At 32.6% G+C, this 57671-nt stretch carries 49 protein-coding genes (2 of these 49 cut by a window edge); 32 read left to right on the forward strand and 17 right to left on the reverse strand.

The window, feature by feature from the left end; translation table 11 throughout:
- Positions 1 to 907: the 3' portion of an asparagine synthase B gene (gene asnB, locus Q0975_RS24605; protein ID WP_299442266.1), read on the forward strand. Its footprint begins 779 nt before the window's first position; only the last 907 of its 1686 coding nucleotides appear in the window; the start codon falls outside the window, past its left edge; it ends in the stop codon at positions 905 to 907.
- Positions 908 to 1031: 124 nt separating this feature from the next.
- Here the strand turns inward: asnB and Q0975_RS24610 are convergent, their stop codons facing one another.
- Positions 1032 to 2204, reverse strand: coding sequence for a M12 family metallopeptidase (locus Q0975_RS24610; RefSeq protein ID WP_299442269.1), 1173 nt, complete (start codon positions 2202 to 2204; stop codon positions 1032 to 1034).
- Positions 2205 to 2706: 502 nt separating this feature from the next.
- On the opposite strand from Q0975_RS24610, the gene gyrB reads away from it, so the two are divergent.
- The 6 genes from gyrB (at position 2707) to Q0975_RS24640 (ending at position 15098) form a co-directional block, all read left to right on the forward strand.
- The gene (gyrB, locus tag Q0975_RS24615; protein ID WP_299442272.1) at positions 2707 to 4647 is read left to right on the forward strand and encodes a DNA topoisomerase (ATP-hydrolyzing) subunit B; all 1941 of its coding nucleotides are present in this window, start codon (positions 2707 to 2709) and stop codon (positions 4645 to 4647) included.
- A 188-nt stretch (positions 4648 to 4835) separates the two neighbouring features.
- On the forward strand, positions 4836 to 5837 hold the full coding sequence (locus Q0975_RS24620) for a DUF6588 family protein (RefSeq protein ID WP_299442275.1): 1002 nt from the start codon (positions 4836 to 4838) through the stop codon (positions 5835 to 5837).
- 108 nt (positions 5838 to 5945) lie between these two features.
- Positions 5946 to 6872, forward strand: a complete 927-nt coding sequence (gene mdh, locus Q0975_RS24625; protein WP_299442278.1) for a malate dehydrogenase — start codon at positions 5946 to 5948, stop codon at positions 6870 to 6872.
- A gap of 176 nt (positions 6873 to 7048) precedes the next feature.
- A complete protein-coding gene (locus Q0975_RS24630; protein WP_299442281.1) occupies positions 7049 to 7669 on the forward strand; it encodes a hypothetical protein in 621 nt (206 codons plus the stop codon).
- 231 nt (positions 7670 to 7900) lie between these two features.
- Positions 7901 to 10945 carry a protein translocase subunit SecDF gene (gene secDF / locus Q0975_RS24635; RefSeq protein WP_299442284.1) on the forward strand — a complete coding sequence of 1015 codons (3045 nt, stop codon included), beginning with the start codon at positions 7901 to 7903 and terminating at the stop codon, positions 10943 to 10945.
- Positions 10946 to 11411: 466 nt separating this feature from the next.
- Positions 11412 to 15098, forward strand: coding sequence for a starch-binding protein (locus tag Q0975_RS24640; RefSeq protein ID WP_299442287.1), 3687 nt, complete (start codon positions 11412 to 11414; stop codon positions 15096 to 15098).
- Between the two features lie 77 nt (positions 15099 to 15175).
- On the opposite strand, the gene Q0975_RS24645 is transcribed toward Q0975_RS24640, so the two are convergent.
- The 9 genes from Q0975_RS24645 to Q0975_RS24685 all read right to left on the reverse strand — a co-directional run bounded on the left by Q0975_RS24645 (position 15176) and on the right by Q0975_RS24685 (position 20877).
- Positions 15176 to 15670 (reverse strand): DUF192 domain-containing protein, encoded by a 495-nt coding sequence (locus Q0975_RS24645; protein ID WP_299442290.1) that lies wholly within the window; start codon positions 15668 to 15670, stop codon positions 15176 to 15178.
- Between the two features lie 191 nt (positions 15671 to 15861).
- Complete coding sequence (locus Q0975_RS24650) at positions 15862 to 16161, reverse strand: hypothetical protein (RefSeq protein WP_299442293.1); 300 nt, start codon at positions 16159 to 16161, stop codon at positions 15862 to 15864.
- 84 nt (positions 16162 to 16245) lie between these two features.
- Entirely contained in the window at positions 16246 to 17607 is a 1362-nt protein-coding gene (creD, locus tag Q0975_RS24655) for a cell envelope integrity protein CreD (protein ID WP_299442296.1), read from the reverse strand.
- Positions 17608 to 17636: 29 nt separating this feature from the next.
- Positions 17637 to 18290, reverse strand: a complete 654-nt coding sequence (locus Q0975_RS24660) for a DUF1361 domain-containing protein (protein ID WP_299442299.1) — start codon at positions 18288 to 18290, stop codon at positions 17637 to 17639.
- Positions 18290 to 18604: a hypothetical protein gene (locus tag Q0975_RS24665; protein ID WP_299442302.1), complete on the reverse strand. Its 315-nt coding sequence runs from the start codon at positions 18602 to 18604 to the stop codon at positions 18290 to 18292. Before Q0975_RS24665 ends, Q0975_RS24660 begins: the two co-directional genes overlap by 1 nt.
- Positions 18601 to 19062: a hypothetical protein gene (locus Q0975_RS24670; RefSeq protein WP_299442305.1), complete on the reverse strand. Its 462-nt coding sequence runs from the start codon at positions 19060 to 19062 to the stop codon at positions 18601 to 18603. Before Q0975_RS24670 ends, Q0975_RS24665 begins: the two co-directional genes overlap by 4 nt.
- Positions 19063 to 19143: 81 nt before the next feature.
- Entirely contained in the window at positions 19144 to 19437 is a 294-nt protein-coding gene (locus Q0975_RS24675) for a transcriptional regulator (RefSeq protein ID WP_299442308.1), read from the reverse strand.
- Between the two features lie 31 nt (positions 19438 to 19468).
- Positions 19469 to 20074, reverse strand: coding sequence for a hypothetical protein (locus Q0975_RS24680; protein WP_299442311.1), 606 nt, complete (start codon positions 20072 to 20074; stop codon positions 19469 to 19471).
- Between the two features lie 80 nt (positions 20075 to 20154).
- Positions 20155 to 20877 carry a DUF6090 family protein gene (locus Q0975_RS24685; RefSeq protein ID WP_299442314.1) on the reverse strand — a complete coding sequence of 241 codons (723 nt, stop codon included), beginning with the start codon at positions 20875 to 20877 and terminating at the stop codon, positions 20155 to 20157.
- Between the two features lie 157 nt (positions 20878 to 21034).
- Here Q0975_RS24685 and Q0975_RS24690 point away from each other — a divergent pair, with 157 nt between their 5' ends.
- Positions 21035 to 21397 (forward strand): DUF1801 domain-containing protein, encoded by a 363-nt coding sequence (locus Q0975_RS24690; protein WP_299442317.1) that lies wholly within the window; start codon positions 21035 to 21037, stop codon positions 21395 to 21397.
- Here Q0975_RS24690 and kdsA read toward each other — a convergent pair.
- Positions 21384 to 22202, reverse strand: a complete 819-nt coding sequence (kdsA, locus tag Q0975_RS24695; protein ID WP_299442320.1) for a 3-deoxy-8-phosphooctulonate synthase — start codon at positions 22200 to 22202, stop codon at positions 21384 to 21386. The genes Q0975_RS24690 and kdsA overlap by 14 nt on opposite strands.
- A gap of 290 nt (positions 22203 to 22492) precedes the next feature.
- Here kdsA and typA point away from each other — a divergent pair, with 290 nt between their 5' ends.
- Complete coding sequence (gene typA, locus Q0975_RS24700) at positions 22493 to 24292, forward strand: translational GTPase TypA (protein ID WP_299442323.1); 1800 nt, start codon at positions 22493 to 22495, stop codon at positions 24290 to 24292.
- A gap of 547 nt (positions 24293 to 24839) precedes the next feature.
- On the forward strand, positions 24840 to 25772 hold the full coding sequence (locus Q0975_RS24705; protein WP_299442326.1) for a GNAT family N-acetyltransferase: 933 nt from the start codon (positions 24840 to 24842) through the stop codon (positions 25770 to 25772).
- A gap of 3 nt (positions 25773 to 25775) precedes the next feature.
- Here the strand turns inward: Q0975_RS24705 and Q0975_RS24710 are convergent, their stop codons facing one another.
- Positions 25776 to 26921, reverse strand: coding sequence for a glycosyltransferase (locus tag Q0975_RS24710; RefSeq protein WP_299442329.1), 1146 nt, complete (start codon positions 26919 to 26921; stop codon positions 25776 to 25778).
- A 182-nt stretch (positions 26922 to 27103) separates the two neighbouring features.
- Between Q0975_RS24710 and Q0975_RS24715 the strand changes: the two genes are divergently transcribed.
- The 4 genes from Q0975_RS24715 to Q0975_RS24730 all read left to right on the forward strand — a co-directional run bounded on the left by Q0975_RS24715 (position 27104) and on the right by Q0975_RS24730 (position 31137).
- On the forward strand, positions 27104 to 28222 hold the full coding sequence (locus Q0975_RS24715) for a DegT/DnrJ/EryC1/StrS family aminotransferase (protein WP_299442332.1): 1119 nt from the start codon (positions 27104 to 27106) through the stop codon (positions 28220 to 28222).
- A gap of 4 nt (positions 28223 to 28226) precedes the next feature.
- The gene (locus Q0975_RS24720) at positions 28227 to 29522 is read left to right on the forward strand and encodes an O-antigen translocase (RefSeq protein ID WP_299442335.1); all 1296 of its coding nucleotides are present in this window, start codon (positions 28227 to 28229) and stop codon (positions 29520 to 29522) included.
- Positions 29523 to 29653: 131 nt separating this feature from the next.
- Entirely contained in the window at positions 29654 to 30727 is a 1074-nt protein-coding gene (locus Q0975_RS24725) for a glycosyltransferase (RefSeq protein ID WP_299442339.1), read from the forward strand.
- A complete protein-coding gene (locus Q0975_RS24730; RefSeq protein WP_299442342.1) occupies positions 30697 to 31137 on the forward strand; it encodes an FdtA/QdtA family cupin domain-containing protein in 441 nt (146 codons plus the stop codon). The genes Q0975_RS24725 and Q0975_RS24730 overlap by 31 nt, the downstream gene beginning before the upstream one ends.
- On the opposite strand, the gene Q0975_RS24735 is transcribed toward Q0975_RS24730, so the two are convergent.
- Positions 31123 to 32073 (reverse strand): glycosyltransferase family 2 protein, encoded by a 951-nt coding sequence (locus tag Q0975_RS24735; protein ID WP_299442345.1) that lies wholly within the window; start codon positions 32071 to 32073, stop codon positions 31123 to 31125. The genes Q0975_RS24730 and Q0975_RS24735 overlap by 15 nt on opposite strands.
- On the reverse strand, positions 32073 to 32951 hold the full coding sequence (locus Q0975_RS24740) for a glycosyltransferase (RefSeq protein ID WP_299442348.1): 879 nt from the start codon (positions 32949 to 32951) through the stop codon (positions 32073 to 32075). Before Q0975_RS24740 ends, Q0975_RS24735 begins: the two co-directional genes overlap by 1 nt.
- A gap of 59 nt (positions 32952 to 33010) precedes the next feature.
- Here Q0975_RS24740 and Q0975_RS24745 point away from each other — a divergent pair, with 59 nt between their 5' ends.
- The gene (locus tag Q0975_RS24745; RefSeq protein ID WP_299442351.1) at positions 33011 to 33841 is read left to right on the forward strand and encodes a 2OG-Fe(II) oxygenase; all 831 of its coding nucleotides are present in this window, start codon (positions 33011 to 33013) and stop codon (positions 33839 to 33841) included.
- Positions 33842 to 33850: 9 nt separating this feature from the next.
- On the opposite strand, the gene Q0975_RS24750 is transcribed toward Q0975_RS24745, so the two are convergent.
- The 3 genes from Q0975_RS24750 to Q0975_RS24760 all read right to left on the reverse strand — a co-directional run bounded on the left by Q0975_RS24750 (position 33851) and on the right by Q0975_RS24760 (position 36262).
- Complete coding sequence (locus tag Q0975_RS24750) at positions 33851 to 34828, reverse strand: methyltransferase domain-containing protein (protein ID WP_299442354.1); 978 nt, start codon at positions 34826 to 34828, stop codon at positions 33851 to 33853.
- Entirely contained in the window at positions 34828 to 35517 is a 690-nt protein-coding gene (locus Q0975_RS24755) for a class I SAM-dependent methyltransferase (protein ID WP_299442357.1), read from the reverse strand. The genes Q0975_RS24750 and Q0975_RS24755 overlap by 1 nt, the downstream gene beginning before the upstream one ends.
- Positions 35518 to 35578: 61 nt before the next feature.
- Positions 35579 to 36262, reverse strand: coding sequence for an ATP-binding cassette domain-containing protein (locus Q0975_RS24760; protein ID WP_299442360.1), 684 nt, complete (start codon positions 36260 to 36262; stop codon positions 35579 to 35581).
- Positions 36263 to 36392: 130 nt separating this feature from the next.
- On the opposite strand from Q0975_RS24760, the gene Q0975_RS24765 reads away from it, so the two are divergent.
- The 17 genes from Q0975_RS24765 to Q0975_RS24845 all read left to right on the forward strand — a co-directional run.
- Positions 36393 to 37814 carry an MBOAT family O-acyltransferase gene (locus Q0975_RS24765; protein WP_299442363.1) on the forward strand — a complete coding sequence of 474 codons (1422 nt, stop codon included), beginning with the start codon at positions 36393 to 36395 and terminating at the stop codon, positions 37812 to 37814.
- Positions 37814 to 38749, forward strand: coding sequence for a hypothetical protein (locus Q0975_RS24770; protein ID WP_299442366.1), 936 nt, complete (start codon positions 37814 to 37816; stop codon positions 38747 to 38749). Before Q0975_RS24765 ends, Q0975_RS24770 begins: the two co-directional genes overlap by 1 nt.
- Before the next feature lie 180 nt (positions 38750 to 38929).
- Positions 38930 to 41947: a tetratricopeptide repeat protein gene (locus Q0975_RS24775; protein ID WP_299442371.1), complete on the forward strand. Its 3018-nt coding sequence runs from the start codon at positions 38930 to 38932 to the stop codon at positions 41945 to 41947.
- A gap of 27 nt (positions 41948 to 41974) precedes the next feature.
- A complete protein-coding gene (locus Q0975_RS24780) occupies positions 41975 to 43723 on the forward strand; it encodes a TonB-dependent receptor (protein WP_299442374.1) in 1749 nt (582 codons plus the stop codon).
- A 353-nt stretch (positions 43724 to 44076) separates the two neighbouring features.
- Positions 44077 to 44889, forward strand: coding sequence for a M23 family metallopeptidase (locus Q0975_RS24785; protein ID WP_299442376.1), 813 nt, complete (start codon positions 44077 to 44079; stop codon positions 44887 to 44889).
- A 162-nt stretch (positions 44890 to 45051) separates the two neighbouring features.
- On the forward strand, positions 45052 to 46848 hold the full coding sequence (locus Q0975_RS24790; RefSeq protein ID WP_299442379.1) for a DUF885 family protein: 1797 nt from the start codon (positions 45052 to 45054) through the stop codon (positions 46846 to 46848).
- A gap of 397 nt (positions 46849 to 47245) precedes the next feature.
- A complete protein-coding gene (locus Q0975_RS24795) occupies positions 47246 to 47818 on the forward strand; it encodes an SRPBCC family protein (RefSeq protein ID WP_299442382.1) in 573 nt (190 codons plus the stop codon).
- Between the two features lie 228 nt (positions 47819 to 48046).
- On the forward strand, positions 48047 to 48859 hold the full coding sequence (locus Q0975_RS24800) for an AraC family transcriptional regulator (RefSeq protein WP_299442386.1): 813 nt from the start codon (positions 48047 to 48049) through the stop codon (positions 48857 to 48859).
- A gap of 233 nt (positions 48860 to 49092) precedes the next feature.
- On the forward strand, positions 49093 to 50802 hold the full coding sequence (locus Q0975_RS24805; RefSeq protein ID WP_299442388.1) for a serine hydrolase: 1710 nt from the start codon (positions 49093 to 49095) through the stop codon (positions 50800 to 50802).
- A 263-nt stretch (positions 50803 to 51065) separates the two neighbouring features.
- Entirely contained in the window at positions 51066 to 51920 is an 855-nt protein-coding gene (locus Q0975_RS24810; RefSeq protein WP_299442482.1) for an RluA family pseudouridine synthase, read from the forward strand.
- Positions 51921 to 52298: 378 nt separating this feature from the next.
- Entirely contained in the window at positions 52299 to 53429 is a 1131-nt protein-coding gene (locus Q0975_RS24815; RefSeq protein ID WP_299442391.1) for an AraC family transcriptional regulator, read from the forward strand.
- 109 nt (positions 53430 to 53538) lie between these two features.
- Positions 53539 to 54309 carry a GDSL-type esterase/lipase family protein gene (locus Q0975_RS24820; protein WP_299442394.1) on the forward strand — a complete coding sequence of 257 codons (771 nt, stop codon included), beginning with the start codon at positions 53539 to 53541 and terminating at the stop codon, positions 54307 to 54309.
- A gap of 471 nt (positions 54310 to 54780) precedes the next feature.
- On the forward strand, positions 54781 to 55281 hold the full coding sequence (locus Q0975_RS24825; protein WP_299442397.1) for a lipocalin family protein: 501 nt from the start codon (positions 54781 to 54783) through the stop codon (positions 55279 to 55281).
- 51 nt (positions 55282 to 55332) lie between these two features.
- On the forward strand, positions 55333 to 55620 hold the full coding sequence (locus Q0975_RS24830; protein WP_299442400.1) for a 2OG-Fe(II) oxygenase: 288 nt from the start codon (positions 55333 to 55335) through the stop codon (positions 55618 to 55620).
- Positions 55621 to 55708: 88 nt separating this feature from the next.
- Positions 55709 to 56146, forward strand: coding sequence for a MarR family transcriptional regulator (locus Q0975_RS24835; protein WP_299442403.1), 438 nt, complete (start codon positions 55709 to 55711; stop codon positions 56144 to 56146).
- Entirely contained in the window at positions 56147 to 57367 is a 1221-nt protein-coding gene (locus tag Q0975_RS24840; RefSeq protein ID WP_299442406.1) for an alpha/beta hydrolase-fold protein, read from the forward strand.
- 187 nt (positions 57368 to 57554) lie between these two features.
- Positions 57555 to 57671: the start of a hypothetical protein gene (locus Q0975_RS24845; RefSeq protein WP_299442409.1), read on the forward strand. Its footprint extends 351 nt past the window's final position; 117 of the gene's 468 nt are visible here — the first part of the coding sequence; it begins with the start codon at positions 57555 to 57557; the stop codon falls past the right edge of the window.

Consider the following 57671-nt stretch of genomic DNA (forward strand, 5'->3'; position numbering starts at 1 on the left):
TAAAGATGCTTGGTGGCCACAATTACATTCGTTTTCAGTTGGATTAGAAGGATCACCTGATCTGGCTGCTGCTCAAAAAGTTGCAGATCATATAGGAACGATACATCATGAAATTAAATTTACTATTCAAGAAGGATTAGATGCAATCAAAGATGTAATATATAACTTAGAAACATATGATATTACTACCATTAGAGCTTCTACTCCAATGTATTTGATGGCAAGAGTGATTAAATCTATGGGAGTCAAAATGGTGCTTTCTGGAGAAGGAGCGGATGAAATATTTGGAGGATACTTGTATTTTCACAAAGCGCCAAATGCAAAAGAATTTCACGAAGAAACAGTGCGTAAATTAGATAAACTGCATATGTATGATTGCTTAAGAGCAAATAAATCTTTGGCAGCTTGGGGGATAGAAGGAAGGGTTCCTTTCTTGGATAAAGAATTTATGGATGTAGCTATGCGTATTAATCCACAAGATAAAATGATTAATGGAGAGCGAATGGAGAAGTGGGTAATAAGAAAAGCTTTCGAATCTTATTTACCTGAAAGTGTTGCCTGGAGACAAAAGGAACAGTTTTCTGATGGTGTAGGGTATAGCTGGATCGATACTTTAAAAGAAGTAGTAGAGATAGAGGTTACAGATGAGCAAATGGCAAATGCACATTTCAGATTTCCGATTCAAACCCCACAAAACAAGGAAGAGTTTTATTACAGATCTATATTCGAAGGGCATTTTCCTAGTGATGCTGCCGCATTAAGTGTTCCTCAGGAACCATCGGTAGCGTGTAGTACAAAAATAGCATTAGAATGGGATGAAGCTTTCAAGAACATGAATGATCCTAGTGGAAGAGCGGTAGCCAATGTTCATGATGATGCTTATTTGTTAGATGAAGTTGTTCAATAAAAATATACAAGGAATTTAAGAATTTCAGCTTGAGTCGCTGAAAGTTGAGTTAATTGAGATGTAAAACCCCAAGAATTTTTTCTTGGGGTTTTTGTAATATTATTTTTTATTACACAAAGAAAGTTTAGTTACTAGCACATCTTCCTTGGTTAGACCATCTTCTGTTACTTTGTAGCGTGTATAGGTAACCATTATAAGTAACTTGGTCACCAGGAGAATAACTTCTGTTGCCGCTGTAAGGCTCAATACCTTCACAGATGTCCGCTGTTTGAGTATCTCCACACTCTCCTAATCTATTCCATCCATTAAAATCTCTTTCATATAGAAAACCTTGATAAGTAACTTTGTCACCAACACTGTATCTTACATTTCTAGACCATTCGTCAACTCCATCGCATATATCATTTCCGTCTCCGTCACCGCCTCCGTCACCGCCACCATCTCCAGATGGGTAAGCCTGATTAGTTCCTGCTATATCTCCTGAGGATAATTCTGGCTTTCTTCTTGGGTATGTATTTCCGTCTAATGTGACAATTGTTGGTTGTCCATTTTTACTAAATGTATAGGCTCCATACATCATAGTAGATTTAATGTCAAATGCTCCTAGATTTACAGAATTTTCGTTTTTTCTAAACTGACTGGCAGCACCGTTTTGTATGTTTTCAAAAAGAATTCTTACGTGGTTATCTCTATCAGAACGGGTTTGTTCGTGGATATAACCAAGTGTATGGCCTATTTCATGAATCATTACTATCTCACTAGTTCTGACACCCATATTAATTCTTCCACGATTCCCGTTAACACCTAAATTAGCACTTGCACAATTACAGTTGTCTCCATTGTTGGTAATGGTTACATAATAATTTTCATTCGTTCTTTCTTTGAACTTAATATTTGTTTTTGTAGTCCACTCCTGCATGGAATTTAGAGAAACTTGTATTTGATTACTACTAAGGTTGTTGTCAAATACATAAATAATAGTATTGTTTGGCCACTTTTGAACTCCTCTATAGAAACCTAATCTTTCATCTAAATCTTCATTAGGCTCAGGATTTGCATCATATCCAATTTTTTGATCTGTTAATTGCCTCGATTCATAGATCATATCACCACCTAGGAAGGTTCCGTCTCCTAGATCTTTTACTAGAACAACATCATCATTAAAGAATTTTTTGATTAGTTCGGTTTCTTCTACACCAGTTACTTCTTCGAAATTTTCGTTTGTACACGAGCTTGCTAAAAGTCCTAGACAGATAAAAGCAGCTTTACTGAGATTGATTAAATTTTTAATTTTCATTTTAAAATAAATTAGTTGATTTTGTGATTTATTTGTGTTTGCACAAACAGCTTTGGGGCTACTCTATTATCTGGGTAAGTGTTAATTGTTTTCTAAAGTAGGTTAACGCTTTGTTAAGCTCTTATTATTCGTAAGGATTGATTGAGAAACCGTTGGTAGTGAGATTTGTGTATTCCAAATTTGTCTCAAATTACTATGCATAAATGATGCTCTTTTTAGATTGATAAAAGAAAAAGATCGACTTTAGAAATTTGTTTTTTAATGTATTTATTTACAAAGTGTTGAGCGGGTGTTAAGTGTTTTTAAGCAAATTATTAATTTAATCTTAAATCGGTTTTAAGACTATTTTTATCGCTTTTAAGAGCTTTTTTTTGTTTTCTGGTATCATTCTTAACTAATTGTTGATAACTCTTTAAATCATATCTTATAAAACACTTTGAACATTTCACTCTTTTTTTATCTTTGTTTGTTGACCAAAAATTGTAATAAGTAAAGCGGATTTATGAGCGAAGAAGCAAATAAAAATAATTATTCTGCCGATAGTATTCAGGCACTAGAAGGAATGGAGCATGTTCGTATGCGTCCATCGATGTATATTGGAGACGTAGGGTCCAGAGGTCTACATCATTTAGTATATGAAGTTGTTGATAACTCCATTGATGAAGCTATGGGAGGTTATTGTGATGCTATTGATGTTGTAATAAACGACGACAACTCTATCACAACTAAGGATAATGGTCGTGGAATACCGATAGGGATCCACAAAAAGGAAGGAGTCTCTGCTTTAGAGGTTGTAATGACTAAGATTGGAGCAGGTGGTAAATTTGATAAGGACTCGTATAAGGTTTCTGGAGGATTACACGGAGTAGGTGTTTCTTGTGTGAACGCACTTTCTGATCATCTTCACGCAGTTGTGCATAAAGATGGAAAGGTTTGGGAACAAGAATATGAAAAAGGAAAACCCTTATATCCTGTAAAATCTACTGGCGATACAGATTTTAATGGTACCATCGTTACTTTTAGACCTGATCCTACTATTTTTCAGCAAACCTTAGAGTATAATTATGATACCTTGGCAAGTCGAATGAGAGAGTTATCATTCCTTAATAAAGGTATAACTATAACTTTAACTGATAAACGCCATAAGGATGAGGAAGGTAATTATGTTACAGAAACTTTCCATTCTCAGGAAGGATTAAAGGAATTTGTTAGATTTTTAGATACGAGTCGTAGTCCTATTATAGGACATGTGATTTCTATGGAAGGGGAAAAGAATGACATTCCTGTGGAAGTGGCAATGATTTATAATGATTCTTATGCAGAGAATCTTCATTCTTATGTAAATAATATTAATACCCATGAAGGAGGAACTCATCTTTCTGGATTTAGAAGAGGGCTTACATCTACATTGAAGAAGTATGCCGATTCTTCTGGTATGCTAGATAAATTAAAGTTTGAAATAGCTGGGGATGATTTTAGAGAGGGACTTACGGCAATTGTTTCTGTAAAAGTACAGGAACCTCAATTTGAAGGACAAACTAAAACTAAATTAGGGAATAGAGAAGTTACTTCTGCTGTTTCTCAGGCCGTTTCGGAGATGTTAGAAAACTATCTGGAGGAGAACCCTAATGATGCTAAAATAATTGTTCAGAAAGTAATACTCGCGGCGCAAGCACGTCACGCAGCTAAGAAAGCTCGTGAAATGGTGCAACGTAAATCTGTGATGAGTATTGGAGGATTGCCAGGTAAATTATCTGATTGCTCTGAGCAAGATCCAGCTTTGTGTGAAGTATTTCTTGTCGAGGGAGATTCGGCAGGTGGTACAGCAAAACAAGGACGTGATCGTATGTTTCAGGCGATCCTTCCACTACGTGGTAAGATTCTGAATGTAGAAAAAGCAATGCATCACAAAGTCTTCGAAAATGAAGAAATTAAAAATATATTCACAGCTCTTGGAGTTACTATTGGTACAGAAGAAGATAGTAAAGCATTGAATCTTTCTAAATTACGCTATCATAAAGTAGTGATTATGTGTGATGCGGATGTGGATGGTAGTCATATTTCTACCTTAATTCTAACATTCTTTTTCCGTTATATGAAGGAGTTGATAGAAGCAGGTCATATTTATATTGCTGCACCACCACTATATTTGGTAAAGAAAGGAGCGAAAAAACAATATGCTTGGAATGATGATCAGCGAGATCTTATTGTTAAAGAGTTCGGAGAGAATTCTAAAATACAACGTTATAAAGGTCTTGGGGAAATGAATGCTGAACAATTATGGGATACAACTATGAATCCTGAGTTTAGAACTATGCGCCAAGTTACTATCGATAATTTAACAGAAGCAGATAGGATTTTTTCTATGTTAATGGGAGATGAGGTGCCGCCTCGTAGAGAATTTATAGAGAAAAATGCAGTGTATGCAAATATTGATGCTTAATATTAGGTATCACTAAATAATTCAGAATGAAATCCGTTGTACATTGTATAGCGGATTTTTTTTATATATTGTTGCGCCTATTAAACCCAAATCTTATGAAATGAGCACGCCAAAGCATTTGAATCCCTTTCAAATATATGGTTATGCGAATTCCATCTGATTATTGAAAAAATGATACATACAAACAGATGAAAAAAGCGATACTATTTTTCATGATGCTTTTAATTAAGATGTCATATGCCCAAACCAATGTAGATCAATTACTAGAATTAGGTATAGAAAATGCACAACGTTTTAGTACAGATTACTTCGCTCCTGCTGGAGAAGCATTGGTAAATAGTATGTCTAATGGTTGGTATAAAACAGCTAAGGTTAAGAGATTATGGCGTTTTGAAGTTGGGTTTATTGGGAATCTGTCTTTTGTAAGAGAAGATAAACAATCATTTATTCTTAATACAGCAGAATACGATGGTGTGGAGTTTAGAGAAGGACCGTCCAGTCAGACTGTAGCAAATGCTTTTGGAGGTAATCGTGGAGATATCGTTGTAGTGCTGAATCAAGGTCAATTAGCACAGGTAGAAGTAACATTGCCTGATGGAATTGGTGGTAAAGAAGTAAATATAGCGCCTACTGGATTTCTTCAAGGTTCTATGGGGATATCTAGAAGTACGGAGATTAAAGCTAGGTTTTTGCCAAAAATAGCAATAAGAGAAAATACTAAGGTTTTCTTATATGGATTAGCGGTCCAGCATGAATTAACCGATTGGATTTTTTCCTGGAAAAGACTTCCGTTTAGATTTTCTGGATTAATAGGATATACGAATGTAAGAGGGTTTTATGATTTTGCTGCAGATAGTGGGACTGATGGAGCGGATCAGGAAATAAGATTAAAATCCAATTCTTGGTTGGTTAGTGGTATTATTTCTACGAAACTTCCTAAATATAATTTTTATGGAGGGCTGGGCTATTATACAGGGAATAGTAAAGCAGATATTTTAGGTACATATGATGTGCAAAATGGTCCGTTAGCAACACAGACTGTAGAAGATCCTATTTCTGTGGATAACAAAACTTCAGGTCTTAAAGCAACAATAGGTGCTAATGTGAAATTAGGATTCTTCAGAGCAAATTTAGATTATACACTTCAGAACTATCAAAATTTGTCAATTGGGTTGAATTTTGGATGGTAATTTAACTTAGAATTCACAAACAAAATCGTTCAAGAATTTGTATTTTCGCGCTGATATTGAAGAAATTCAATAAGCCAAAATAATATTAATCAAAATCATATAGAGATAATGAAAGTTACAGTAGTAGGAGCTGGTGCAGTAGGCGCAAGTTGTGCAGAATATATTGCAATTAAAGACTTTGCTTCAGAAGTAGTATTGTTAGATATTAAAGAAGGATATGCAGAAGGTAAAGCAATGGACTTGATGCAAACAGCTTCTTTAAACGGATTTGATACCAAAATAACAGGAACTACAAGCGATTATTCTAAAACAGCAGGAAGTGATATTGCTGTAATAACTTCTGGAATTCCTCGTAAACCTGGAATGACACGTGAAGAATTGATTGGTATTAATGCAGGAATTGTGAAAATGGTTTCTTCTAGCTTAATAGAGCATTCTCCAAATGCAATTATCATTGTTGTTAGTAATCCAATGGATACAATGACATATTTAGTGCATAAAACTACTGATCTTCCTAAGAGTAGAATTATCGGTATGGGTGGAGCTTTAGATAGCGCACGTTTTAAGTATAGATTAGCTGAAGCATTAGGAGCTCCAATTTCTGATGTAGATGGAATGGTAATTGGTGGACATAGTGATAAAGGTATGGTGCCATTAACGAGATTAGCAACTAGAAATAGTGTGCCGGTTTCAGAGTTTATCTCTGAAGAACGTTTAGATCAGGTTGCTGCCGATACTAAAGTGGGTGGAGCTACACTTACTGGGTTATTAGGAACATCTGCTTGGTATGCGCCAGGAGCTGCAGTATCAGGCTTGGTTCAGGCTATTGCTTGTGATCAGAAAAAGATTTTCCCTTGTTCTGTGTTGTTAGAAGGCGAATATGGTTTGAATGATTTATGTATAGGAGCGCCAGTAGTATTAGGTAGAAATGGTATCGAAAAGATAGTAGAAATAAAGCTTAGCGATGCTGAAAAAGCAAAACTTGCAGAAAGTGCAGAAGGAGTTAAGAAAACAAATGGATTGTTAGAGTTGTAATCTATTTCAATTCTTTATAGATAGTATAACAAAAGCTGCTTTATTGCAGCTTTTGTTCTTTTAAGTGAGAATTTATTGATAATTCAAATTACGCTTTTTTTAAAGACTTCTAATTTCCAACAGAGATTTATTTAAAGACTTTAGAAATGCAGTTTTAAATTTTCTATATTTGCGGCATGAAGAAAGAATGGTACTTCAGAATTTTAATCACTGCATTTGCATTACTTGTCGTAATGCAGCAGCAGACTGTTGTACCTAACCAGGAAATCGTTCTGGAATTTACTGATATCGAAGTTACTTCATTAGAAGCCCAAAATGCTTTATCGATTGTAAAAAAACAATTGGAATCTATTGGGGTTAAAAACACCAGAATATCAGAAGAGCTACATAATGGTAAACTAAAAATTGCTTATTATAGTGATGCTGATGTAGAGAGTATAAAAAGAATACTTTCAGAAGAACAACACGTATCGCTCGATCATGTTTTTTATGATCAGAATACAACAGATAATCAATTACCTTTAGATAAAAACCCTACAAATTACAATCTAGATGTTTATAAAATCCATAAAAGTACGGATATTGATACTGACTTTAATGGAATTTATGTTTTAGAAATTAAACAAGAACAAGATAGAGCTTCTGGTTCTTACGCTTATAGTTTTGTAGCAGAAAATAATACTAATAATACAGATGGGCTAGTAAACGTAGCCCAAAAAGTAAATAGATCTATTGTAATTGCAATAGATAATACTTCATATAAAATTCCCGAAGTAAGAGCTGGGCCAATTTCCTAAATGGAATTCAACGCTTTTACGAAATTCTAAACTACTAATGTTTTTTAAAGTTACAAATGAAGAGTAATTGATTATTCTTGAAAGCCATTGTAATAACTTTAAAAGATTTTTTTTGTCAAAAACATGACAAAACTAAATAATCATACACTATTAAATAATTAACTATAACTGTCAGACCAAAGGTGATTTTTAAGATCCCCAATATAAAGGGTTTGACCAAAATAAATAATAATGCAAAATAAAGGACTTGTTAGAGTGTTTGCGATTTTATTTGGATTGGTATGTCTTTACCAATTATCGTTTACATATTTAACATATACAAAAGAAAAAGAAGCTGAGAATTATGCCTTGGCAAAATACCCAGAGGCGGATGCCTCTAAATTAAGAGACGATGCTGAGCGAACGTATCTGGATTCTATAGGAAAAGATCCAATCTTCGCAAATTTCAGTTACAATGATGCCAAAGCTAAAGAGCTTAATAAGGGACTTGACCTTAAAGGAGGAATTAACGTAATTCTTCAGATTTCGGTAAGAGATATCTTAGAAGGACTAGCAAATAATTCTAAAAACCCTGCTTTTGTTCAGGCATTAGATGCTGCAGATGAAACGCAGAAGAATAGTCAGAATACATATGTAGAAGATTTCTTTTTGGAGTTTGAAAAAATACCAGATGCACAATTAGCATCCCCTGATATTTTTGCTAACAAGAACTTAAGTGATGATATCACTTTTGACATGACAAATGATGTTGTGAAACCGGTTCTAAAAAGAAAGATAGACGAATCTGTTACTTCAGCATTCGAAGTATTACGTAAACGTATTGATAAGTTTGGGGTTACACAACCTAATATTCAACGTTTAGGAGAGTCTGGACGTATTTTGGTAGAATTACCAGGAGCAAAGGATGTAGATCGTGTTAAGAAGCTTTTACAGAGTACTGCTCAATTAGAGTTTTGGGATGTGGAAGGTTCTCAAGAGCTTGGACTTTTCTTAAATAGAATGAATGAAAAGCTTAAAAAGGAATTAGAGAATAAAGATACTAAAGAAGTTAAAGAAGAAGTAACGGAAGAGGTAGTGAAAGAGATTGCTGATTCTGAAGTTGCTGAATCAGAGAAAGTATTGGATACTGTTCAAACAGATACTACAAAATCAGATGCAGATGCAGAGATTGAAAAACTATTAGCGGATTCTGAAGACTCTACAGATGTAGCAGCGCAGGTGAATCCTATAAATGATTTAGCAGGTCCACCATCGGTTCCTGGAGCATTGATTTCTGTTGCACTTAAGGATGTTGAACAATTTGATGAATACCTTCAAAGAAAAGATATTCTTTCTTTATTACCACAATCTTTGAGATATACTAGGTTTGCTTGGAGTAAGCCTGAGAAAGATGGAGAAAGAGTAGACTTATATGCATTAAAAGGGAATCGTGATGATACTCCAGAATTAAGTGGAGGTGTAATTACAGATGCTGCTCAATCTTATGATCAAATTAATAATGTAGTGGTTACCATGCAGATGGATGGTAAAGGAGCTAAGAAATGGGCAGAAATGACCGGAAGAGCTTCTCAGACAAGAGGTCAGATAGCTATTGTATTAGATAATATTGTGTATTCTGCACCTGGTGTTTCTAAAGGAGCAATTACAGGAGGTAGAAGTGAAATTTCTGGAGACTTTACTGTTGAAGAAGGACAGGATTTAGCAAACGTTTTAAGAGCTGGTAAATTACCTGCTTCTGCAGATATTATTCAGAGTGAAGTAGTAGGGCCATCTTTAGGACAAGAAGCTATTGATAGTGGTGTAATGTCGTTCGGTATTGCATTGGTGTTGATCTTAATCTGGATGATCTTTTACTATGGTAAAGCAGGAGCTTTTGCTGATGTTGCATTGGTTGTGAATATTCTATTCATCTTTGGAGTATTAGCAGGATTAAAAGCAGTACTAACATTACCTGGTATTGCTGGTATTGTATTGACGATTGGTATGTCTGTGGATGCAAACGTACTTATCTTCGAAAGGATTAAAGAAGAACTTGCTAAAGGTAAATCTCAGGTAGATGCTATTAAAGATGGTTTCAATAATGCATTGTCATCAATATTAGATGCCAACATTACAACAGGTTTAACTGGTTTAATTCTTTTATTCTTCGGTACAGGTCCAATTAAAGGATTTGCAACTACTTTATTAATTGGTATTCTTACTTCACTATTTACCGCAATTTTCATTACAAGATTGTTTATTGATGGATATGGTAAAAACGGTAAAGAATTGCCATTTTCTACAGCTGCTACGAAGAATTTATTTAAAAATGTAAATATTGATTTCTTAAAAAAGAGAAAGATTGCCTACGGTATTTCAGCAGTTATTGTATTGGCTGGTTTAGGATCTTTATTTACACAAGGTTTAGATCAAGGTGTGGATTTTGTGGGAGGAAGAACATATACAGTTCGTTTTGCTAAGGATGTTGTACCTACAGATGTAGAAAAGGATTTAGTGGCTAAATTCGGTAGTGCACAAGCAAAAACATTAGGAGCTGATAACCAATTAAAGATTACTACCAAATATAAGGTTGATGAAACTGGTGAAGAAGTTGATTCGGAAATTTCTAGATCATTGTTCGATGCCTTAAAACCTTATTTAACAGATGGATTGACCTATGATCAGTTTTCTAATGGAGATGAAGATAAGCAAGTAGGGATTATGCGTTCTATGAAGGTTGGACCAACCATTGCCGATGATATTCAGCAAGCAGCTTTTATTTCGGTTATTGGATCATTAATTGTGGTGTTCTTATATATCTTACTAAGGTTTAGAAGATGGCAGTTTAGTTTAGGTGCAGTAGCAGCAGTATTCCATGATGTATTAGTAGTATTAGGTGTGTTCTCATTAACTTGGAAATTTATGCCTTTTAATATGGAAATAGATCAGGCATTTATTGCAGCAATATTAACGGTTATTGGATATTCCCTGAATGATACGGTGGTTGTATTTGATAGAATCCGTGAATATTTTGCAGAACATACTACTTGGACATTGGATAAGAATATTAATGGCGCATTGAACAGTACATTAAGTCGTACGTTAAATACGTCATTAACGACCTTATTAGTATTGATCGCGATCTTTATTTTTGCGGAACCATTAAGAGGATTTATGTTCTCGTTAATTATTGGTGTGCTAGTAGGTACGTATTCTTCCTTATTCATTGCAACTCCGGTAATGTATGATACAGTGAAAAAGGTAGGTTTAAAAGAAAAGAAGAAAACTGAAGAGTAGTTTTTCTTTAAACTAAGAATTAAAAAGAACCGCATTCATATAAGAATGCGGTTTTTTTTATGGAGTATTTCAGAGTGCTTTTTAAAGCCATTAGAGTTTAATAATCGTATTTATTTTCTTTTTGTTAACACTATATCGTTTGCGTAAAACCTTGTTGTTAATTATGCTTTTTCAATTACTTATATTTGAAAATATCATTACTAAATAGTGAAAATTTTGAGTTTTTGATAGAAAATTATAATACCTAATATTCAGGTTTTTTCTTTTTTTCGTTCAGTGTTAAAATGTTCATTCGAAAATTTTAGTGATGCTATTTTTTTTAGAATTGTACAATGATATTGGGTACAGTAGTATAAAAAAATGAAGGTTTTGGGAAAACTCTTTTTGTAAGTAATAGTTGTTTTTTGGGATATATAAATGCTGTTAACAGCACAATACAATTATATATTTAACACACACAAGATTCATGAAAAACACTAACTTATTCTTACTGCTACTATTTGTCTATTCAGGGATAGCAGGACAACAAGTCCACACTTCTTATCTGTGGCATATGCAACAACCTAATTATTGGCCGGAAAAAAGTAAAGAGAACCCTAATCGATATCAAACGGTTATGGAGTCTCATAATTTAAAATCTTCAGGAGACTCTTGGAATGTATACGAGGATGGAATAAGTCATCCCTTAAATGATTTGGAGGAAATTTTTGGAAAGTATGATCGAGTAAAAGCATATCAATACGGTCCCAAAAATTCTGTTCAAACATTATTGGGGTTACCAAATGGTGGTGCCCAGGTTAATTATTCGGGATGTTTGATAGAAAATGTAAATAGCCTTGGAGATGCAGGCGTTTGGGGATATAGCCAAGGCTGGGAAAACAATTTTATAGAGGCTAAAAATTGGAAAACATCTGGCGGACAACCTAGAATGGATCTTACTGGATTTACATTTCACCATGCATTGGCGCCATTAATAAGCGAACGCGCTTTGAGAATGGAATTAAAAACTCATAAATTAATAATGACAGAAACTTTTGGTGGTGAATATTCTAAAGGTTTTTGGCCAGCAGAATGTTCATTTTCAGAAAGGATAATTAAGGTTTTGGTAGAAGAAGGTTTTCAATGGTCTGTAATTGCAAATAGCCACTTGGCTCGTACACTGAATGATTATCCATTAGATTATGGTACATCTGGAGTAAATATTGATCCACCTAACGCAGCTGATAAAGTAGCTACTAACGGTCAGAATTGGTGGAAAGGTCAAATTGATGGAAGAGGAGGTTCTTTTGCAGCTCCTTATAGTTATCAGGCGCATAAAGCTCAATATGTGGATCCTGAAACTGGTCAAGCATATAAAATGGATGTAGTGCCAATGGCCGACTTATTGAGTTACAAAAATGGATTCAGTTCTATGGGGACAGGAGAAATCGATACTAATATCGCTCCTTTTAGTGACCCTAGTCAACCATCAATTGTATTGCTTGCTCATGATGGTGATAATGCTTGGGGTGGAGGAGATAGTTATTATCAAGAATCAGTTCCTGGTTTTGCTAACGAAGCAGCTTCTAAAGGATATGATCCTACTACAATTCAACAATTTTTGAACTCTTATCCTGTTCCAGAGAGTGATATTGTAAAAGTAGAAGATGGATCATGGGTAAATGCAGCTAATGATTGGGGACATCCTCAATTTATTAATTGGTTATGGCCGTTATATGATACTACGGATTATAGGTTTAATCCAGATGGATGGACAGAAGATGCAAGAAATTGGGCAGTAATTACCGCTGCGGAGAACTATGTGTTAACTGCAGAAGATAATAGCGGAGGAGTAGACATAGCAAAAGTTATTGATCCTTCTTCAGGAGCATCAAATGCAGAAAAAGCATGGCATTTTTTCCTGCCATCGCTAACTAGTGGATATATGTATTATGGAAAGGCAATTGATATGGAAGTAAAACAAACCTTAGCTGGTAATATTGCTATAGAACATGCCAAGGAAGAAATAGGTGATACACCTAGTCAAGATAATACACCACCATCTGTGTTTATACCACAGCGTTTTCCATATAATCCAGGAGGTAAGGGTTTCGGCCCTATATATGCATATCAAGAAGTTCAGAATACTTCTGATTTTCATGTTTGGACATTTGCCTATGATGTAAGTGGATTAGCTTCCGTAGAATTGAAATACAGAACGGATAATGATGGTAAGAATCCTATCACTGATAATGTTAATGATACATATTCGGGAGGAGAAGGTGTAAGTTCGTGGAATAGTCAACCAATGACTCAAAAACAATTTCCTAAAGGAAACATTACACAAGATCCAGAAATTGATTTCTTTATAGAACCAACCGCAATTGCAGACTTATGTTATGCAGAGATTAAAGGATTATCTGATGTGTTAGTAGATTATTATGTAGAAGTTGTAGATACTAAGGGGAATGTATTTAAGACTCCTATTCAACATGTTTATGTTGGAGGATTTAATAGTAGCGATGAAGTAACTCTTACTGTTACTCCGGATTCTGGAAATTATGATGATACTATCCCTGTGGTAATGGAAGCTTCTACAACTGCGGATAATGGAGGAGTAGAGGTGTATTATACTACAGATGGATCGGAGCCAAACGAATCAAGTATGAAGTATATAGCTTCTTTTAGTATTGGAGGTAATGATAGTGAACCAATCACACTAAAAGCTATAGCATACGATGCTGATGAAAACGTTTCGGAGGTCATTACTAGAAATTATACATTTGGTGACCTACCTTCTTATGATATTCATTTTAAAAATACCTCTAATTGGAATCAAGTATTCGTGTATGCATTCGATAAAAATAATAATGAAGCATTGCCAGGATGGAATTGGCCAGGTAAAGCGATGACAAAAGAACAAGATTCACCTTGGTATATTACTACGATTGCAGAATCAGTAGAAGTTGGCCTTGTTTTTACAAATGGAAATGGAGAGCAATCAGATGATCAATTTAGAAATATAGAAGGATGGTATGTGTATTCAGAAAATATTTGGTATGACCAATGTCCTTCTGATTGTCCTGGGGTTTTAGGATTACCAGAATTATCGGTTACTCCTCCAGGAGGATCGTATGAAGGAAATGTATCAGTTAATCTGTCTGCGACAAATCAGGGAGTAATTTATTATACGACAGATGGAACGGAACCTTCTGATTCAAGTGTTTTATATCAAGATGAAATAACTTTTACAGAAAACACTATTTTAAAGGCTGTTGCATATAACGGTAGTGGTCAGTCAACAATCATTTCTGAAAGCTATAGTATTACTGAAGTACAATCATATACTATTTATTATCGAAATATATCTAATTGGAATGATGTCTATGTCTATTTGTATGATAAAAATACAAACCAGCCATTACCTGGATGGAATTGGCCAGGTAAACCAATGGATAAAGAACAATCTTCTCAATGGTATTCATTTTTGGTTGAAGAAACAGCGGAAATAGGCATTGTTTTTAATAATAATAACAATGGAGGACAATCAGATGATTTAACTAGGACAACAGATGGATGGTATGATCCATCAACCAATCAATGGTATGATCTATGTCCAGCAGCTTGTCCAGGCGATGTTTCTGGGAATGAATTAGTAATCCATTATAATAATAACAATACGAACTGGAATCCTGTAACATTATATTACTGGCAGACAACTCCTGAATCTTTAGTCACTTCTTGGCCTGGCGTTTCGATGACGGACGCGGACGGTGATGGATGGTATGAATATACATTGCCCGGTGTAGCATGTGCAAAAGTTATTTTTAGTACCGATGGAGGGCAGCAAACAGACGATTTAGAAATTTGTGGAGAAGGATGGTATGATAATGGTTGGGTAAGTAATCCTTTAAATAAAGAGCCAGAGACAACTACACCCCTAATTTCTTCACCATACCCTAATCCTTTTCAGAATGAAATTAATTTTAATCTGTTAGGAGAAGTTAAATCTCTCAACGTTACTATTAGAGATGTAAAAGGAGCCTTGTATTACTCAGATACGGTATCTAGTAAGAATGGAACAATATCGATACCTCTTGATGTTGCAAAAGGAATGTATTTCGTGAAATTCAGTAATAGAACTATGAATAAGGTTGTGAAAATTATCAAATAAGTTTCTTCAGAATATCCCTAGAAAAACCCTTGATAGATTATTCTTTTCAAGGGTTTTTTATTTAATAACGATATACTTTAGCCCTTTTTAAAGGATATAGAGTCACCAATTTTTAGATTCCATTGATCAGATAATCCTGCATTAATTTCTAAAATGTATTTTGCAGGTTTTACTGAAGGAAGTGAAGTCTCATCTAATGGTTTTGCATTTTTTTGAAAACTCACAATTTTATATTTGTCATCTATATAAATTATATCTAATGGTATCAGTGTATTTTTCATATAAAAATTCTGAGGTTTAAACATTTTCTGAATAAATAACATCCCTCTTTTTTCTTCCATGGATTTGCGATACATAAGACCTGTTTCTCTTTCGTAATCATTATCTGCAATTTCAATATCTAAAGTAATAATTTGATTAGGTATAGAATCTTTTAAATTATAAATAGAAAGTTCTCCTTCTTTAGTAAATCTTATTTCTTCAGTAACGATCTTCTTATCAGTCTCTTTTTTACAGGAAAAAATAGATAAAGAAAAAGCGGCGATAAGTGTTATAAAAATGTTTTTTTTCATTGTTCTTGTCTTTGTTTGTCATTCTAATGTAAATCGGAATCTACTTTAGAATCGGAAAGTAATAGTTTTATTTTTGAAACGCAATTTCGAATAGAGACAAATCTTTGTTAAATAAAAAGCCGCACTTCGAAAAATTGAAGCACGACTTTTCTCAACTAACTAACCAGCGTTTTTGAATTATGAATTATGAATTATGATTTACGAATTATGATTTTTGATTTTATGTAACAAATTAATTTGTAAACCATCAACCCTATAGTTCCTCCTAAAAAAGTAGCAAATATCAAATTGAATAGGCTGGGAACTGGATGTCCACCAGCATAGGTTGGGAAATCGTAAAGCAAGTTCATCAATTTTGAAATTTTATTAATGTGATAATAACAAGGATCAGGAATCAAAATTTTTTCCACTACAAAATAGTTCAGTAATAAAGCTGTAGATGATCCAATAAAAATATACCATAACCTTATTTTTGTGTTATTTCTTTTCATAAATTGATTCAGAATTCGATTTCTAATTTTTCAGGGTTTAGATGGTGAAATTTTAGTTTACAACTATTAACCAATCGTAACTCGCTAAACCCCATCATTTCCCCAATCAATTTTTTTGGATACCATCATGATGGTTCCTAAGATTAAAAACAAACCAATACTTCCTACCAATAACGCATAGTTCTCTAATTGAATAATGACAAAAATGAATGTATATAATGCTGCGAGTGATGCGGCAATGAGTCCCATAAATTTAAAACTTCTAAGAATTGCTTTAGAATAAAACGATATAAGTAAGACTACGGCTATTCCTGCAATTCCGTATGCATTTAAAAAACTAGAATGTTCAGATATAGATATCAGCAAGGTGTAAAACATAGTTAATGCTAATCCAATCATTAAATATTGAAAAGGATGGATGTTGATCTTGCTAACCGTTTGTATCAGAAAGAACACTAAAAATGTGAGTGCGATTACCAAATATCCGTATTTAGTGGCACGTTCACTTTTTTGATATTCATCTACCGGAATTAATAATTTAACTCCAAAAGCTGATGAATTAATATGTGGTAGCTCTCCGAAGAATTCTTGTTCAAACTCTCGATTGATTTGTAATACTTTCCAATTTGCTTTAAAACCATTTTCGGTAATCTCTTTGGTTTTTGTGTCTGGCAGATAGTTGCCGTTAAAACTTGGAGATGCCCAGTTGGATGTCATAGTAACATTGGTTTCTCTTCCTACTGGAATGAATCGTAACTGTTCACTACCGTTTACTTTTAATTCCATTTCAAAGTCTACGATGTTTTCTTTTGGTAATGAGATGTCTTTAAGAAACTTAGTTTCGAACCTATTTGTGGTGGAGTTTTGCGTGTATCTTGATTGCAGAGGGTAGTTTTCTGACCCCATTCGAACTTCTAGATTACTTTTAATTCCTTTAGAGTTTGTCGAATTTACTATTACAGTAGCTTTGTTCCATAGTACATCTTCTGGTTTTATATCTCGAATTTCGAAATTAGGTGTAGTAAAAGAGCCTTTTATTTTCATGTCCGCAGTGTATACAACCGATTCATAAATACTTCTACCTAAATTTTCAGACTCTACATTTGTCTTTATATCCAATGCATTAGGAAAGAAGAATGCATGATGGACAGTGATCATATCTTCCTGTGTATATGACTTTGTCTTTTCGTCCCAGGTTTTTTTAAGTTTATGCGTTTGGTAAGGGATTTTTAAAATAGGACCATACAGTAAAACTTCGTTTCCCCATTTTTGATTAATCTCGCTTACCACTTCCTCTTGCCTATAAGCACGTTCTTGAATGAGGTTTTTGATGTAAGACAGTGGGATTAATAACACTAAAATTAGTATACCAACCATAAGCATGCGCACAGTAATAGAAGTTTTTATCCATTGTCCAAAAGACTTTTTTTGTTTTTGAGTTTCCATAGTTTTTGAAATTTATAGTGATTGTATTTTTAGTTATATTCTTTTTGATAGTGTTGTATTAAGCGATAGGTTATGATTAAAAAACTACCAAAACCGATAGTAAATGCCCAAGTATTTATGTGTTCAATCGGGAATATGATTCGTTGAAATATATCACCCAGAACATCCATTGGATTTTGTATAAGGTCCCAGCTATTCCATCGGAGTATCCTTCCCATGTAAATTCCAAATCCACATAATAATAGTGTTAGGTGTGTAATGAGATTGGTTGTTTTTTTAGAAAAGTGTTCCTGAAGCAATTTTTGCATAGTTCGTAAAGAAGCGAATCCTACAATTAACCCATTTATAGCAAAAGATAGTATGAGTAATACATCAAACCATACGGATTGTAATGAACTTAGGCGGATGTGTTGTAAATCTGTAAGAATGTACGGAGCATTCGGAAGAAAAGCTAGCCAACAGACAAACCCTATTCCAAATAGAAAACGATTTTGGTGTATTTTCCTGAAACTTAATATTGTTGTGATTCCATAAGGGATACAAGCCAAAAATAGATTCCATACTAAGAATAGGAAAAAATAAGATTCTACTTTTGAAATCCTTATTAATAAAAGTAGTATGCTAAATAGTACTGCTATACTGAAACCTTTGATAAAAGGTAATTGTTGATTGATAATGTTCATTATAAAAGAGTATTATGAAAGGGGTTATTAATTACAATAAGAAAGTATCCAATGGCGATTGGGATATTGAGCGAGAATATCAATACAGTCGTTAGATTTTCTTTATAGTAATGATAGTTTACGATCGTATTAGCTAGTAATCCTATGAATGTAATTCCGTTAAGGATAACAGCAATCAAGACATAAAAAAGGCCGATGATTATGATTTTTTCCCAAGCGGTAATAAGATGAATTAAAAAAAGTATGGTGCCAAGTAAAAAACTAAACGTAGCAATCATAAGGGCGTTTCTGTTAACTGATTGTATTATTTTCATGTGATAGAAATTAAAAATGTAGTGCGTATGGTATTTAATGATTGATCTAATAATTTTCTGAAATCCAATTGATAAAATGCGTAAGCGTCACTTCCTTTTTTATAGGCGGTTCTAAATACCTTGAATTTATCAGGATAGAGTATTGTACCGATTAGAATAACAGTGTACAGGTATAGACTTTTTTTACCGTTACCGAGAAGATAGTATTGCATAGATATTTCTTCTGGTACTGTGATTCCAGTTTGTGTTAAGACATGAAATACATCGTGATTTTCGAGTTTAGGTTGAGGAGTGAAATCATGTTGCAATAAGAAACTCCCTAAATGAAATCCAAGACTTGTGTGAGGGTACTTCAATAATTGTGATACGGATATATCCCATGGAGCTTCTTTTTTGAACCATTTCTGATATGGGATCTTACTCCATTCATATAATACTTCTAATAATATTGATCTCATTTTACTGTTTTAAAAGTACTTTGAATTTCAAAGTAAATTGATAAAAAAAATATGCCTGTCACATCGACCGAAGTCGAAATGTTATTGTTTTAGTAATTTTTCAATAGCTTCTACATGTTTTTTGAATGCTTCACGACCTTTTTTAGTTGTGCTATACCGCGTGTTGGGTTTTCTGCCGATAAATGATTTTTCTACAATTATATATTCCTCTTTTTCCAAAGCTTTGGTGTGGCTTGCTAAATTGCCATCTGTAACACCAAGAAGCTCTTTTAACATTTTGAAATCAGCATATTCATTAACCATTAGGACAGACATAATCCCTAGTCGTATCCGATGATCAAAAGCTTTATTTATGTTACCAATTATATTTTTCATACTTCAGTTTCCATAAAACTGGAAATCTCTTTTATCGGTCGTGTTTAAAATAAATTAAACTACCATATACGATATGCATTACTCCAAATCCCGCAACCCAGAACCAAAACCCATAGGTAGGAAATACAGAACATATCAAACCTAATACAATTTCTACATATCCCAAATATTTTACATTACCAATAGTGTATTTAGAAGCATTCACTAGTGCTAATCCATAAAAGATTAACATTAAAGAGCCAGTTAGCCCATAATGATGGTTGTAAATTTTTATGAGGATAAAAATACCACCTGTAACTAGTGGGATTAGAAAAGCACTAAGTAATCTTTTGGATGCACTGTTCCATAAAGTTTCATTGTTTTTTCTGGCTTTTCTGTTACTTAATATAGCGGCGGTTAGAATACTTAAGAATGCAATTGCAACAAGATCAATTAGAATATAATTGAAAATTTTCCCGTGCAAGATTAAATAATCTCTACCACTTATGCTTACTAGATAATAGGCAATCGCTGCACCTATTAGGGCGTAGATTCCTGCCAGGATTCCTGATAATCCACTTAGAGAAAAAAAACGTGATGATTTATTCATCATATCTTTAATCTCTGTAATATCTTTTAAATAATCTTCTGTGCTCATATTTAAAGTACTTTGAAATACAAAGTAAAATTAAAATATTGAATTGTGCAAGTTTATTTTTTTAAAAGATGTGTCTGATATTAGTTTTTGTTACGTTTATCCAATTTATCTAAAATATAGATTGCATTTCTATTAAAAGACTTGAGGTATAATAAATGATTCTTGGATGCTAAAATACTATAGGCAGCTACTTTTTTTCTATATTCCTCGCCAGAGGCAAAATATGCAATCATATCTGGATTAGGATGTCCTTGAGTCCAATCTACAAACCAATCATATTTCTGAAAGTCTTCTACATTTTTAAAAACTGTATTTTTTAGCATATCATTGCTTTGTTCAATTAAACCAATATGTATTGTATAGAACTGCACTATATCTGTCAAAAGAGAATCTTTTTGAGAAGTGTTATCTTCGATTAGACTTCTGAGTTGGTCATATCCTTTTAAGTTGATATTAAAGGGTCTGTATGTAGTTGCGATACTTGGACAATAAGGGCATTCTTTATAATTGGTAATATTGATTTCCTTATTGATGATTCGACTACTATGTTTAATCATTTCTTCCTCTATTTTGATAAATCTGCTTGTAACAGTTGTATCTGTTATTAGATCATAAGAAACAGTATTAAGAATATTTTTTAAAGTTTGTTGTTTTTTTATAGATTGATTCCAATTATTAATTTGAAGGGCAATAAGTATCCCAATAACAACTAATACAATCTCCCCAATAGCATATAGAAAGTATTTGGTGAATTTGTTTTTGGAAATAGTATCTTGCCTAAGACTTCTAAAAAATTTAATCATACTAGTTTATTCCTTTTTATCGTTATTAAAAATAGGTAAAACTTTCTAATAGTATTTTTAGGAAATATTATTTGCATATTGAACTTCATTATTTATGGATTTTACCGGAACTAATCAATAAGTTTGTTTGTTCAGTTGTGAAATTTAATTTCCGGAGATGAAACCAGCAGAAGAGTATATTCTAAATCAATCAGAACCATTCAAATCAATGTTACTTCATTTACAAGTAGTCATTGAGTCTACATTGCCAGAAGTCGAGCTATTATTTAAATGGAAAGTACCTTTTTATTATATAGGTAAGAGTCCTATTTGTTATCTAAATGTAACCAAAGGGTATTTAGATGTTGGCTTTTGGAATGCCCAATACTTTACAGATCACGTAGATAAATTAGAAGCAGATAAAAGGAAGTATGTAAAGTCACTTCGCTACAGAAAACCTGAAGAAATAGATGAAGAAGTCTTTGTAGCTATTCTACAGCAAGCTTATATCTACAGAAAAGAAAAATTTATAACGAATTAACCGTTTGTCTTATCGCAACTAGATTACTTAGTAATTTTTCTAAATATTGAATATCAAGCATATTAGCTCCATCGCTTTTTGCATTAGCAGGATCAAAATGTGTTTCCATAAATAGTCCATCTACACCCGTTACAATTCCTGCACGCGCAATAGTTTCTATCATATCAGGTCTACCGCCCGTTACTCCACTAGATTGATTAGGTTGTTGTAGGGAATGCGTAACATCTAAAACTGTAGTGGCATATTCCTTCATAGTTGGTATTCCTCTAAAATCTACAATCATATCCTGGTATCCAAACATGGTTCCTCTGTCTGTTATCATTGCTAAGTCACTACCACTGTCTTTTACTTTTCTTACGGCATGTTGCATAGCTTCAGGACTCATAAACTGTCCTTTTTTTAGGTTTACAGTTCTGCCCGTTTTTGCAGCAGCTACAACTAAGTCAGTTTGTCTAACTAAAAATGCAGGGATTTGTAAAATATCTACATATTCTGCTGCCAAAGCTGCATCCTCATTTTCATGGATATCAGTCACTGTTGGAACTTCAAAAGTTTCTCCTACTTTACGTAAAATTTTTAATGCTTTTTCATTGCCAATACCTGTAAAGCTATCAATACGGCTACGATTTGCTTTCTTAAAAGAACCTTTAAAAACATATGGTATTTTGAGCTTAGAAGTAATTTCTACTACTTTTTCGGCAATTCGTAATGCCATTTCTTCTCCTTCGATAGCGCAAGGTCCTGCAAGAAGGAAGAAATTATTAGCATCAAGGTTTTTTAAGTTTTTGATCTTCGAAAGTTCCATATCGATATTTTGAAAGAGCAAAGATATGCGTTTTAGTAATCGTATGAAAAGTTTAAACCAATCAATAAGAAATTTTATAATGAAAATTGTGTAAGTGAATCAATCATTGGTTTCTCAGTAGGTTGTATAATAGTCAGATAGTCTTCCAGATCACCTATTGCTGCTGAAAATATAAACAGCTATAAAAGATAGGTTTAAGTATCTGATTTTGAGACTTTTTTAATATATTTAATTTAATATACAACCTATTAAAATATAACGTACATTTGCAGCCTTAAATTCAGGCGTATATGACTGCTATAAAAAACATTGCTATAATTGCTCACGTAGATCACGGTAAAACTACCTTGGTAGACAAAATTATGTATCACTGTCAATTGTTTCGTGAAAACGAAAATACAGGAGACTTAATTTTGGATAACAATGATTTAGAGCGTGAAAGAGGGATTACAATTACTTCTAAAAATGTTTCTGTTATCTATAAAGAAACAAAAATTAACATTATTGATACACCAGGTCACGCCGATTTCGGAGGAGAAGTGGAACGTGTATTGAATATGGCGGATGGAGTATTGTTATTGGTGGATGCTTTTGAAGGACCAATGCCGCAAACACGTTTTGTATTACAAAAAGCAATTGACCTTGGTCTAAAGCCTTGTGTGGTTATCAATAAAGTAGATAAAGAAAACTGTACTCCAGATGAGGTACATGAGAAAGTATTTGATCTAATGTTCGAATTAGGTGCAGAAGAGTGGCAGTTGGATTTCCCAACGGTTTATGGTTCAGCTAAGAACAATTGGATGAGTGATGACTGGAAGAATGAGACAGATAATATAGAGCCTTTATTAGATATGGTGATGGAACATATTCCTGCACCAAAAATAGAAGAAGGTACATTACAGATGTTAATTACATCTTTAGATTTCTCCTCATTTACTGGTCGTATTGCAATCGGTCGTTTACAAAGAGGAACGCTTACCGAAGGAATGCAAGTATCATTGGTGAAACGTGATGGAACTATAAAGAAATCTAAAATTAAAGAACTTCATACTTTCGAAGGTTTAGGAAGAATGAAAGTTGATAAAGTTGAGGCTGGAGATATTTGTGCTTTAGTAGGTTTAGAAGGATTCGAAATTGGTGATACGGTTGCTGATATCGAAAACCCTGAAGGATTAAAGACTATCGCAATTGATGAGCCAACAATGAGTATGTTGTTTACAATTAATGATTCTCCATTTTTTGGTAAAGATGGAAAATTTGTTACTTCAAGACATATTAAAGAAAGATTAGAGAAAGAATTAGAGAAGAACTTAGCACTTAGAGTTAATAATACAGATAGTGCCGATAAATTCATAGTATTTGGTAGAGGTGTACTTCACTTATCTGTATTGATCGAAACTATGCGTCGTGAAGGATATGAATTACAAATCGGTCAACCGCAAGTTATTATCAAAGAAATTGATGGAGTGAAATGTGAACCGATTGAAGAATTAACCATTGACTTACCAGAGAATGTATCTGGTAAAGCTGTGGAGATGGTAACTATGCGAAAAGGAGAAATGCTGAGCATGGAAGCTAAAGGTGATCGTATGGTTTGTGAATTTATGGTTCCATCAAGAGGAATTATTGGTTTACGTAACCAATTATTAACTGCCACAGCAGGAGAAGCGATAATGGCACACCGTTTTAAAGAGTATCAACCTCTTAAGGGTGATATTCCAGGTCGTATCAATGGTTCTTTGGTTTCTATGGAAAAAGGTTCTGCAATACCATACTCAATTGACAAGTTACAGGATAGAGGAAAGTTCTTTGTAGATCCAGGAGAGGATATTTATGAAGGACAGGTAATCGGAGAGAATTCTCGTGGAGATGATATGGCTGTAAATATTACTAAGACTAAGAAATTAAGTAATGTACGTTCATCTGGTGCGGATGATAAAGCTAAGATTGTTCCGGCAATCAAATTTTCTTTGGAAGAAGCTTTAGAGTATATACAGAAGGATGAGTATGTAGAAGTAACTCCTAATCATTTACGATTAAGAAAAGTATTCTTAACTGAAGTAGAACGTAAAAGAAATAAGATTGTGTAATCTTATTTCTGACTTTATATACAAATAAAAAATCCCGAGGAAACTCGGGATTTTTTGTCGAAATTTTGGGGTAATTATGGTTTTGGGATCAATTCGTTTTTGAGGGGCAAAATTTTTATCTCCAATATTTTTTATCTTCTGCAAATGTAATAGTTTAAACCGATGGATAACTTGTAAAATCCTTTAAAATATCGGTAAAATACATTTTTTGACGACAAAAAACACTCATCTGTGCTTTTCGACCTAAATTTTTAACATAATCACTAGAGTGTTTTACATCATTTATGACGCTAGTATCCCTCTTAATGAATAACATTAAAAAATTTCGTCTTATAAATATTGTGGGGTGAGTGGCTTTTGTAATTTATGGGGAATTACTCAATTGGTTATTACTAAAGTAATTAATAATACGACAATTGTAGGTATAAATTTTTATTACCTTTTTGCAAGAAAACAAACATAACTAGTATTCTTACTGGTTAAAAATAAGACTAATATTCCGGATACTCAAACAAATTAACTATTTTCACTTTCCTAAATAATTATTTTGCAGAAGTATACGATTAAGAGATATGATAAGGGTGATTATTCCCTATGGAATGATTTTATAGATAATTCCAAAAATGCTACTTTCCTTTTTCATAGAGATTTTATGGAATATCATTCGGATCGATTCCATGATTTTTCATTATTGATTTATGATAAAAAAAAATTAATTGGTGTTTTTCCTTCTAATGTAAAGGATGAAAAAGTCTATTCTCATCAAGGACTTACCTATGGAGGGTTAGTGTTAGGGGATAGTATGGGAGGAGAAAAGGTGAAAAATATTCTTTCAGATTTGATCTATTTTCTTCGTTCTCAAAAAATTAATAATTTATATATTAAATCAATACCGGTTTTTTATCATCAAAAGCCATCCAATGAACTTTTTTTTTTCTTCTCGGAATATGGAGCTGAACTTTATCATAGAGATCTTAATCTGGCGATAGATTATAGTATGCCGGCTAGTATTCATAAAAGCAAACTGAAGCACTATGAAAAAAGAAAAGATATCGGTTTTAAAATAAAGGAAGTGGATGATTTTACTGATTTCTGGAATGAGGTGTTGACTCCAAGATTGGCACAAAAACACAATGCTAAACCTGTGCATACCCTGGAAGAAATACAGTTGCTTAAAAAGAAATTTCCAGAATCGATAATACAATTTGTTATTAGTTTAGATAACGAAATTCTAGCAGGAATTACTGTTTTTAAAACAAAAGAGGTGGTAAAGTCTCAATATGGAGCAGTTACAGATTACGGCGAAAAACATAGAGCACTTGATTTTCTTTTTATATCCCTGATTAATCGATATCGAGAAGAGGGATATAAATTCTTTGACATGGGTACCGTAACGGATAATAATTTTGGGTTACTTAAGCAAAAAGAAGAATTAGGATGTGAAATATACACGCAGGATTTTTATAGATTAGACCTCTAACTCCTAGCAGTTTGTCTTCCAGGTTTCTGTGTACTTTTTTGCAATGGTGATATAGTGATGTTCCTTTTTTATAAATGCTCTAGCATTTCTTCCTATTTCGTGAATCTGAAGAGGGTTAAGAATAAGCTGTTCTAGGTTTTCTGCAATTTTAACACTATCGGGAAATGTGTCGATAGCTACAATATCTTTTAGATCATAGTGTTTTTTAAAAGCACTTCCAGCACCTGTAAAAACGACTTTTCCCATAGCCATAGCTTCCAAAGCATTATAGCCTTGGTCGTGAGCCTGTGTTTGATCCAGAATAATATGAGCAGATAAAAAATGCTTTATATATTCTTTATATTCCAGGTCTTTGGTAGTAATTACTTCAATTTTATTAGGATACTTTTTGGTGATGATATCTAATGCTTCTTTAAAATACCTGTTTCCTTTCTTTATATAATTGGCACTATTAATCCCGTGTAATACTTTGATTTTACCATTAGGTATAAACGGAGTAAACTCAATTTTATCAATGTTTACCGGATTAGGAATAAGAGGTAATGTTTTTGATGTATTTGCATATGCAATATTATACTCTACACTTACTGGTATAGCACCTTTAATATTCTCAAATACGAAATCGTGAATTTTTTTTTGCTTTTCGGATACAAATTTTAGCGTGTGCTGGTACGCTGTTTTTAAAGTCGGATTATCTAATAAAGGACTTACCGTACTATAAGGAAATTTTCCGGAAAGTAAATAAGAAATATATCTATAGTCGTCTCCACAAGCAAGTAAAAAGATATTTTTATTATTTTGAAAAAGCATTGTTAAAAGCTTTTTTTCAAAATAAGATCCAATGTTAAATGGAGTTTCATTAATCAACTGTACAAAATCATAATTCTTTAGAGATTCCTTATTTTTTTTGAATCTAATAAAGGTTTCAATGGATGCAATATCAACCGAAGTAAGTTTAAAGATTAAGTGCCGGATTTTATTAAGAAGAAAGTTGTTTTTTATTGATCTTCCATCAATATTGATATCCACAGGATATTTTTTAAAAACATCACCGCTACCGACAAGAGTTACCTGATGTCCATTTTTTATCAAACCTTCTTTAAGTGAATTATGTAACCGACTATATTCTCCTACTAATAGTATTTTCATTAAAGCAATATTAAGTCTTATATTAAAGACTCTAAAAAATTATCATACGTTCTTATGGGCTTACGCAAAAACAAATATCTTTGCTGTAAAGGTATTTTTAATACTTTAATAATAAAAACAGAATCTTATCGAATTCTTTAGTGTGTAAAGAATTAATAAGTGTAGTTAGATATTTTTTGATAATGACAAACCATAAACCGTCGATTCCTTTTTTAGATTTGTATACGATTAATGGTCGTTATCATGAAAAGCTAAAAAGCCGTTTTTCAGATTTCTTGGATTCAGGGACTTATATAAGAGGTGGTTTTGTAAACGAATTTGAAGAAGCCTATGCCAAGTTTTGCGGTACACAATATTGTGTTGGAGTGGGGAATGGTCTAGATGCGCTTACGCTTATTCTAAGAGGATATATAGAATTAGGTAAAGTAAATCCTGGTGATGAGGTATTAGTGGCAGCAAATACTTTTGTAGCGACTATATTGTCGATTAAATATTCAGGCCTTAAACCAGTATTGGTAGAACCAGATGAAAAACGATTCAACCTTGATGTTCATCTAATAGAACAGTATATTACTGAAAAAACTAAAGTAATTCTTCCAACACATCTGTACGGTCAATTAGCACAGATGAAAGAAATTAATGAAATAGCAAAGAAAAATAATTTATTAGTGATTAGCGACGCAGCTCAGGCACATGGAGCAAAAAGCAATAATGGAATATCTGCAGGAAATTTTGGCGATGCCTCTTCTTTTAGTTTTTATCCAGCTAAAAACTTGGGAGCATTTGGAGATGCAGGCGCTGTAACTACTAATGATGCGGCATTAGCAACTATTGTAAGAAGCTTAAGTAATTATGGTTCGTCAAAAAAGTATGAGAATGGTTATTTAGGTGTGAACTCTAGATTAGATGAATTACAGGCTTCATTTTTGTTAGAAAAACTAAAAGATCTAGAGGAAGATAACAAAATACGAAGGCAAATAGCAAAAAAATATTTGTCAGAAATTAAAAACGAAAAAATTCAATTACCTTTTTGGGATGGTTCAGAAAATCATGTGTTTCATCTTTTTGTGGTAAGAGTAACTAATCGAGATAAGTTTTGTCATTATTTAGAAGAAGCGGGAATAGGATATCTCATTCATTACCCAATTCCACCACATCACCAGAAAGCCTTAAAACAGTTTTCAAACCTCTCATTACCAATCACAGAAAAAATACATAAAGAAGTGGTTAGTATTCCTTTGAATATAGGTTTAGAAAACTACCAGATTGAACAGATAATTATGACATTAAATCAATATTAATAGAGTGAATTCATACTTTGATAAATTAAAAAACAATGTTTTAATTAAAGTTAGCTCGTTTAATGCTATTGGTGTTTTTGTAAAAATGGTTACAGGCTTCATAAGCCTTAAAGTAATTGCAGTGCTCTTAGGTCCAGAAGGATTGGCTTTGATAGGTAATCTTCGTAATGTTTTGACCTCTATTCAATCAGTAGGTACCTTAGGTTTGTATAATGGAGTTGTAAAATACATAGCCGAATTTAAAAACAATAAAGAGGAGTTAACAGCGATGTTATCAACTACCTATCTTTTTTGTTTTGCAGTTACTTTGATTTTGTCGGGTTGGCTTTATTTTGATCCGAGTTTTTGGAATGATTTGATTTTCGGTAATCAATATAATTATAGTTTTATTTTTAAAGCTTTGGCGATTGCGCTACCCTTTTATTCCATCAATACACTATGTTTGGCAATAATCAATGGCTATTCTAAATATAAGGTGTATATACTTATTAATATAGCTGCTAGTATTATTGGACTGTTGATTACTCTTTTGTTGGTTTGGGAATATAGATTGGAAGGAGCTTTTTTAGCCATTGTAATAAATCCGGCAATATCATTATTAATAACTGTGGTTGTTATTTTGAAACAAATGGATTTCACGAAATTCATTCTCTTAAATAAAATCTCTCCAAAATATATAAAAAGATTAAGTTCTTATGCTATAATGGCATTGATGTCTGCTACAGTGTTACCAGCAATTCTTATTAGAATTAGAAACTTCATTATTAATACTCAGGGAATAGAAGAAGCAGGGTATTGGGAAGCAATACAGAGTATAAGTAGTCAATATATGCTCTTTATAACGACATTGTTAACGATTTATCTACTTCCTAAATTGGCAGAAATAAAAAGAAGTAAAGATTTTAAATTAGAGGTGGTAAATTTTTATAAGACTATTTTGCCGGTATTTGTACTTGGATTTTTAATTATCTATGCTTTAAGAAATTTCATAATAAGAATTCTTTTTTCAGAGGATTTTATTCTTATGGAGCCTTTGTTTTTGTGGCAATTGTTTGGAGATTTCTTTAAAATAGCATCTTTAGTAATAGCATATCAATTTCTGGCTAAAAGAATGTTTTGGCAATATGTGATTACAGAGGTTATTTCGTTTGGTTTTTTGTATTTCGCAAGTATCTATTTGGTAAATCGTTTTGGTTTTATTGGTGCTTCTATGGCGTATTTTTTTAATTACGTTTTTTATTTTCTATTATTGGTGTTGGTATTCAGGAAATCATTTTTTGGGCCAGATAGAAGTATTTAATTCCTCATTGAGGATCTAATCACTCAAAGTTTGACTCGAGGACAAAATGCTTTTTAGAAACATACTTAGTGATTTGTTTTCAAGATTGTTTATATAATATGGCTCAAAAAGATAAGATAAAAGTTTGTATAATGGTTTCTTCATTAGGTGTTGGAGGAGCAGAAAGATCAAGCGCTATTTTATCGAAAATGCTAGTGAATTCAGGGTATGATGTAACCATCATAAGCGTTCTGGATGATATAGTGTATGATTATGAAGGAGACTTGATAAATCTCGAATTACTTACATCCTCAAATAAGTGGCTTTATAAACGTTGGCGTAAGTTTATTATTAGTAGAAAACTAGTAAGTGATAAGAAATTTGATTACATAATAGATGCGGCTCCAAGACCCTGGTGGTTTAGACAATGGTTTATTAATACTTTTGTATATCAAAAAACAGATACTGTATTTGTAGTACATAACTATAATTTGAGTGGTTATTTTCCGGAGAGTAAGTTTTTAGGAAAAAGATTATATAAAAACTCATATGAACTAGTTGGAGTTTCTAAAGATTCAGTACTTCATTTTAAGGAAAAGTATAATTTAGAGAAAGGGAGGTGTATTTATAATGCCTTTGATGAATCTCATTGGAATAAGTTGTCAGAAGTAAAGATTGATGTGCCGGAAAAACCATATATTTTATCTTACGGTAGGATTTTGGATGAGTCAAAAAATTACAGCTTTTTAATTAAAACTTATGCACAATCTAAGTTGCCTGCAAAAGGAATAAAACTTTTGGTAATTGGTGATGGACCAGATAAAATTAAGATTCAAAATCTTGTTAAAGGATATAGTTTACAAGAATATGTAATTTTCGAAGGGTTTTCTGAAAACCCGTTTCCATATGTGAAACAGGCATTGTTTACTACTTTGACAAGTAACTATGAAGGTTTTCCAATGGTTTTGATAGAATCTTTGGCTATGGAGACACCGGTTGTTTCTGTAGATTGCAAATCAGGTCCTTCAGAAGTTATTGTTACAGGGAAGAATGGTATCTTAGTACCGTTTAAAGATGAACTTGCATATAGTGAGGCTTTGAATAAAATGATTGGTGATCAAGATTTTTACAAACAATGTAAAGACGGAACGATCCCAAGTGTATCGAGTTTTAAAATAGAAAATATAATTCCAAAATGGCAGGAAATACTTCCATCCAAAAGATAATAAGCACTACCACTGTAGAAGATTGTAAGATTATAGAGATTCCTAAAATTAAGGATCCAAGAGGAAACATAGCAGTTGTAGAGAAGGATGTTATCCCTTTCGAAACTAAACGAGTGTATTACCTATATGATGTTCCTAGCGATGCGAGTAGAGGAGGGCATGCACATATAAACTTGTGTCAGTTTTTAATTGCTTTAAGTGGGAGTTTTGATGTGATTTTACATGATGGAGAACGAGAAAAGAAGGTTACACTTAATAAACCAAATAAAGGATTGTTAATTAAATCTGGGATATGGAGAGAGTTAGAAAATTTTTCTTCTGGTTCGGTTTGCCTTGTATTAGCTTCGGCAGTTTTTGAAGAAGAAGATTATATAAGAGATTTTAATGATTTTAAATTATTCAAAGGATGATAGTTTGATGCCAGCAATTAAAATTAGTTTACTCTTAATCATTTTCAAAAAAATGTAAAGAGGTTTAGGAGCCATTAGTAATATTTTTTGCTTTAGATTCAGATTTTTATAATCAATTTCTCCCTTGTATTTTTTTGCTGTTTTTTGATCTCCCGCAGATTTGTAGAGCAAGGAAGTTGCATATCTGTTTAGATCCAAGTATTTTTTTAAACTAGGATTGGTTTCTTCCTCTTTCTTAAATTTACTTAGATCCTGAAAGTTTCTTTTCAGTGTATCCGTGTTTGAAATTCTATTGTTCGCATTTAAGTTATAGGTAGCGGTAACATAGGTAGCAAGTGCTACTTCATATCTAAGAGCAATTCGGATCCAAAGATCCGTGTCTTCTCCCGCTCCGTGCGTGATATCAGTATCAAAAACGCCAATAGTATTCAGAATGTTCTTAGGAATAGCAACTGCCGAAGTCCATGCTATAGCATCTATAGTGCTCGATTCAAAGAAATCATCAACAATTATTAGTGTATTACTATTGATGTCGATGTTCTTAAAATTGGCTAAAAAAGTAGATTTCGCATTAAATCTTTTTTCATAAGATGTTGTAAATAAACCTGCTTTTGGAAATTTTTGAAATAATCGAAATAGTACTTCAAGATGATTAGGATACCAATAATCATCTGCATCAAGAAAAGCAATTAATTCGCCACTAGCTTTTTCAATTCCCAAATTTCTAGCTTTTGAGACACCATTATTTTTGGTTATTAAGTATTGTATCCTTTCATCCTGATATCTGTTTACAATTTCTTCACTTTGATCAGTAGAACCATCATTGATGATCACAATCTCATAATCTGTATAACTTTGGTCAAATACAGATTGCAATGTTTTAGCGATACTATTCTCTTTGTTGTAAAGTGGAATTATAATGGAGAAAAAAGGCACTATGTTTTGTTTTTAGTTAAGCAAAAGTAACCTAAACGATAGAAATCGTAGCATAAAATGGATGGATAAGACGAATGTAGATTTTTTTTAAGTAAATTTTTCGAGATTCTAAAAACAAAAGAAACAACTTTGTCAATTTTTAATTTATTCATTTTATAGTATAAACTAGAAACCTTGTATCGGTCATAAGCTAGTTTGTTGGTATCGATTAATTTAATTAAATTCTCTACGGCAAATTCGGTTTTTCTTATAAAAGTTTCCGCATCATCATTGGCATCATGAATTACTGGATTTATAATGTAATGAATAGGAATTTCTCTTTTAGAAATGGCATCAAAAAAGACGACATCTTCGCATCCGTATTTTTGTAAGGATTCATCAAATGTTATGATATCAAAAATATTTTTGTTTATTAAAAAATTTGAGGAACAAACAATAGATCTTTTGTTTGCTGCACTTTGCGAAACTGATTCTCTTTTTTTAGTATAAATCCAACGTAATTTATACGGTTTTTTTGGCGGTTCTTTTAAATAGGTCATTCCTCCAGTAACAACTTTACGATTGATATTTTCTAAATATGTTTTGATGAAATTTTCATTTTCAGGAAATGTACCAGCATCAATAAATAAGAGTTTATCGTATGAAGCTTCAGAAGCTAAGAGGTTTCTTATAGCGCTTCTCCCTATATTTTTTGGCAACTTTCTAAAAGAACATTCAGGTAAACTATTGATAGCACCATTTTCCTTTAGAAACAGATCGGATTGGTCATCAAACACCAATATTTCAAAAGAAATGCCACATAAAGAAACCTGTTTATAGACTTCTTTAATCAATGGAATTACATTGTAATTATAAACTGGGATCAAAATTGATAACATTTATAGATGCTTTACTAGAAGTTTATAATTATTTTTAGGACAAATTTGTAATTGGATAGATGAGTAACCTTAATAGAGATAAAATTGCCGATCTTATTTTTTTAAAGCTCAAAGATAATGAAGAAGTTTTAAAAAATCACTTTGATCAGAAAAGTGAAGGTATAGGCTATTTTTACTTGGATGATCTGCTTCCTGTAGAATTGGTCAAAGATATTTTTGATAAATTTCCTCTTACAAAAGATATAAAAGTTAAGAGAAGTATTAGAGAGTATAAATATGTGGCTGCTCAGATGAATAAGTACCATCCTTTATTAGAGGAAGTTATTTATGCATTTCAGGATGCTAGAATTGTAGATCTTATTGCAAAAATATGTGGTTATAGTGGTGTAATACCTGATGAAAATCTTTATGCAGGAGGTATTTCTATGATGGGAAAAGGGAATTATTTAAATCCACATTTAGATAACTCTCATGATAAAGATATAAAGTATTGGCGTGTGCTTAATCTGTTATATTATGTTACTCCGGATTGGAAACCTGAAAATGGAGGAAGCCTGGAATTATGGCCAAAAGGGTTAAAGAGTAATCCTATATCAATAAACTCAAAGTTCAATAGATTGGTAGTTATGGCAACTCATAAGAATTCTTGGCATTCTGTAGGTAAAGTAAAAGTTGATCATGTGAGATGCTGTGTTTCTAATTATTATTTCTCTACGGAACCTGTTGATGCTAAAAGGTCTTTTCATGTAACTACTTTTAGAGGTAGACCTGGTCAATATTTTAAAGATAAAATATTAAAACTGGATTCATCGATAAGAATGGGAGTTCGAAAAATATTTAAAAAAGGAATTCGAGAAAATCCTCATGTATATAAGAAGGACGATTCTTAAAGAAATAGATTAGTGTATGTCGTTTTCATAAATTCCAAAAACAAAGTCACTCGGATGATTTTTTAAGTATTCATCTTCAAATTCGAAAAGTTTGTTTAGCACTTTTTCCTTTTCCTCATCTAGTTCTACAAAGTGATGGGAAATATCTTTAAGAGCATTAGCTAAGAGATTACCACCATAGGCAGCCTCATAAATTGTTTTGTAATTTTTATGAATCGAAGGCATAATTTGAGCTGATTCCACACATTCAGAGGGATCTGCAAGTATCATTCGAATAATTCCGGACCCATAAATTCTATTCTTGTATAAGTTTAATTTAAACCTTTTTTTATAAGATTTAGGAATAAGCTTTAATGCTTTATTTGTTTCAATTATTTGATGTCTAGGGAATTGTAACCTGTTAGATCCTACAAATTCGTTTATAATAAGTTTTCCATCATTTTTTAAAGTATTCTTTATCTTCTTACCTACAAGTTCATCTATATTTTTAAAGTGATGTAGCGATGCATGAAAAAATACAATATCGAAATAATCCTCAGGAAATTCATATTCATAAAGATCCTGAATTTGAAAATGAATATTGTCTAGTTTTTGTTCGACTGCTATTTTTTTCGCTGAGTTAAAAAGTACTTCATTAATATCAATACATTGTATCTCTTCAAAATTATTGTAGCCGGCAAATTTAAGTTCGTGACTACAGACACCACTTCCTAAGGACAGCATTTTTAAACCTTTAGAATTGGATAAAAACTTCTTCATTACAAAATCTTCATACTCTAGTTCTTGATCTCCTGTAATGAGCTTATTCCAGCGTTTATGAATTTTCGGGATAATCCACCAATTAGCAGACTGAATGTCTAATTCATTAAAAGCACTTTTGGTTCTTTTGATGCTATTCAAATTCAGTTTAGACGTAATAAAAGGTAAACCACGTTGTCTAAACTTAGTGTAGGTCTCTATAATGTCATCCAGAGTAATCAGTCTCATCACTTTATAACTTCTAATACAACTTCTTGAAGTTGTAAACCATTAACATTATTCTCAGTATCCATAAAGTATTCTTTTGCTTGTATTGTAGTGAAATTATTTTCTTTCAATCGTTTTTTTAACCCTTCAACAGAATAAATTCTAACATGATCTTCTTGTCCAAAATGTTTTAATCGTTCTTCGGGAGATATGATATTTTCGTTTTCATAAATATTTCCACTCTTAAACGGAGTTTGAATCAAAATTGTTTTTTTTGGTTTTAGAACTCGGTATAATTCCTGAATTGCTTTTTTGTCATCAATAATATGTTCTAAAATATGATAGCAAATTATAAAATCGAAGTAATTATCGGCTACAGGTATTGAAGTTATATCAAAATTATAATCTGCGATAAATTCATTTTCAAAATCACTACTGTAATAAGAAATATTGCTGTTGTTTTTTAGCCTCCGATATAAAGATCTGGATGGAGAAAAATGTAATATTTTTCCTTTTAATTCGTGTTCATTTTGAATTATTTGATAAAGGCGTCTTGTTCTAGATATACTACCACAATAAGGACAGATCTTTTCTCCGGATTTTGACGTTATGTATTTCTTTAAATTGTGATTACATATGTTACAGGTATGTTTTTTGCCAGCGTATAAAAGCGCATATGGAAACCTAATGACCTCTTCGTACTTAAACAAAAAATATCTTGGAATAACTTTTTTAAAGATTTTTTTTATTGTTTGATACATCATTATGCGCTTACCCTTTTCGTTGTACTACTTCAAAAACTTTACTGCCTTCGCATTTCAATGTTTTTGATGGGTATTTAAGTAGCAAAGCGTAATCGTGAGTCGCCATTAGAATGGTATTTCCGTTTTTGTTAATATCCTGCAACACTTCCATTACTTCTACAGAAGTTTGTGGATCTAGATTTCCTGTGGGCTCATCTGCAAGAATTAATTCTGGGTCATTAAGCAGTGCTCGGGCAATGGCAATTCGTTGCTGTTCTCCGCCAGATAATTGATAAGGGAATTTAAAATCTTTGGTTTTCATTCCTACTTTATCTAATACATCATCAATCTTACTATCCATAGCTTTCTGATCTGACCAACCTGTAGCTTTCAGTACAAATACCAAATTGTCTTTTACAGTTCTGTCATTAAGCAATTTAAAATCCTGGAATACAATCCCTAGTTTTCTTCTTAAAAAAGGAATTTGATTTTCTTTTAATGTACTGAGATCAAAATCTACGATACTCCCTTCTCCTTCTATCAAAGGGATATCTCCATAAAGCGTTTTCATAAAACTACTTTTTCCGGTACCTGTTTTTCCGATCAGATAAACAAAATCTCCTTTATTAACTTCTACGTTAACATCTGACAAAATTAAGCTTTCGCGTTGATAGATTGATGCATTTTTAAGGCTTAGAACCGTTTCGGACATAATATGAGATGCTAATTTTATTAATTTTAGTAAAAGTAAAAAGTTTATGCAATAATGTATTTATTAAAAATGTTTTTTTATCCACGTTAATTTTAAGTATTTTTCCAAAGAATTCATACCACTTTTCATTTTGCAATTTAATACTGTAGATTTTGCGCTATTTTTCCCACTTGTTTTTGTTCTGTATTGGTTTGTATTTAATAGATCGATAAAGATTCAAAATGTTTTTCTTGTCGTCGTTAGTTACTTATTTTACTCTTTTTGGGATTGGCGATTTTTAGTATTAATCTTTTTAAGTTCTGCGATTGATTTTATAGTAGCCGGACAACTGAAAACTTCTATTGGTAATCAAAAGAAACTATTATTAGGAGTCAGTATATTTTTTAATCTGGGAGTACTTTTTGTTTTTAAATACTTTAATTTTTTTATAGAAACGTTTACAGAGGTCTTTTTGTTATTCGGTAGACCAATATCTTATAGCTCTGTGCAACTTATTCTTCCTGTTGGCATTAGTTTTTATACTTTTCAGACATTGAGTTATACTATAGATGTATATAGAGGAAGAATGCGACCGACTAATGATATTGTTTCATTTTTTGCCTTTGTTTCTTTTTTCCCTCAATTGGTTGCAGGACCGATCGAAAGAGCTTCGAATCTATTACCTCAGTTTCAGAAAATTAGAGTGTTTAATTACAGCAAGAGCATCGATGGATTACAATTAATTCTAGGAGGTTTGTTTAAGAAAATGGTGATTGCAGATAATTGCGCACTGATTGTTAATAATCTATTCGAAAATTATACAGAATATTCTGGTAGCACCTTGTTTTGTGGAGCCATATTTTTTGGTTTTCAGATTTATGGTGATTTCTCTGGGTATTCGGACATAGCTATTGGTTCAGCAAGATTATTGGGGTTTGATCTCATGAAAAATTTTAACTTTCCATACTTATCAAAGAATCTGATTGAGTTTTGGAGGCGTTGGCATATTTCCCTTTCTACTTGGTTTAGAGATTATGTCTACATAGCTTTAGGAGGTAATAGGGTTTCAAACTCCAGATTGATTTTTAATATTTTAATAGTTTTTTTACTAAGTGGATTATGGCATGGAGCTAATCTCACATTCTTAGTTTGGGGATTGATTCATGGGATCGTATTGATATGCACTATTTTTATAGGCAAGTATGCAAAATTTGGAATGTTCTTAAAGAAACAAAAATCCAATGTTATTGATTTTTTAAGAATAGGAATTACATTTTTTATTGTTACTATAGCATGGGTGTTTTTCAGAGCGGAAACCATTACGGAAGCTTTTGGGTATTTAGATAATATATTTTCTTTATCCTTGTTTTCTATTCCGAAGGGAAATAAATGGTTTTTATTATCCCTGATGGGATACATGATGATAGAGTGGTTTCAGAAAAACAGAGAGCACTTGTTAGATATTCGACATATCTCTTCAAAACCGATTAGATATATAATTTATTATGCTACGGTGTTTTTGGTATTTTATTTCGGAGGTGAATTACAAACTTTTATATATTTTCAGTTCTAATGATGAAGGCTTTTATTCAAAAAACACTGGTATTTCTAATTCCCATCTTACTGGTTTGGGGAGGTTTAGAGTATTTTTATAGAGCTACAGCATCTAATTATTCGTATAAACATCAAACAATTACAGAGAATTATAAGGATATAGAAACTTTGATCTTGGGAGATTCACATGCGTTATATGGTATTAATCCACAATATATAGATGCTAAGGCGTTTAATCTTGCTAATATTAGTCAGTCTTTATATTTTGATGAATTACTTTTTAAGAAACATATTGATAGTCTTAATAACCTGAAGCAACTCATTCTAACAATTAGTTATTTTAGTTTGAGTAAATTAGAAAATTCCGAAGAAAGCACCTGGCGAAAATATTTTTATAGTAATCTAATGGACGTAGACGTTCCGGTTATTTCCAGATTTGATGTCCGAGAATACAGCCTGTCTCTTGCTAGGCGATTTAGGGCTTCGGTAGAATTTATTAAATATTATTATGAAAACGGAGAGTCACTTGTGGGATGTGATTCTAACGGATGGGGTACATTGTATGAAACTACAACTGGAGTATCTCTGGATAAAGAAAGTTGGAGTACAGCAAAAAGGCATGAAGATTTTTTAATGGACTTTGAAGAAAACATAACTAGACTACAATCCATTATTGAATACTGTAAAAAAATAAAATGTAAGGTCTATCTAGTGGATATGCCAGTTTATCATTCCTATATATCTTTACTTAACCCAGATAAGTTTCAGAAAATAACTAATTCTTGTAACAAACTGGCTCAGGATAATGTTAATGTAACTTATATTAATTTACGTCAGGATTTTAGATTAGAAGATTCTGATTTTTATGATCCTGATCACCTGAATCATAAAGGAGCTAAAAAATATACTGAAATCATAAATCAAATTATATCTGATTCAAAAAATGATGATTGATGTAATTATCTGTAAAATATTTCGTTATTAAGAAGAAGATTAGGGTATCTTTAACACAAAATTTATTCACGGGAAGCGATATTTACTTTAAGAAAAATTGGTCAAGGAATAACCTTGAGATTTCTATTAAACTGTTATTCTGGTATAATCCAGAATTTAAACTTTGAAAGAAATATTTACATGAACAAATACATCACTTTGATGCTTTTTGTAGCGATCCTGTTTTCAAAGGTTTCTGCACAACAATCAGCAATTTACACCAATGAACTAGTACTGTATAATCAGGCATTAGAACTTTATAATAATAAACAATTTCTGGCAGCTCAGAATTTATTTGATAAAGTTCGGGATGCTGTAGATGACGAGAATATTGATGCAGAATGTACGTACTATATTGCTAACTGTGCAGTATGGCTTAATCAAAAAGGCGCAGATACATTGATGGAGGAATTCGTAGTACAATATCCCACTAGTATTAAGCGTAATGCAGCATATCTTGACGTAGCTAATTACTATTTTGATAACGGTAAATACGCTTATGCCCGTAAGTGGTATGATAAAGTTGATGAAGGTAATATGAGCCGTTCTGAAAGAGAAAAGTTTAACTTTAATAATGGATATGCATATTTTAAAATTCAACGATTTAACGAAGCTAAGAAGTTTTTAACTCAGGTAGAAGAGACGGATACATATGGAGCTCAGGCAAAATATTACCTAGGTTTTATAGCCTATGAAGGTGATAATTATCAGGAAGCGGATAAACTTTTTGATGAGGTAAAGGATCTGGATAAATACAATAAGAATCTATCTTATTTCCAGAGTGATATGAATTTTAAATCAGGAAAGTTTGAGGAAGCTATCAATGATGGATTAGGGCAGCTTTCTAAATCAAAACCTTCGGAAAAATCAGAACTCAATAAAATTATTGGGGAGAGTTATTTTAATCTTGGTCAGTATGATAAGGCTATTCCTCATCTTAAAGCATATCGAGGAAGAAAAGGAAAATGGAATAATACAGATTATTACCAATTAGGATATGCATATTATAAAGGAGGTGATTATACCAATGCAATTTCAGAATTCAATAAAATAGTAGACGGACGAAACGCTACCGCCCAAAATGCATATTATCATTTAGCCGAATCTTATTTGAGAACGAACCAAAAACAGCAGGCATTAAACGCATTTAAAAATGCTTCAGAAATGGATTTTGAAGCGAAGATTAAAGAAGATGCACTATATAATTATGCGAAGTTGAGTTATGAGATTGGTAATTCATATGAGAGTACTCCAAAAGTGTTGTTGTCCTACGCAGAAGCCTACCCTAATTCTGAATTTAAAGAAGAAATACAAGAATTATTGATTAGTTCTTACATTACTTCTAAGAATTATAAAGAAGCTATGGACCTGTTAGAAGGTAGTAGAAATTTTGATGATAAAGTAGTATATCAGAAAGTGGCATTTTTCAGAGGTGTAGAGCTGTATAATGAAGGGAACTATGCAGATGCGAAAATATATTTTGATAAATCTCTAGCTCAGCAAACAGATCCACGATTTGCAGCAAAGGCCATTTACTGGAAGTCAGAATGTGACTACTTACAAAATAATTTTGATGAAGCACTGATTGGGTTTAAACAGTTTAAAGGGCAACAAGCAGCCTCATCTACTGATGAATATGCTGAGATAGATTACAATATAGGATACACTTATTTTAAACTAAAACAATATCCACAGGCGGCAGATTTTTTTGATAAATATTCTAAGAAAAGAGGTGTAGATGAAATACGATTGACGGATACTTATCTGAGATTAGGAGATAGTCATTTTATTTCTAGTAAATATTGGCCAGCTATGGAAGCCTATAATAAAGCAATCAAAAACGGCGGAGCGGATTCGGATTATGCGCATTATCAAAAAGCTATTAGTTACGGATTCGTCAAAAAGAATGATAAGAAAATTAGTGATCTAGAAATGTTTATCAAACAATATACGAGATCAACTTACCGTGATGATGCCATGTTTGCCTTAGGAAATACCTATGTAGCAGAAAATAAAACCCAAAGAGGAATTGAAGCATACGACAGATTGATTAGAGAAGTTCCTAGAAGTTCGTATGTACCAAAAGCGTTGCTAAAACAAGGATTGATTTATTATAATGGAGATCAGGGAAATAGAGCTTTAACTAAGTTTAAAAGAGTAGTATCCGATTATCCAGGAACAGATGAGGCATTGCAAGCAGTGAATACAGCTAGATTGATCTATGTGGATTTGGGTAGAACTGATGAGTATTCTAGTTGGGTAAAAGGATTAAGTTTTGTAGATGTTACAGATGCGGATCTAGATAATACATCGTATGAGGCTGCAGAAAAACAGTTTTTAGAGAATAACCAAAATGCTGCGATCATCGGTTTTCAGAAATATTTGGATGAATTCCCTAACGGTCTTCATGCCTTAAAGAGTCATTTTTATTTAGCGCAATTGTTCTTTAAGAAAGGGGATAAGCAAGCCACTATTCCGCATTATGAATATGTATTACAAAAAGATAGAACAGAATTTACAGAACAAGCATTAGCAAGATTGTCTCAGATATATTTGGAGAATCGTAATTATGATAAGGCGATACCTGTATTGGAACGATTAGAAACGGCTGCCGATTTTCCTCAGAATATCATATTTGCACAATCTAATCTGATGAAATCACATTATCAATTAGTACATTATCAGGAAACCATAACCTATGCAGAAAAAGTATTGGATAACCCAAAAATCCAGAATGATGTGAAAAGTGATGCACAAGTTTTTATTGCTCGTGCAGCATTACAAACGGCCGATAATGCGAGAGCCAAAAGAGCATATGCTGAGGTTAGAAAAATAGCTACAGGAGAACTAGCAGCAGAAGCGTTATATTATGATGCTTATTTCAAAAATAAAGAAGGTAATTATAAAGCATCCAATGAAACGGTGCAGCAATTAGCCAAAGATTTTTCGGGATATAAATTATACGGAGCTAAAGGGCTTGTTTTGATGGCTAAAAACTTTTACGGGTTAGAAGATGCGTATCAAGCAACCTATATTTTAGAAAGCGTCATTAAAAACTTTGCAGATTATCCAGATGTTACAAGCGAAGCACGATCCGAACTCAAAAGAATCAAAGCCGAAGAAGCAAAAACAAATTCATCCATCAAAACCGAACAATAATAATCAGTTATAAACGCTAAGATATTTATGTCGAGATATATCAAGAAATTAATTTCTCTTACCTGTATTTTTGTCTGTAGTATTTCTACAATAGTTGCTCAGGAGAAAGAAGAAGAGGAAACAATAGAAACAGAACGTGTAGTTATCGTTAAAACCTATACACCAACGATTAGTGATGCGTTTAAGGTGAAATCTACACCGATACTTAATGATTCAGTTACTCAAAAGAAAAAACAACTTCGATACAGTATTTTTTCAGTGCCAGTAGCATCTACATTTACGCCAGCAAAAGGTAGAGCAGCGAATATAGATCGACCTAAAAAAATACCATTGTATGATAATTATGCTACGTTGGGATTTGGAAATTTCACTTCGGTGTTGGCTGAGTTTTATAGTAATTTTCAGGTAAATCGTACAGATAATATAGGATTGTATTTACATCATAATTCATCGCAAGGAGGAATAAAAGATATAGAGCTGGACGATAAATTTTACAATACATTTCTAGATCTTAACTACACCTCGCGTACCAAAGATTTTACATACGGAATAGAGTTAGGAGTAGAGCATCAGTTGTACAATTGGTATGGTTTGCCAGAGACTCCTGTTCTTACACCAGCAGAAATTGATGCAATTGACCCTCAACAGAATTATTTTGGGGCCAAGTTGGGGGGCAAATTGCAGTTTGATGATTTATATCTTAAAAGAGCTTCTTTGAACTATCGTTATTTTGGAGATGCGTTAAGCACTACAGAACATCATGCCGTGTTTACACCAACATTCGAGTTTGAAGTTGCAGATGAATTAATCACCACAGATTTTATTGTTGATTATTTAGGAGGAAGTTTTGACAGACCTCTGAATATTACATTGCAGACGCCTAATGATTTTAATATTCTTAATTTAGGTATTCAACCTAGTTTAGTGGTGTTAAGAGATAACCTAACATTGAATCTTGGAGCCGCCGTTTTTTATAGTATTGATAGCCAGAATAATGATAATGACTTTTTTATCTATCCTAAAGTTACCGCATCATATCGATTATTGGATGAAGCAGTAATTGCTTATGGAGGTTTAGAAGGTGGATTAAAGCAAAACACGTATAGAGATGCGGTACAAGCTAATCCATATGTATCGCCAACTTTATTTTTAACCACGACACATAATCAGTTTGATGCATATGTAGGGTTCAAAGGGAAAATATCTGATGTAGTAAGTTATAATTTTAGAGGAGGTTATTCCTCAGAAGATGATAAGGCTTTATTTGTTAATAACAGACCACAGATATTACAGTTAGAGGGTTATGATTATGGAAATTCTTTCGCTTATCGATATGATGATGTACTGACACTTAGCGGATATGGAGAACTAAATTTTAATATCAATAAAAAGTTTAAGTTAGGAGTTTCTGCGGAGTATTTCAATTACAATACAGAAGATGAGCAGGAAGCTTGGAATTTACCTGATGTAAAAGTTGCTGTATTACTGGATTATCAAATTACGGATCAGTGGTTCGCTGGAGCACAAATATTTCATGTTGGAGAGCGAAAAGACATAAATACTTCAGTTGCTTTTACACCTCCAACTCCAGAAGTTACAGTAACTTTGGATAGTTATTTTGATGCGAATGTAAATCTAGGGTATCGATTTAATGATAAATTATCTGTTTTTATAAAAGGAAATAATCTTGCAGGTGAAAATTATGAGCGCTGGTCTAATTTCCCAGTACAAGGGATACAAGTGCTAGGTGGGTTGACCTACAAGTTTAATTATTGATTGTGAATTGTCAGATCGAGCGTAGTCGAGATCTACTTGGTATTATTGAGAATAGTAAGCTTATTTAAAGATAAAGCAATTACATCTATATTTAATACTATTATTTTGGATTCTGGCCTACGCCAGAATGACAAGTCTTTTGCTGTTTTTAGTTTTTGTTATTCCAGCGTAGGCTGGACTCCATTATTCACAATACTAACTTCAGATTTATAAAAGTTTATTTGTCTTAAAAACAATGATAATAAACATTAGATTATTATAATTAAGGTTATTTTTTTTACATCTAGCTTTACTTATTAGCAATTACAAAATAAAAATCTTATTTTATCCTAGTAATTGGAAATGAATTAAATATGAAAAGAGTTGCGTTTTGGATACTTAGTCTACTATCGATAGCTACGTTTGCTCAGGAAAACTTTAAGGTATATTATGAAGAAGGAGAGAATGGATATAAAATATATGCCGATAATGGTGAATTTTGTCCAGTCTCTGTAGAAATTGATTTTAAAATAGAGAACCTTACCTCTAGTATTGGAGATGTTAAAATCATAAAAGTACCCGCACAGACGACTAAATTCTATGTTGCTGATCTAACCGTTGTAGACAGAAGAAAAGCAATTAAACTTGGATATAGCGTGCGTTATAATCATGGAAATCATTTGCAAACTTCTTATGATGCTGATTATGCATACCATTTGCCTTATAAAAAAGGAACTGAGCATATGGTTACACAAGGATATAATGGTAAGATTTCTCATGATAATGAATATGCATTGGACTTTAGGATGCCAGTAGGAACAGATATATATGCAGCGAGAGATGGTAAAGTAGTGTTAGTAGAGCAAAGCTTTAATAAAACCTGTACCAATCAAGATTGTGCCAAGTTTAATAATTATATTTTGGTGTTTCATTCTGATGGAACTTTTGCGGAGTATACGCACATCAAAAAAAATGGATCTAAAGTAAAACCAGGAGATACAGTAAAGAAAGGACAACATATAGGATATAGCGGTAATGTAGGATGGTCTACAGGTCCTCATTTGCATTTTATTGTATTTCTGCAACGATTTAATACTAGAGAAACACTCCCTACCAAGTTTGTAATCGGCAACGGAAAAGAAATTACCCAACTAGAAGAAAAAAAGGAATATTCAAAAGAATATTAAAAATATAACCTAGCTGTAAGGTTTGATAGAAAATGTGCTTTATTTAGCGTGATAAAGACGAATCCTCTGTATTAAGAAAACCTTAACCACCTGTACAATTCGATATGCTTATTTTTAGGCTTTGAACAAACTATTGTTTGTACTCCAATCAAATATATTATTATGATTAAAAGAATTCTTGTGGCAACATGTTTTGCTATTGTTTTTATGGCATGTAAAAACGAAAAAAAGGTAGAAACCACCTCAGAAAATACAACGGTAGATATTAGTGCAGCATTTAATGGAATGCTAGATGCATATTATGAAGAAGGATTACAACTCAATCCTGTACAAGCTACATTTGCGGGTGATAATCGTTTTAATGATCAATTTCCGAATCCGTTAGCAGATGAAACGGTAGCAAAGCTAAAAGCATACTATACTTCATATAAAGAGAAACTAGGTGAATTTGATACAGCTGATCTTTCTAAAAGTGAACAAATGACCAAAGCCATTCTACAATGGGAATGTGATATGAATCTTGCTGGATTCGAATTCCACCAAGACTATTTTCCTATTGATCAGATGTGGTCGATCAATTTAAGAGCAGGGCAATTAGCAAGCGGAGCCAGTGCACAACCATTTAAAACGGTAGAGGATTATAATAACTGGTTAAAACGTTTGGATGGATATTTAGCTTGGATGGCTTCTGCAGAGGAAAAAATGAAAGAAGGAATGAAAGAAGGCTATGTACTTCCGAAATCTTTAATTACTAAAGTATTACCGCAATTAGAGGCACTTACAGTAGAAGATCTTGATGCGCATTTATTCTATTCGCCAGTTAAGAATTTTCCGGAAGGTTTTTCTGAAGAAGATAAAAAGTCGTTAACGGAAGCGTATAGTAACATGGTTTCAGAAAAAATTATTCCTGCTTATAAAAGCTTACATCAGTTTATGAATACTGATTATATGGAAGCCGGACGAGAAAGTTCTGGTATTTCTGAAATTCCTAATGGAGAAACGTTCTATAAACATCAGATCAAATTATATACGACCACCAATATGACAGCTGAAGAAATCCATACTTTAGGGTTGTCTGAAGTAGCTCGTATTTCTGGTGAAATGGAGAAAATTAAAGAACAAGTTGGATATAAAGGAGATCTAAAATCATTCTTTGATTATGTACGTAATAAAAAGGAGTTGATGCCTTTTAAGGAACCTAAGCAAGTAATCGATAATTTTAATGCGATTCATGATCGTATGAAACCACAGATCGAAAAGTTATTTGATGTAAAACCAAAAACACCTTTTGAAGTAAGACGTACAGAAGCTTTTAGAGAAAATTCTGCCAGTGCGGAATATAATCCAGGATCCTTAGACGGAACTCGACCAGGTATATTTTATACACCAATTCCTGATGCAACTAAGTACAATACCTATAGTGATGAATCTTTGTTTTTACATGAAGCAATTCCTGGACATCATTATCAAATTTCATTAACTCAGGAAAGCAAAGAATTACCAAAATTTCGTAAAACACTTTGGTATAGTGGTTATGGAGAAGGATGGGCTTTATACTCAGAGTCATTGGGAAAAGAATTGGGATTATACACAGATCCATATCAATATTTCGGGATGTTAGGAGCAGAAATGCACAGAGCAATCCGGTTAGTAGTGGATACAGGATTACATGCTAAAGGTTGGACACGTGAGCAAGCTATACAATACTCATTAGATAATGAGGCAGAATCCGAAGCAGGAATCACTTCTGAAATTGAGCGATATATGGCAAACCCTGGACAAGCATTGTCTTATAAAATCGGACAACTTAAAATCAGAGAACTACGTGCCAAAGCAGAGAAAGAGTTAGGAGATAAATTCGATATCCGTAAGTTTCATAACGAAGTACTAGAAACTGGTTGCGTTCCATTGGCGTTGTTAGAAGACAAGATCAATACTTGGATTACTGCTAATAAATAACGAATCCTGAGTTAGAGTTCCTTCACCTTGGACGACAGTGCTTAGCGATGGGCGAGAAGGAGCGTTGAAGTTAGGATGAGGGGTTTTAGTTCATACCCTCACTTTAATCCTCTACCTGAGGGAGAGGAAACAAAATCACTAAACTTTGATATATATATATTAGGAAACCCAGCAAGATCCATCTTGCTGGGTTTTCTAGTAATTACTAATTCATGTTTTTTTGTAAAATACTTGTAAAAATCAATAAAGCAGTTGATTTTCACTCCACTGGAATATCTAAATAAAATGTAACGTGCTGATGTATAAATAGTATGTAAGAGAATTATTTAAATTTAATTTAATAAATTTATAGGAACACAAAACATTTTATACTGATATCTAACTAAAACAATTACAAATGAAATATTTAAAATATCTACTATATTTAATTATAGTACTGGCATTAATATTCTTTGGGAAAGGGTTTTTAACACCATCTGTATCCTACGAAAGCGAAATAGTTGTTAGCAAACCTGCTAACGAATCTTGGGAAGTGATTTCTGATGAATCAAATTTACCAAAATGGATAAAAGGATTTAAAAAAACAGAGCTTGTTAGTGGTACAGCAAATACAGTTGGAGCAATTTCTAAAATCTATGTAGAAGATGGAGGCGAGGAAATGGTTATGGAGGAAACGATAACAGCTATAAAACCACATGAACATATGGCTATGACTTTTACTATGGATTTTATGGATATGGACTATGAAATGTTTTTTAAAGAACAAGATGGTAAAACTACAATCACTTCTAAATCCACCACAATGGGAAATGGCATTTTTGCGAAATCCTTGATTTCATTTATGCCAGGTTCAATGAAAGAGCAAGAGGATGAGAATTTAAATAAATTGAAAGAATTAATAGAAGGAAATACTAAGAATTATTTTCCTGAAAAAGTAGTGGATACATCAGCGGTTTCTGTAGAAGAATAAATCTGACTTTGATTTTAAGAATGCTGGGTTTGCCGAAGTACCGTCCTTGTGTATTTGGAACCCTGAAGTTCTCGAAAGGTATGGTAATTCGAAAGCTAATAGATGATTGTAATATATTCTTCTTTCTGATTAAACATTCAATTCAATGTAATTTGTTATCTTAGAAATTCACAGAATTTTTATATTAGATATTCTGAGATATGATATTATTAGCAAGCCTAACAACGAATGAAAATATTAAGGGAAGGAACGTATTATGGAAAACAAAACTCAGAAGTTTCCTTTAATGGTATTCTATTATCTCAATACGGGTATACGGTAGAAAAAACAGCTTGGCACTATCATGAGAATCCGTATTTCATGTTTGTGTTACAAGGTAATATGATGGATTGTAATACCAAAGCAAAAACCTTATGTCCATCAGGAAGCATTATGTTCAATAATTGGCAAGAAGCACATTATGGTTCTAAGCATTCTGAAAAAGCAAGTGGATTTCATCTGGAGTTTCAACAGGATTGGTTCGAAAATAATGGAGTCGACATAGATCTACTAGAAGGAAGTCAGCTAATAGAAAATCCTAGAATACACTTCCTTTTTGCAAAACTATATCACGAATTTGTACTGTCGGATCAATATAGCGAAGTCTCAGTAGAACTATTACTATTACAAATTAGTGAAGCATTAGGAGAGATTAAAGAAAGTGACTCCAAAAATATTCCTGATTGGATCATTAGATTACAAGAACTGCTACATTACGATACCTCAGAGCTGAGTCTTCAATATCTTTCTGATCAATTAGATGTACATCCAGTGCATATATCCAGATCCGCACCAAAATATCTTTCTGCCAGTCTGGGAGAATATATCAGACAACATAAAATCAAAAAAGCAATTCCTTTGCTATTGGATTCGTCAAACTCATTAACCGAAATTGCTTACCAAACCGGTTTTTCGGATCAAAGTCATTTTAATCGTGTGTTTAAATCCTATTTTGAAATGAATCCTAGTTTTTATAGAAAGAATCTCTATAAAAATCTATAATACCAATTTATTTGTAAAATGTCATATAGAAAACGAAGTTGCTTTTTTGTGCTATGCCACCGTGATGAATTTGCATAGCCTTAGCTACGGAAATTTAGAACAAGAAAATAGCGCGAAGAATGAACAAGTATGAATACGTTATTTTATAATAAAATTGGTATCATGTTAATCTGATACAATTTTTTGAAGGAGTAAGAAAGTACTTTTGACTTTCATAAAAAGTATAAAAAACTATGTTTAAAAATGTAATGACAGCAGTACTTCTTTTTGCATATGTTCTAACAGGTTGTTCGCAACAAGTGACAAACACCTATGAAGGGAACTGGGAAGGAACACTAGCAAATACTAATACCTTAAATTTTAATCTCGTTATAAAAGAGTCATCAACTAATTTATATGAGCTAACGATAACGAATTTTGAATCTACCATAAGAGAAAAGTTAGTAGTAACCAATAATAAACGTCTTCAAGGAAGTATTGATGATGATATTCATTTTGATTTGTCTTTTACCTCAGATAAAACAGCAGTCACGGGATTTATAAAAACCGGAATTTTAATGTATCACATTACTTTACAAAAAACCAATAATGGCACCTATAACGGTGTTTGGAATCCAATTATGGTGGATAGCCTGCAATCACAAACAATGTATCTAGGTGTAGAAAATAATGAGGATGGTAGTCTTGCAATGTATACGTTTTTTGGAGATCAACGATTTACAGGAACTTGGATTAATGGTAGTGAAAAAGAAGGAGAAGCTATTGTATTTAGAGATTATAAAACAGGTCTTAGATTTAGAGCTAAACTTCTAAAAGATACTATTGCATTAGAAACTTTATTAGGCCAGCAAACCGTAACGGTTACGAATTTTAAACGTTCTGATATTGATTTGTCATCTTTAAAACCAAGTGGTCCTAAAAATCAAAACGTCAACAAACCAGTAGCGTTGAATGATGGTTGGATCACAGCAAGTACTGCAGATGTTGGTGCTACAACCGCTTCTTTATCGAAGTTAATTGATGAGGTAAATAAAAAAGAACTACCTAATACACACAGTGTACTTATAGCCAAAGAAGGAAAACTAGTATTCGAAGCGTATTTTGACGGACACAATCCTAATATTTCTCATGATCAACGATCCGCATCCAAGAGTATTTCTTCTGCAATGATTGGGATTGCCATAGATGATAAAATTCTAGCAGGCGTAGACCAAAAATTATATGATTTTATACCTCAGGAATTTCAATACACGAAAGATCCTTTAAAATCTAAGATCAACTTCGAAGATTTATTGACGATGAGTTCTGGATTAGATGTGGATGGTGACGCATCAGAAAATAACTATCAGAGTTCTGATAATTGGTTAAAAACAACGCTAGAAGCAAAAATGACACACGAGCCAGGAACACACGCTAATTATGGTTCTGCCAATCCATATTTATTGGGGGTAAGTTTAGACCAGCAATTGCAATCTCCATTAGAGTTGTATATAGAAAAAAAGTTGTTTGCTCCATTAGGGATTACCAATTATATCATCCAGACAGAGAATACAGCAACAACCCCTTATTTTGGAGGTGGTATGTATTTAACGCCAAGAGATATGCTAAAGTTTGGGCAATTGTATTTAGATAAAGGGAAGTGGAAAGGAAAACAAATCATTTCTGAAAGCTGGGTAGCAGCATCCTTTAAAAAATACAGACGATTACAAGACGTAAAAGACAAAAATGAATATGGATACCTATGGTGGCATAAAACCTATACCGTAGGAGGTAAGAAAGTCGAATCTATAGAAGCAAGAGGTGCTGGTGGACAATATATTTGCGTGATCCCAGAATTACAATCTGTAGTGGTAATCACCTCTGGGAATTATAGAAGCCGAAAATTACTACAACAACCAGAGAATATACTTGCGCAATATGTACTTCCTGCGATTGTTAAATAAACTCGGACTTCGACTTCGCTCAGTTCTCGAAATACTCGAACCCTGAGGTTCTCGAAGGGTGAAAATAATAGAATAACGAACCAGATTTCTACTACGCTCAGTCCTCGAACAATGCGAATGCTGAGCTTGTCGAAGTGGTTGTCGAATGGTAAGGGAGTTCACCTTTCTTCAGAATATGTTTTTGGAACAGGCGCAGGCGACACATTTAGTTATACCTTTACATATGACCGTATAAAAAATAAAATATAATTCATCCAACCGAAATTCATATTGTTCCTACGATACCTTCTCCAATTCGATTACAAGAATATGGTGTTGGTATTTTTGTTGTGGCTTTAACGAAATCAGCGTTAAAAAAGGTGCTAAAGAAAAATTTCATTAGGGTTAATGATGTGATTGCTACTTCGGCTACTATAATATGTGGTGGTGAGCGCATAAGTTTGTGTATTCCGGATAAGGTTAATTTAAATAATAGATTGGTTTTTCAGCTTACGGTTTTATTTGAAGATGAGCATTTAGCCGTGATTCATAAACCCGCGGGTATTTTGGTAAGCGGTAATAGTTTTAAAACGATTGCCAATGCCTTAGCTCAAAACATTAAACGAAGTACTCTTCCTGATGCTACAACACCTCAACCCGTTCATCGATTAGATTATGCTACAACTGGTGTTTTGTTGGTTGGAAAAACGAGTAGTAGTATTCGTGTTTTAAATAAAATGTTTGAAGATAAAAAGATCGAGAAAATATATTATGCGATTACTATTGGTGAAATGAAGGATGGAGGAAAAATTACATCAGAAATTGATGGTAAGAAATCACAATCGAATTATAAAGTACTCGAATCAGTTTTCTCCAAGAGATTCGGAAAACTGAACCTAGTGAAATTGAAACCTCAAACAGGAAGAAGGCATCAATTACGCAAGCACCTGCTCAGTATAGTTAATCCGATACTAGGAGATAAGGACTATGGAATAGAGCATCTAATTTTAAATGGCAAAGGTTTGTATTTACATGCGTATTCGTTGGATTTCATACATCCCTTTACACATAAAAAAGTCTGTTTTAAAGATGAATTCACTCAAAGATTTGAGAAAATATTTACTGCTACAATAGAGTAGGATTTCCTCAAATCCCAAGAAAGAACCCTGAGGTTTTCGAAGGTTGATGAACCGGACTTCGACTTCGCGAATGCTGAGCTTGCCGAAGTGCAGTCCTCCCGCATCGACTCCCACGAAACCTGAGGTTCTCGAAGGTTGACGAACCGGACTTCGACTTCGCTCAGTCCTCGGATACTGGAATCCTGAATGTAGTCGAAGTGGTAGTCGATGGGAGAGGTGACTCGAAGGATGAATCACACAACTACAATAATCCCAAAACCAGCAAGACACATGTTGCTCGTTTTTTTATTAAGAGAAATTTATGTTTCTTTAGAAAACGTTTGTAGAAAGTAATAGCAGATACTACATAACTTCATCTGTAATCTCTAATCCCAATCAATGAATTTTACTTTTTTTGATATTTTAATAATTTTGGGGTTAGCATTAAGTTTTTTCTTAGTTGTCTTAATATTTTTTTCAAAGTCTTTTAGAAAAGATGTTCACTACTATTTTGCTACAGCAATCATATCAATCAATTTTTTTCTAATTATTACTCAATTTGAAAGCTTTGTTCCCTCTAATGGAATTTTAGAACTAATCAGTTGGGAGTTTTTATTCCCTTTTGCTTTTATGATGTTTTCATTAAAGGCAATACGGCATCCTTTAAATTCAAATAGAAAAATTTGGTTTTTAAGTATTCCTTTTATATTGTTTAGCTCTTTTCAATGTATAGATTTCTTTTTTGATTTTGATGTTTATGATTGGTTGGTTGGATATGATGAAAACAAGCTGATTTACATTATTGAAGCAAAAACGATATTTTTCTTACTTTTTTCAATCGCGCTCATTGGTTTTTCATACTTTAAAATTAAAAATGCAAACACACTATACAAAGCAGAAAGAAAATGGTTAAAATTAAATAGCTTATTTCTCTCCTTTTTTCTGTTAATTTGGATCCTCAGCGGAGTAATTGACACAATATATGATTTCCCAGTTTGGGAATATCTACTTGTAGTTCTCGCAATCTTTTTAATGATAATTACTTTTTTCGGAGTGCATCATCTCAATATTTCTGAACAAAGAAAGCAAATATCAAAATTAGTAGTAAAAGGTTCTATTCAAAACCATAAAGAAACAATTGCAGAATTAGAATTAGAAAACCTAACCACTTTAAGTTTATCAAAAACTAACAAAAAAATAGAATTACTTATTTCGCTTATGAAACAAGAAAACTATTATTTGGATTCGAATCTTACACGTACTGCAGTAGCAAAAAAGTTAGATATAAGTGAAGGGTATTTAAGTGAACTTTTAAAAACAAACTTACATACAAATTTTAATGATTTCGTAAATGAATACCGAGTAAATCATAGCATCAAAATGTTTCAAAATAAAAAGTTTGACATCTTTACTATTGAAGCCATAGGTTTTGAAGCGGGGTTTAAATCTAAAAGTGTATTTTATAATTCATTTAAAAAGGTCAAGAAAAAGTCGCCAGGTATTTATAGAAAGGAATTAAAAATGTCCTAAAATATCAGGATTACTGATATTTCAATACTTCTCATCAGTTTAAAAGTAGAAATTTAAATCATACTCAAGCGATATTTGTATTTATAAATAAATCGTAAATACAATGACAATGATGATTAAATTTGAAAAAACAGGAATTACCTTTCGTTTAAATACTTTAATTATATTAATAATTACAACCTTTCTTTTTACAAGTTGTGATAATGATGATGATTCCGAACCAAAACCGCTAAGTACCTCTATTAATAAAATAATGTCTTTGGGAGCATCAAGAGTTGAAGGAGCACGTCCCGAATTTGAAAGTTTTAGGTACGAGCTTTGGAAAGATTTAAAAGAAAATAATTGGACTTTTGATTTTATAGGCACACAATTAGATGAAGCTTCTTATCCTGTTTTCAATGGTGAGAATTTTGATATGGATCATGAAGGAAGAGGCGGCTGGACTTCAGGCCAAATTTTGAATGGACTAAATGAGTGGCTTAGTCAAACAGGTTCACCAGATATTGTTCTATTTAGTTCACCAGGTGGAAATGATATTTTGGAAAGCTTAGATTATAACCAAACGATATCAAATATCAATGCAATTATTGATGCTTTGCAAGCAGATAATTCAAATGTAACAATAATCATAGAACAGCCTGCTCAAGGACGTTCTGACTTTATGACGACTGAATTTACCAATGCCTTTAACCAAATTAGACAAGATGTAGTAACAATTTCAAATGAGCAAACTACAACAAGTTCGCAAGTACTCACTGTTGATATGTTTACAGGGTTCACAGATATTTATTTAGCAGATGAAGTTCATTATAATGAAGCTGGTGCGGAGTTTATAGCGACTAGATATTATGATGTGCTTCAAAATATACTTAGTAATTAAAATACTGAAACTTAAATATCTAATTGCTTTAAGTTCGATTTGTATACTTTTTGGTTCGCTTTAGAATACTCTTGCTCCGAACCTTGAGCGTAGTCGAAGCACAGTCCTCGTAATAGAAAAAAACCGTCAATTCGAGTGCTTCGACTTTAGGAGAAGAGTATCGAGAATAGGTTTTTGTAGTATATATTACTATTAAAAGTATTATTCTTTTTCGATAAAACAATTGCCTAAAACCAGCAAGACACATGTTGCTGGTTTTTTTATTAAGGGAAATTTACGTTTCTTTAGAAAACATTTGTAGAAAGTAAGGATACATGAAATTATGTGTTTACAATGGATTGTAAATAGTTACAAATGGAAATAAGAATATAAAAGAAATTTATCCAATTAGGCATATCAACATATCCTAAGTAATTTAAACGTAACTAAATTGATAAAATCATATCTTATATGTGATAAATTATAAATATTATGAAAAGAACATTCTTAATTATTGTTTTAATAGTATTTACTTTTGGATGTAAAAATGACGATGAATCAGATAACCAAAATAATGAAATTTCAATTATTGGAAATTGGAAATTAATTGATTGGTACGATGATACTCCAAAAGATATAAATAACGATGGAGAAGAATCAACTGATTTGTTTTCTCAATGGAATGGTTGCAGAAAACAGAGCACATTGATCCTTTCAAATGATAATACAGGAAAAATCGTATATAATGGAGGGAATAATAACCCAAAATGTCCTCCTGGATTTGATACTGATGATTTCTTTCCAACTCACCCTTGGACCTTCGATGAATTAAACCAAACTTTTACCTTAATGGCTTATGATTATTCAGATTCATATGAAATCATAGAATTATCTTCTGAAATACTTATATTGAAAGGTTCTGGGTTTTTTACATGTTGTGATTCTGAAATCTCTTATTATACTGGTGGTTATTTGAAATTTGAAAGAGAATAAAAACTACTTACAGTAAGGTACTGGTTTGATTTGTTAGGTTTCCATCAAGAGTTGCAACTAACCAGATATTCTGAAGGAGGTTTTTTTGATTGGCATGTAGATTTTGGTGCAGGAGAAATTTCTGCTAGAAAACTAAGTATAACTATGCAGTTAAGTGATGCTGATGCTTATGAAGGTGGTGATTTACAGTTTATGGTAAATAATAAAATAGTGAATGCTCCACGAGAAAAAGGAACAATTATCATTTTCCCATCTTTTGCCATGCATAGAGTTACGCCAATTACCAAAGACACCCGACAATCTATTGTTGGTTGGGTTTCTGGTCCACCCTATAGATAACAGGTTAAAAACATACATCTAAATCTTTACAGCTAGTATATTTGATATATCAAATATATTTATATTTTTGTTTGATATATCAAGTATTATGATTTTCAATAATCCCTCGTCAACTATATTTTACGCTATAGAAGAAGCTATAAAAGCGTATAGGAAATTGAGTGCAAAAGAAATTAAAAAAGTAATCTCAGATATCACCGTAGATCAAGCTTTAATACTTCAAATTATAAGTGAAAATCAAATTACTCAAACGGAAATAGCAGATTTAATATTTAAAGATTATGCTTCCATGACACGTATCATTAGTTTAATGATTAAAAAAGAGTATGTCATAAAGACCGTGAATCAGCAAGACAAAAGAGCGGCGGTATTAAAAATCACCAAAAAAGGAGAAATCTCCTTAAAAAAACTAACACCTATTATCAATAAAAACAGACAAATTTCTACGAACGGTATCAGTCAAACCGAATTAGAACAACTAAAAACTATTTTAAATACAATTACCCAAAACTGTAAAATTAATTAAATGAAAGTACACAAAACAGGACTCGTAATAGCACTATTGATCTTTTGCTTTAAAGGCTATGCACAATTCAATCAAAATGATGAAAAGCAATTAGTGATTGGGAATGTAGATAGTTTGTTTTCCGAAATACTGCAAGAGCAAAGAGAGGTTTGGATACATACACCTAAAAATTTTGACAATACAAAAAAGTATCCAGTGATATATGTGTTAGATGCGTCTAATCAGTTTTATGCTGTTACTGGAATGCTAAAACAATTAACACGGTTAAAAATCCCAAAATCAATTATTGTTGGTGTTACAAATACGGATAGAACAAGAGATTTTACACCTACGAATGTAAAATTTCAACGTGGACATAAATCCGAAACTTCTGGAGGTGCGGGTAATTTCATAAAATTCATAGACCAAGAATTAAAGCCATTTATTAATAATAAATACCCAATAGAAAGCAACAGCACTATTATTGGTCACTCTACAGGTGGATTATTTGTACTGTATTCTTATCTGTATCACGAAGATGTTTTTGATAATTATTTAGCAATAGATCCAAGCCTTTGGTGGGATAAAGAAGACCTAGTAAAAAAGACTGAAAGTCAACTTGCTAAAGGAAATCGGAAAGAGAAATCATTATATATCGCAGTAGCGAATAGTATTGGTAAAACAATGGATACCGTAAAAGTAAGAAAAGATAAATCGGTTCCAACTGAGCAGATTAGAGCGAATCTAAAGTTTCATGATATATTGGTGAAAAATAGTAAAACGCTTAATTTTAATTGGGAATATTTTAAAAACGAAGATCACGGAAGTATTGTAATACCAGCTCAGTACAATGGATTACGATCTATTTTCTCTTGGTTTCCGTTCCCGGAAATGTGGCGTTTTAATACACCAAAAAAATATTCTGTTAAACAATTGATAACCCCATTTTATTCGCATTACAAAAAAATAAGCAGTCATATGAATCGCGAAATAAAGCCCGATTGGGCGCTTGTAAATGATATTGGTTCTTTTATGCTAGAAGGTCATAAGCTTCCCAAAAAGGCATTAGCATATTATGAAATGAATTTAGATTTCCATCCTGATAATTCCAATAGTTATCTAGCATTGGGTAAATTCCATGCAGCGGAAAAAAATAAGGTTAAAGCCATAGAATACTTTACAAAAGCCATTGAGATGGATGGAAACAAAGAAGCTAAGACTGAATTGGATAAAATGAAATAAAATATTTACTGAAATTAGTAGTCAAATAGGATAGTACTCGATAGTGAATTATCCTATTTGGTGTTTTAGAGAGATACGTTAAAAAGCGAACACCCAAAATTCCGTTATGTGTTCATCTGAAAATTTATTATATTTAAACCTACTACTATATTCACACACAAATCATTAACTAATAGTACGCTCAGCCATGAAATTATCTGACTTAATTGATGAAAAAATATCCAAAATTCGATTTAACTATACATTCAAAAATGAACATGGAATGCAAGAATTTCAATCTCAGATTAGATTGTCAAACGGTAAG

The sequence above is a fragment of the uncultured Aquimarina sp. genome (assembly GCF_947500065.1).
Classification (GTDB): Bacteria; Bacteroidota; Bacteroidia; order Flavobacteriales; family Flavobacteriaceae; genus Aquimarina.

What these genes read in the sequence shown, in the direction of transcription:
- Q0975_RS24610 (WP_299442269.1), bottom strand. Translation starts at nt 2,204, where the DNA reads ATGAAAATTAAAAATTTAATCAATCTCAGTAAAGCTGCTTTTATCTGT.
- gyrB (WP_299442272.1), top strand. Translation starts at nt 2,707, where the DNA reads ATGAGCGAAGAAGCAAATAAAAATAATTATTCTGCCGATAGTATTCAG.
- Q0975_RS24620 (WP_299442275.1), top strand. Translation starts at nt 4,836, where the DNA reads ATGAAAAAAGCGATACTATTTTTCATGATGCTTTTAATTAAGATGTCA.
- mdh (WP_299442278.1), top strand. Translation starts at nt 5,946, where the DNA reads ATGAAAGTTACAGTAGTAGGAGCTGGTGCAGTAGGCGCAAGTTGTGCA.
- Q0975_RS24630 (WP_299442281.1), top strand. Translation starts at nt 7,049, where the DNA reads ATGAAGAAAGAATGGTACTTCAGAATTTTAATCACTGCATTTGCATTA.
- secDF (WP_299442284.1), top strand. Translation starts at nt 7,901, where the DNA reads ATGCAAAATAAAGGACTTGTTAGAGTGTTTGCGATTTTATTTGGATTG.
- Q0975_RS24640 (WP_299442287.1), top strand. Translation starts at nt 11,412, where the DNA reads ATGAAAAACACTAACTTATTCTTACTGCTACTATTTGTCTATTCAGGG.
- Q0975_RS24645 (WP_299442290.1), bottom strand. Translation starts at nt 15,670, where the DNA reads ATGAAAAAAAACATTTTTATAACACTTATCGCCGCTTTTTCTTTATCT.
- Q0975_RS24650 (WP_299442293.1), bottom strand. Translation starts at nt 16,161, where the DNA reads ATGAAAAGAAATAACACAAAAATAAGGTTATGGTATATTTTTATTGGA.
- creD (WP_299442296.1), bottom strand. Translation starts at nt 17,607, where the DNA reads ATGGAAACTCAAAAACAAAAAAAGTCTTTTGGACAATGGATAAAAACT.
- Q0975_RS24660 (WP_299442299.1), bottom strand. Translation starts at nt 18,290, where the DNA reads ATGAACATTATCAATCAACAATTACCTTTTATCAAAGGTTTCAGTATA.
- Q0975_RS24665 (WP_299442302.1), bottom strand. Translation starts at nt 18,604, where the DNA reads ATGAAAATAATACAATCAGTTAACAGAAACGCCCTTATGATTGCTACG.
- Q0975_RS24670 (WP_299442305.1), bottom strand. Translation starts at nt 19,062, where the DNA reads ATGAGATCAATATTATTAGAAGTATTATATGAATGGAGTAAGATCCCA.
- Q0975_RS24675 (WP_299442308.1), bottom strand. Translation starts at nt 19,437, where the DNA reads ATGAAAAATATAATTGGTAACATAAATAAAGCTTTTGATCATCGGATA.
- Q0975_RS24680 (WP_299442311.1), bottom strand. Translation starts at nt 20,074, where the DNA reads ATGAGCACAGAAGATTATTTAAAAGATATTACAGAGATTAAAGATATG.
- Q0975_RS24685 (WP_299442314.1), bottom strand. Translation starts at nt 20,877, where the DNA reads ATGATTAAATTTTTTAGAAGTCTTAGGCAAGATACTATTTCCAAAAAC.
- Q0975_RS24690 (WP_299442317.1), top strand. Translation starts at nt 21,035, where the DNA reads ATGAAACCAGCAGAAGAGTATATTCTAAATCAATCAGAACCATTCAAA.
- kdsA (WP_299442320.1), bottom strand. Translation starts at nt 22,202, where the DNA reads ATGGAACTTTCGAAGATCAAAAACTTAAAAAACCTTGATGCTAATAAT.
- typA (WP_299442323.1), top strand. Translation starts at nt 22,493, where the DNA reads ATGACTGCTATAAAAAACATTGCTATAATTGCTCACGTAGATCACGGT.
- Q0975_RS24710 (WP_299442329.1), bottom strand. Translation starts at nt 26,921, where the DNA reads ATGAAAATACTATTAGTAGGAGAATATAGTCGGTTACATAATTCACTT.
- Q0975_RS24715 (WP_299442332.1), top strand. Translation starts at nt 27,104, where the DNA reads ATGACAAACCATAAACCGTCGATTCCTTTTTTAGATTTGTATACGATT.
- Q0975_RS24725 (WP_299442339.1), top strand. Translation starts at nt 29,654, where the DNA reads ATGGTTTCTTCATTAGGTGTTGGAGGAGCAGAAAGATCAAGCGCTATT.
- Q0975_RS24730 (WP_299442342.1), top strand. Translation starts at nt 30,697, where the DNA reads ATGGCAGGAAATACTTCCATCCAAAAGATAATAAGCACTACCACTGTA.
- Q0975_RS24740 (WP_299442348.1), bottom strand. Translation starts at nt 32,951, where the DNA reads ATGTTATCAATTTTGATCCCAGTTTATAATTACAATGTAATTCCATTG.
- Q0975_RS24745 (WP_299442351.1), top strand. Translation starts at nt 33,011, where the DNA reads ATGAGTAACCTTAATAGAGATAAAATTGCCGATCTTATTTTTTTAAAG.
- Q0975_RS24750 (WP_299442354.1), bottom strand. Translation starts at nt 34,828, where the DNA reads ATGAGACTGATTACTCTGGATGACATTATAGAGACCTACACTAAGTTT.
- Q0975_RS24760 (WP_299442360.1), bottom strand. Translation starts at nt 36,262, where the DNA reads ATGTCCGAAACGGTTCTAAGCCTTAAAAATGCATCAATCTATCAACGC.
- Q0975_RS24770 (WP_299442366.1), top strand. Translation starts at nt 37,814, where the DNA reads ATGATGAAGGCTTTTATTCAAAAAACACTGGTATTTCTAATTCCCATC.
- Q0975_RS24775 (WP_299442371.1), top strand. Translation starts at nt 38,930, where the DNA reads ATGAACAAATACATCACTTTGATGCTTTTTGTAGCGATCCTGTTTTCA.
- Q0975_RS24780 (WP_299442374.1), top strand. Translation starts at nt 41,975, where the DNA reads ATGTCGAGATATATCAAGAAATTAATTTCTCTTACCTGTATTTTTGTC.
- Q0975_RS24785 (WP_299442376.1), top strand. Translation starts at nt 44,077, where the DNA reads ATGAAAAGAGTTGCGTTTTGGATACTTAGTCTACTATCGATAGCTACG.
- Q0975_RS24790 (WP_299442379.1), top strand. Translation starts at nt 45,052, where the DNA reads ATGATTAAAAGAATTCTTGTGGCAACATGTTTTGCTATTGTTTTTATG.
- Q0975_RS24795 (WP_299442382.1), top strand. Translation starts at nt 47,246, where the DNA reads ATGAAATATTTAAAATATCTACTATATTTAATTATAGTACTGGCATTA.
- Q0975_RS24800 (WP_299442386.1), top strand. Translation starts at nt 48,047, where the DNA reads ATGAAAATATTAAGGGAAGGAACGTATTATGGAAAACAAAACTCAGAA.
- Q0975_RS24805 (WP_299442388.1), top strand. Translation starts at nt 49,093, where the DNA reads ATGTTTAAAAATGTAATGACAGCAGTACTTCTTTTTGCATATGTTCTA.
- Q0975_RS24815 (WP_299442391.1), top strand. Translation starts at nt 52,299, where the DNA reads ATGAATTTTACTTTTTTTGATATTTTAATAATTTTGGGGTTAGCATTA.
- Q0975_RS24820 (WP_299442394.1), top strand. Translation starts at nt 53,539, where the DNA reads ATGATGATTAAATTTGAAAAAACAGGAATTACCTTTCGTTTAAATACT.
- Q0975_RS24825 (WP_299442397.1), top strand. Translation starts at nt 54,781, where the DNA reads ATGAAAAGAACATTCTTAATTATTGTTTTAATAGTATTTACTTTTGGA.
- Q0975_RS24835 (WP_299442403.1), top strand. Translation starts at nt 55,709, where the DNA reads ATGATTTTCAATAATCCCTCGTCAACTATATTTTACGCTATAGAAGAA.
- Q0975_RS24840 (WP_299442406.1), top strand. Translation starts at nt 56,147, where the DNA reads ATGAAAGTACACAAAACAGGACTCGTAATAGCACTATTGATCTTTTGC.